Here is a 57,671-nt window from a genome sequence, read left to right on the forward strand (position 1 = left end):
GTTTTTTCTTTTAATTCGATGTCCAATTCATCTTTGTCTAAATTTTTTGATTTCTTTTCAATAGTTGAAGCAATTTGATCAGGAGTAATCCGCCAATTGATTACGATGTACAAAATCAAACTTACCAAAAGTGTAATTCCAACTCCGATTTTCCCGATGAGCATATCCAGGAAATCGTTGATTTCAAAACCCATGACACCATGTAAAATGCCAATTTTTGTGGCAAATCCAAGTGCAATTGGCAACCAAATCAAAAAGAACAAACAATTGTATAAAAGTTTAAAAGGTTTGATTTGTCGGAACCTGAAAATGATTTTTAAACCCAATAAAATCAGGAAGATAGGCAAGAAAAATGCGGTAACGCCAATTCCATGGTAAATGAACAATTCACCCATATACGCCCCAACTTTCCCCATCATATTGTCCGCTACGATTTCTCGATTCCAAAAATCTCCGAGTTGGCTTTGGTCGTTTTGAAAATTGAGCAGATAGGAAACAAAGGAAATCAATAAAAAAAGTCCGATAGCAGTAAATAGTACGCCCAGTATCGTTTTGGCTACATTTTTCCTTGAATTGGTTTGAGTAATCAGCGTTGGTTCGTCCATTTTTTTGGTTAAAATTTCAACTGACAAAATTAAGAAAAAATCGGTTAGTAGGTTGGACGGAAATCGGTTCTTTCAATTTCTGATATCTCAAATTACTTTTGTGTTTGAAAAAGTCAAAGAATTGACCCAAGCCAATCCGAAATATAAAACAGAAAGCCCATATAAAGAAATGGTAATTCATGTTTTGGAATTAGCTAAGCGAAATGGTTGGACGATCATCGATATGGAAAAAGATTGGAAATCGGTTTTTCCGGAGTGATCAATTACATCCAATTCATGAGTAGTAAATTTCATTCTAACTTTCCCATCTTAAAAATTCGTTTACCTTTGTATTCCTTATGCAAAATTTCGTTGTTTCTGCTCGTAAATACCGTCCGCTACAGTTTGAAGATGTAGTGGGGCAATCTACCATTACAGAAACACTCGAGCATGCAATTTCGAGTAATCATCTGGCTCAGGCTTTGCTTTTTTGTGGGCCGAGAGGAGTTGGGAAAACGACTTGTGCACGGATTTTGGCACGAAAAATCAATGAAGAAAACGGAGCGGAAGGTGGAGAAGATCAGGATTTTGCTTTTAATATATTTGAGCTTGATGCTGCTTCAAACAATTCCGTGGACGACATCCGAAATCTGATTGACCAAGTTCGGTTTGCGCCTCAAGTCGGGAAATACAAAGTTTATATCATCGATGAGGTTCACATGCTTTCTACACAGGCTTTCAATGCATTTTTGAAAACACTGGAAGAGCCACCTGCGCATGCGATTTTCATTTTGGCTACGACGGAAAAGCACAAAATCATACCTACGATTTTATCGCGATGTCAGATTTATGATTTCAAAAGAATTTCTATTCAGGACATTCAAAGTCATTTGGCTAAAATCGCAAAAGAAGAAAACATCAGCTATGAAGAGGATGCTTTGCATCTGATTGCTTTAAAGGCAGATGGAGCACTTCGCGATGCGCTTTCGACTTTTGATCGGATGGTGACTTTTACATCAGGTAATCTGACTCTGGAAAAGGTGGCGGAAAACTTGAATGTATTGGATTACGAATATTATTTCCGAATTACAGATGCAGCACTGAAAAACCAAATTCCGGAATTGCTCTTAGAATTCAACGGAATTTTAAACAAAGGATTTGATGCGCATATTTTTATCAATGGACTAGGTGGTCATTTCAGAGATTTATTGGTAGCAAAAATTCCTCAAACCGTAGATTTACTTGAAGTAGGCGAGAAGACCAAATTGAAATATCTGGACCAAGCGCAACATTGTGATGTGAAATTTTTGACAGATGCCATTGAAATCTGCAATACGACGGATATTCAATATAAATCCAGTAAAAATCAGCGTTTGACAGTTGAAATTGCTTTGATGCAAATCGGTTCTTTAACTGCTGTTGGAAATTCTGCTGATAAAAAAAAAAGTTTAGGATAATTCCACCGGTAATTGCTGAAAAGGAAAATTCAACACCAGCTTTACCTACTTCTAATTCAACTCCAAAAGAAAATAAAACTGAAGAAGTTGTCGAATCAACTCTTGCAAAAGTTCCGCAAGTAGAAACTTCAAATCGTTCAGAAAAACCGGTTTCAAATGTTTCCCGAGGTTCTTTTTCACTCAAAAATATATTTGATAAAAAAGAGGAAGAAAAGCCGATTGTTGAAAATCTGGAAGACAGACCGAAGACTGATTTTACAGAAGAACGGCTTTTAGAATTATGGAATGAATTTGTTGGGAATTTGTTGAAAATGAATAAAATTCCGGCTTATAATGCGCTTCATACTGGAAAAGTTCAATTAAAAGAAAATTTTCAGATCGAATTTGAATTCACCTCGGCTTCGCTTGCCAACGAATTTGATTTGGAAAAAGACAATTTGATGCGATTTTTACGTGAAAAATTGAACAATCATTTGATTGAATTTCAAACCAAAATCATCGAAGATTTCACCAAAAAATATGTAAAAACCAATCAGGATAAATTCAAAGATATGGTGGATCAAAATCCGATTCTTTTGAAAATGAAGGATGAATTTGGGTTAGATTATAATTCGAACGAATAATCCTACTGAGATTTTATTGGTCTGAATTCGAATTCAATAAAAATTCATCAGTCTCTAAATAATTTCGTAAACTTGCCGAAAATTTATAAACAAATGAAATGAGCCTAACTTTATTGAGTTTCTGTTAACTGAAATTTATAATGGCGAATTCCATTTGGCAACTGAAAAACAATTAAAAATAAACAAATGAAAAAAATCATTACGACTGTAATTTTAGCGGCGGTTGTGGTTTCCTGTAATAAATCTGGAGGAAGCTTAGGTACCGTAGATAAGTTGGAAAACAATGACCAAAAAGCGGGTTATGCCTATGGGATGAACATAGGTGAGCAAGTGATGGGATATTCTGAATCCTTGAAAGAAGATAGTTTGAACTATGATGAATTGCAAAAAGGATTGAATGATTATTTAAGTGGTAATGTTAAAACCAGAGATTCTTACACAAGCGGTATGCAAATCGGTAAAACGATTCAAGATTTCTTGAAAATGCAAAAGTTGGAAGGTGTTGTGGATCAAAAATACATCGTTCAAGGTTTGATGGATGTTTTGAAAAAGAAAAAAGATCCTTTGTTTGCAAAAGATTCTATCGATACTTTCATGCGTCAATACATGCAGGATAATGTGACTAAAATCCAAACTACGAATAAAGAAAAAGGAACGAAATTCTTAGAAGAAAAGAAAAAAGACAGCAAAGTAAAAGCGACAGAATCCGGATTGCTTTATGAAGTGGTAACAGAAGGAACTGGTGCAATGCCAACTGAAAACAGCATCGTTGAGGTCAACTATACCGGAAAAACGGCTGATGGAAAAGAGTTTGATGCTTCTAAAAAAGGAGAACCTGCAAAATTCCCATTGCGCAACGTAATCGCGGGTTGGAAAGAAGGACTTCAGTTGATGAAAATTGGCTCCAAATATAAATTCTACATTCCATCTGAATTGGCGTATGGAGAATATGGAGATCAGTCCGGTAAAATCGGTCCAAACGAAGTTTTGGTATTTGATGTAGAATTGATTTCTGCTGAAGATGCGCCGGCTCAAAGCCAACAACAACCGCAATTGACTCCGGAACAAATGCAACAATTGCAACAACAAATGCAAGCGCAAGGACAATAAATCGTTCTTGAAATCATAAAGAAAGCCACCCGATTGAGGTGGCTTTTTTACTTTATGCTCAATTGATTTTGTCAATTGGAGGCTGAGAACCTTCGTCCGCAGAAGGAAGATTGAAGCCTACTTGTTCATCGAAATCAGAAACTCTTCATTGGAACGCGTTCCTTTGATATGACTGATCAAGAATTCCATAGCTTCCAGCGGATTCATGTCCGCCAAATGATTGCGCATGATCCACATACGTTGCATGGTCGGGTCGTCTAACAATAAATCATCGCGACGCGTACTGGAAGAAACCAAATCAATGGCAGGGAAAATACGTTTGTTGGCGATTTTTCTGTCCAATTGCAATTCCATGTTACCCGTTCCTTTGAATTCTTCAAAGATCACTTCGTCCATTTTGGATCCGGTATCGATCAAAGCGGTTGCAATGATGGTCAGTGAGCCACCACCTTCAATGTTTCTTGCGGCGCCAAAGAATCGTTTTGGTTTGTGAAGTGCATTGGCATCCACACCACCGGACAATACTTTTCCGGAAGCCGGAGCAACTGTATTATAAGCTCTTGCCAAACGGGTAATGGAATCCAAAAGGATTACGACATCATGACCGCACTCGACCATTCTTTTGGCTTTGGATAAAACCAAATTGGCAACTTTTACGTGCTCAGAAGCTTCTTTGTCAAAAGTAGAAGCGACCACTTCGCCATTTACACTTCGTTTCATATCGGTCACCTCTTCCGGACGCTCGTCGATCAATAAAACGATCAAATAAGCTTCAGGATGATTGGCGGCGATTGCGTTTGCAACTTCTTTTAGTAAAACGGTTTTACCGGTTTTGGGTTGTGCGACGATCATACCGCGCTGTCCCTTACCGATGGGTGCAAAAAGGTCCAAAATTCTTGTGGACATGGTTGAATTATTTTCTGCCAATTTGAATTTCTCATCCGGAAATAAAGGAGTCAAATGCTCAAAAGCCACTCGATCTCTCACGAAATCCGGAGTTCGACCATTGATTTCTTTGATTTTGATCAATGGGAAATATTTTTCTCCTTCTTTTGGAGGTCTAACTTCCCCTGTGATGGTATCTCCGGTTTTTAGTCCAAATAATCGGATTTGAGATTGTGAAACATATACATCATCTGGAGAAGAAAGATAGTTAAAGTCAGAAGAACGTAAAAAACCATAATTGTCTGGCATGATTTCGAGAACACCTTCAGTATCGATTATCCCTTCAAACTCATAGTTGGCAGCACGGTATTTGTTTTTTTCCGTGGTTTCCTGGTTTTGGTTGCCGTTATTTTGATTCGCTTGATTGGGGTTGTTGGGTTTGTGTTGGAAGTTTTTATTTTGGTTCTTTTTGTAGTTGGGGTTGTTGGGGTTGTTTTGGTTGGCGTTTGCGTTGTTGTTTCGCGGGTTGTTGGGGTTGTTTTGTTTAGGAGGATTGGGTTTTGGGTTTTGTTTTTCCTTTTCTTTGTTTTCAGGAGTTTTATTTTCTGAAGATTCATTCTTGGGTGGAATGGCTTCTTTTTTATCTTCTTTTTCTTCAGGTTTTGAAATTTCCGTTTTTGCGGTTTCTGTTGCATTTGAACTTTTTCGAGGCCGTTTCTTTTTGGGCTCTTCTTTCATTCCCGGCTCATTTTTTTGCAAGGCAGAATTGTCTGCTTGATGATCCAGTATGCTGTAAATCAGATCCATTTTCTTTTGTTGTTTGGCTTTTTTTATGTCCAAATTACCAGCGATTTCCTGAAGTTCATCAACTTTTTTAGTCTTGAGTTCGTTTAAATCAAACATATGAGTATGTAATTTTTGCTAATTATAAGAATGTAGTGTGTACTATAGGATTAATCCTAACAATTCTGAGTTGAAAAACATCCAATAAATGTTATGTGAAGTAAGGTTGTTAGGAACAACCCTGCAATGTTACGAATAAATTTTAAATTGAAAGAAAAAAAATATTCATAATTTTGTAGCTGAATTTTGAAAAATGATACAGAGAAAACAGAGTATTTATTTGTTTTTTGCGGCTTTGGTTTCCGGAATTTCCACTTGGGTAGCAGATTTATGGAAGTTGACCAATGAGTGGATTCAACCGGAAGATAACATAGAAACCATATTGTTTTTTGGAATTTCAGCTCTTTTATCGTTGACTACTATTTTTTTGTATAAAAGCAGAAAATTACAAATGCGACTAAATGGACTGAATGTAATATTGAACATTTTGTTAATTGGATATTTGGCTTATGGTTTATCAAATTTACCCGGAGGGTTTTCGGACTCAGAGAAGGGTATTGGGCTTTTGGTTCCTTTCATATCGATTGTTTTGCTGTTTATAGCTAATCGATTTATCAAGAAAGATGAAAAGCTTGTAAAATCGGTAGACAGGTTCAGGTAGACTTAACAACTTTTTATATGAGCGCGAAAGCAGTCCATTTGGGCTGCTTTTTTTATGGTGAATTTTTAGATTTAAATTATAAATTATAAAAAAAAATCACAAGTACCCCTAAAAAAAATAGGGGTGTGTATTAAAATATCATATAAATTTGCAGCATAAACTTTAAAAACAAGACTTAGATGTCAAAATTAAGATTTCATGCTTTAAAAGAAGTGTTCAAAAGAGAGCCGGTAGATGTAGAAATTCCGGAGCAATTGTCCAGATTATATAATTCAAATGTATTTTCGATCGATACGATGCAAGAGTATTTGACGCAAAGTGCATTTAAGTATATAGTGGCGGCAAAAGAAAAAGGAGAAAAAATTCCTCGCGATGTGGCTGATCAAATTGCGGCGGCGATGAAAGAATGGGCGCTTTCAAAAGGCGCTACGCATTATACGCATTGGTTTCAACCCTTGACTGGGACTACTGCTGAAAAACATGATGCGTTTTTTAATACGGTAGGAAATGGAAAAGCAATTGAACAATTTAACGGTTCGCTTTTGGTTCAACAAGAGCCGGACGCTTCCAGCTTTCCAAACGGTGGGATTCGAAATACGTTTGAAGCTAGAGGTTATACAGCTTGGGACCCAACTTCCAGTGCTTTTGTGATCGATACGACATTGTGTATTCCTTCTGTATTTATTTCTTATACCGGAGAAACTTTAGATTATAAAACACCACTTTTACGTGCGCTTCAAGCGGTAGATGAAGCGGCAACCGATGTGGCGCGTTATTTTGATCGAAATGTAAATAAAGTACAATCAACACTAGGTTGGGAGCAGGAATACTTTTTAGTAGATTCTGCTTTGTTCAATACCCGTCCGGATTTGCAATTGACCGGAAGGACGCTTTTGGGGCATTCGCCTGCAAAAGGGCAACAATTGGAAGACCATTATTTTGGATCCATTCCACTTCGAATCATCCGTTTCATGCAAGAATTGGAAGTTGAATGTATGAAATTGGGGATTCCGATCAAAACACGTCATAATGAAGTGGCACCCAATCAATTTGAATGTGCGCCGATTTTTGAGGAAGCTAACCAAGCGGTGGACCATAATTCACTTTTGATGGATTTAATGACCAGAGTTGCAAGACGACATAATTTTAAAGTTTTGCTTCATGAAAAACCATTTGCAGGAGTGAATGGTTCAGGAAAACACAACAACTGGTCTTTGAGTACAGATACCGGAGAAAATTTATTGAGTCCCGGAAAAAATCCAAAAAAGAATTTACAGTTTTTGACCTTTTTTATCAATACGATTAAAGCGGTTCATGATTATGGTGATATCTTGAGAAGTGCGATTGCTTCTGCAAGTAATGACCATAGGTTGGGGGCCAACGAAGCACCGCCTGCGATTATTTCGATTTTCATCGGGTCTCAATTGTCAGCTGTTTTGGACGAATTGGAAAAAGTGACCAAAGGGAAACTTTCTCCGGACGAAAAGACCGATTTGAAATTAAACATCGTAGGGAAAATCCCTGAAATCCTTTTGGACAATACAGACCGAAACAGGACTTCACCTTTTGCATTTACCGGAAATAAATTTGAATTCCGTGCGGTAGGTTCGACTGCCAACTGTGCAGAGCCGATGATGGTGATCAACACCATCGTTGCACATCAATTGAAAAAATTTAAGGCAGAAGTAGATGTGTTGATAGAGAAAGGTTTGAAGAAGGACGAGGCGATTTTTAATGTTCTACGTGATTATATCAAAACTTCAAAAAGCATTTTATTTGAAGGAGACGGATACAGTAAGGAATGGGAAAAAGAAGCTGCCAAACGTAAATTGAACAATTTGAAAACAACTCCAGAAGCCTTGAAGGTGGAAATGCTTCCTAAATTCATGGAATTGTTTGTAGAAAATGCGGTTTTAAGCGAAACGGAAATTGAAGCGAGAAATGAAATCAAATTGGAGAAATATTCGACTTTAATTGACATTGAAGCGCAGGTTTTGGCAGATTTGGCTAGAAATCACATCATCCCAACTGCGATCCGCTACCAAAATAAATTGATTGAAAACGTACAAGGATTGAAAGAAATCTTTAACTCTTCTGAGTATAAATCGATTTCGAAAGAACAAGTTGATTTGATCAAAATGATTTCGGAAAAAATTTCTAAAATCAAGGTAGGAGTAGATCAATTGTTATCTGAAATGGAAAAATCACATGCTATTGAAGATTCACAAAAAAGAGCAGAAGCTTTTGCCAATAAAGTGAAACCTTTCTTTGATTCGATTCGTGAAGATGTAGATGATTTGGAGATGTTGGTTGATGATGAGATCTGGCCATTGACCAAATACCGTGAGTTATTGTTCACAAAATAAATTCATCAAAAATCAATGAAAATGAAAAAGCCACCTCAACTGAGAGGTGGTTTTTTGTGATATAAATCATGTATATAGTGATTTTAACATCTATTATTGTGTTTGTTATACTGTTAAAATTATTTTTGGAAAACAAACTTAATTTAATAAAAATGAAGAAAATTTTATTCTCTTTGGCTATGGTAGCCGGATTGATGGCAGTAAATGCACAAACGGTAATTTGGTCTGATAATTTCGATGATGAAGATATTTCGGATTGGACGATTTATGACGAAGACGGTGATGGAAATACTTGGGGAGATATGTTTCAAGTAACTGATGGAACGACTGGTGAGCCAGTTAGCCCTGTTTCACTTATTTCTAGATCATGGCAAGGAGGTGCTTTGACACCAGATAACTGGGTAGTTTCACCGGCAATTGATTTAACAGGAAGTACAGGGACAATTGCGTTGAACTGGAAAGTACAAGCTGCAGCCGCATCTTGGGATTTAGAAAATTACTCTATTTATGTTGCAACTGAAAGTGATTTGGTAAGTTTAGAAGCTTCTGATGTCAGTTTTTCAGAAACTTATGATGATCCTGATGGAAATGGAACTCAATATGAAAGAACTTTGGATGTAAGTAGTTTTGCAGGTCAAACCATTTATATCGCGGTTAGACATCATGATTGTGAGGATCAAGACTGGTTGTCTATAGATGATTTGGAAGTCGTAGTTGAAGGCGGCGGCGGTGAAGATTATTGTATGCCTTTACCATTGGATTGTTCAGATGGTGACATCATTATGAATGTAACATTTGCCGGAATTGATCATGATTCAGATTGTGGTGTTGATGGGTATTCAGATTATACAACTGAAGTTGCAGCAGCACAAGTAATAGCTGGAGAAACTTATGATGTCGAAATGGAAATCGGAGCAGGATGGTATGAAAAAGTATCCATGTGGATTGATTTTGATAACAGTTTAACGTTTGATGAAAGTGAAAGATTTGAATTAGTAGAAGGTGACACCGGAGGTATTATGACTAGCTCTATTACAATTCCTGCTGATGCTACTGAAGGAATTTATAGAATGAGATTCTTCTTGGGAGCAGTTGGTAGTGACAATCCTTATCCTGCAGATCCTTGTAATGGAGATGACCAAGGATATGGTGAAATCGAGGACTACATGGTTGAAGTTGGAACTTTGGGCATGGGAGATCTAGATGCTTCAGTAGTTGCAATTTATCCAAACCCAGTCGTTGATAGTTTCCAAGTGAATTTATCTTCTAAATTCAATGCAAACCAAGTTTCAGTGACCGTTACGGATTTGTCTGGAAAAACGGTTAAAACTTTTGGAAACCAAACTTCTTATAACGTTTCTGAATTACCAAAAGGTGTTTACATCGTAAAAATCACAGACGGTAAAAACGTTGAAACGAAAAAATTGATCAAAAAATAATTTTTGAAATTTTAAAATTTTATAGCCTCGTGGGAGTTTGTTGCCCATGAGGCTTTTTTTATTTGTGCCAACGCCAACCAATAAAAATCTTATTGGTTTCTACTATTTACTTTTTACTTATGTTTTATCTTTGCATTCCAAATTTGAATTATGGCAGACAGCGGATTATTGGAAAAATTAAGAGCGATCAAACAAAGATTTGATGAAGTTGCAGACCTTATTATCCAGCCTGATGTGATTTCAGATCAATCTCGCTATGCCAAATTGAACAAAGAATATTCAGATTTGAAAGATTTGGTTGAGGTTCAGCAAAATTATGAAGCATTGCTAAATGTGATTGCTGAAGCAGATGAAATCATCGCTGATGGCTCAGATCCTGAAATGACCGAATTGGCCAAAGAAGAAAAAGACGAAGCCATCCATAAAATCCCAGAATTAGAAGAAGAAATCAAATTTTTATTGATCCCAAAAGATCCGGAAGATGAAAAAAACATCATCGTCGAACTTCGCGCCGGAACAGGTGGAGATGAGGCAGCTATCTTTGTGGAAGACATTTTCCGCATGTATTCTATGTATTTTAAAAACAGAGGTTGGAAGTTTGAAGTGCTCAATACCAGTGAAGGAGCTGTAAAAGGCTATAAGGAACTCATCATGGAAGTTCAGGGAAATGCGGTTTTTGGGACGATGAAATATGAGAGTGGTGTCCATCGTGTGCAACGCGTTCCTGAAACCGAATCTCAAGGACGAGTGCATACATCAGCGATTACCGTTGCGGTTTTACCGGAAGCAGAGGAAGTGGATGTTGAAATCAATCCGGCCGATTTGGAATACCAAACCGCCCGATCCAGCGGAGCAGGAGGTCAGAATGTCAACAAAGTGGAAACCAAAGTTCAGTTGACCCACAAACCTTCCGGAATTGTGATTGTCTGTCAGGAAGCGCGTTCTCAGCACGCTAACCGTGAAAGAGCATTGCAATTATTAAGAACCAAATTATACGAAATCGAATACGAAAAAGCGCATTCCGAACGTTCGGCGCAGCGAAAATCCTTGGTTTCTACAGGTGACCGTTCTGCGAAAATCCGTACCTATAACTATCCGCAAGGGCGTGTGACAGATCACCGTATCAACAAATCCATTTATAACCTGGATAATTTTATGAATGGTGATATTCAGGAAATGATCGACGCTTTAAAATTGGCAGAAAACGCCGAAAAATTAAAAGGTTCGGAAGAAATCTAATTAATTTCTGTAACTTTCATCTGTTTATTTTAATTTGTTTTTCATTAGTCAGATGGAATGCCTTCATCGCCTTGGATAGCTGTACAGAATTTTATTGATGGGCATTTCATAACCTTAAACCTTTAAGTTGTGAAAGAGAAATTTCTTCATTTTTTATGGCGGTTTCAATTGTTTCAAAACTTTCCGCTCCATTCAATAGATGGAAAACCCATCCAAATTCTAGAAAAAGGACTTTGGAATAAGATAGACGCAGGGCCGGATTTTTCTATGTCAAAAATCAGAATCGGAGATGAAATTTGGGTAGGAAATGTAGAGATTCATGTAAAAAGTTCTGATTGGAATTTGCACAAACATTCTGATGATCCAACTTATAAAAACGTGATTTTGCATGTGGTTTTTGAACATGATAAAGCAATCGAATTCCTTCAAAACCAAAAAATTCCTACGCTGGAGTTGAAATCCTATGTACCTAAAGAAGTTTTAAGAAATTATGATCAACTTCTCGAGTCCGGTCAAAACTTTATTCCATGTGAAAAAAGCATTCATTTGATCCAAGATACATCGGCCAAATTTTGGTTGGAGCGATTGATGATAGAGCGTTTGGAGCGGAAAACAGAAGAAATTGAAAAGGAATTTGAACGTTCCAATAAAAATTGGGAAGAATTATTGTTCAAAAAATTGGCGTATGCATTTGGTTTAAAAATAAATGCCGATGCTTTTTTGAGTTGGGCAGATTCTTTTGACTTTCAATTGATCAAAAAAAATCAATCCCATCCAGAAAGGATTTATGCTTTGTTTTTTGGTCAGGCCGGTTTTTTGGATTTTAAATCTGAGGAATCTTATATTCAAAATTTACAGAAAGAATACGGTTTTTTAAAAACCAAATATGATTTAGAGCCGATTGATAGATCCATTTTTAAGTTTTTCAGACTTCGTCCTGTCAGTTTTCCTACAGTGCGTATGATGCAATTGGCGAGCCTATTTGTACATTATCAAAACCTTTTTGCTTTTTTAATGGGAACCGGGGATTTGAAGAGGTTGTCTGCGGTTTTTCGCGATCTCAGCTACCCCAAATTTTGGCAAAATCATTTTACGATGGAAAAAGAAAGTCCGGTCAAGTCTGAGAAAAAGATTTCAGAAGAATTGATCGAAAGAATGATCATAAACGTTGTGCTTCCCATCAAATATGTGTACTTCAAACAAAGAGGGAAAGACCTTTCTGATGAAATCATCGAAGCCTTTCGAAATCTTCCACCAGAAAAAAACACGACGATTCAGGGTTTTTCAGATTTAGGTTTAAAAGCGGAAAATGCATTTGAATCCCAAGCTTATTTGGAGTTGAAAAAGCATTTTTGCAACGAAAAAAAATGTTTAAATTGCGCCTTGGGATTGCAATTGCTTAAACATGTTTGACCGACTACGAAATTTTTTAGAATTCAATGGATTTAATGTGATTTCTAGAATGGCAGATCGATTTGGAGTACGTGCTTCACGACTTCGATTGCTTTTTATTTATTTATCCTTTGTTACACTCGGCGTAACTTTTGCATTTTATTTGATCATGGCTTTCTTTTTATGGGTCAAAGATGGCGTAGTAATCAGACGGAAATCAGTTTTTGATTTATAATTTTTAGAAATTATTATGATTATTATCATAATATTTATATATTCGTTAAATATTTCAAAAAAACATCAGATGGATCAGCTTGCTTAAGCTTAAAAATAAACACATGAGGACTTTTGCAAAATCCCAAATTCGTTATAGCAAATCGCAACGAATGGGGATTTTTGCTTTTTTAGGCATTATACTAAGTATTTTATTGGTTCAATTTTTTTTCTATCAACAAAAGATTGAGAATTCACCCATAGAAATTCCAAATCATGTTTTGCTTTTAGATAAAGAATTGGAACAGTCGTCCAACCCCGCATCTCAGTCCAATTTTCTTCAAAACTTTGATCCAAATGAATTGTCAGAAGAAGGTTGGCGTCAATTGGGTTTCTCACAAAAGCAGGTTTCGACCATCATGAAATACAAATATTCGCTAGGTGGACGATTTTCCAATAAAGAAGAAATCAAAAAATGTTTTGTGATCAGCGAAAAGAAATTCAACCAAATTGAACCCTATATTCAATTCAGTTCGATTCAAACATTTCAGGGAAACAAAAATGTTAAAAGTCCAAAGAAAAGAATTCATTACCGGAAATTTAATCCAAATGCTTATTCAGTGAAAGATTGGGAGAGCATCGGGTTTTCAATAAAACAAGCTGAAAATATTTTGAAATACAAAAATATGCTGGGAGGGAAATTTACTTCACTGGATCAAATCAAAAAATGCTACATGATTTCTGAAGAAAAATTTCAAGAAATGAAACCTTTTATTGTTTTGCCTAAAGAAAAACCCAAACCTCAAGGGACGATAGAGCTAATTGAAGAAAACTCTAGACCTGAATCCCAATCCCAATCCCAATCAGAAAATGTCGGAACTATAGAAATTTTGGAATAATAAATAAGGAATGAATAGTATTATTTCGCTGTTTTGATTTAACAACTTGAAGTTTTAATATTTTCTTATTTTTGGAAACGAACAAAACAAACAGTCTATGAACTTTGAAATAAACGAAAATCAAAAATTTATCGCAGAATCGGCACGTGATTTTGCAAAACAATTTATAGAACCACAAATGATGGAATGGGACGAGTCCCAACATTTTCCGGTTGAGGTTTTTAAAAAAGCCGGAGAAATGGGCTTTATGGGCATTTTGGTTCCGGAAGAATTGGGTGGAAGTGGTTTGTCCTATTTTGAATACGTATCTATTATTGATGAAATTTCACAAGTAGATCCATCGATTGGGCTCTCGATCGCTGCACATAATTCTTTGTGTACTAACCATATTTTGACCTTTGGAAATGAAGCCCAAAAGCAAAAATGGATCCCGAAATTGGCGACCGGAGAAGTCATCGGTGCTTGGGGTTTGACTGAGCACAATACCGGATCAGATGCAGGTGGGATGAACACTACAGCCAAAAGAAATGGTGACGAATGGATCATCAACGGTGCTAAAAACTTTATCACACACGCTATCAGCGGAGATATCGCAGTGGTGATGACCAGAACGGGAGAAAAAGGAGCACCCAATAACACAACTGCATTTGTTCTTGAAAAGGGGATGGAAGGGTTTACCTCCGGTAAAAAGGAAAATAAATTGGGGATGCGTGCTTCAGAAACAGCGGAATTGATTTTTGACAATGTATGTGTTCCGGATGCCAATCGATTAGGAGAAGTCGGAAGTGGCTTCAAACAAGCCTTGAAAATTTTGGATGGTGGACGGATTTCGATTGCAGCGCTAAGTTTAGGGATAGCAAAAGGGGCTTACAAATCAGCCTTGAAATATGCAAAAGAGCGGCATCAATTTGGACAAGCGATTGCCAATTTTCAGGCCATCAATTTCAAATTGGCTGAAATGGCAACAGAAATCGAAGCATCTGAGTTGTTAATCCAAAAAGCTTCTTATTTGAAAAACAATAATCTTCCGATGTCTACAGAAGGTGCTATGGCTAAATATTATGCTTCTGAGGCTTGTGTGCGTATTGCCAATGATGCAGTGCAGATTTTCGGCGGATATGGTTACACAAAAGATTTTCCGGCAGAGAAATATTACAGAGATTCTAAACTTTGTACAATTGGAGAAGGAACGACTGAAATCCAGAAATTGGTGATTGGAAGAAATATTTTAAAAGATTAAATAAATATTTGCTTGGATAAGAAAGTTTCTTATCTTTGCAACCTCAAAAATAGATGTAAATATGTTAATCATTCCAGTAAAAGACGGAGAATCAATCGATAAAGCGTTGAAAAAATACAAACGTAAATTTGATAGAACAGGAGTTGTTCGTCAATTGAGAAGTCGTCAGCAATTTACAAAACCGTCGGTTATAAAAAGACAACAACTTCAAAGAGCTGCTTACAAACAACAATTGTTGAGCCAAGAAGAAGCTTAAGATAGTTTTTGCTAAAATATACACCTGTTCATGAAAGTTGATTAACTTTGGTGAACAGGTTTTTTTATGTCTATATCTAAATTTATACAATACCTCAAGATAGAGAAAAAATACTCGTCCCATACTTTAAAAAGTTATGAAGATGATTTGTATGGGTTTGAAAATTTCCTAGAAATTGAAAATGGAAAATTCCGGTTGGAGGAAGCTTCAAAGACGGATATTCGAAATTTTTTATCTCAGCTTTCTGAATCTTCTTTGTCGGAAAGAAGCATCAACCGTAAATTGAGTTCGATAAAATCCTATTATAAATTCTTATTGAAGATTGGCGAAATTGATCAGTCGCCAACTGCGGGAATAAAATCCCTAAAGCAATATCCAAAAGTTCAGGTGCCTTTTTCTGAGGGGGAAATGCAAAGCTTGTTTGAGTTGGAAGGTGTTTTTTCTGATGACTTCGTGGGGAATCGTGATAAATTGGTCATGGAATTATTTTATCAGACGGGTATGCGTAGGAGTGAATTGATCAATTTGAGAGTTGGTGACGTAGATTTTGAGCAGAAACAAATCAAGGTGAAAGGAAAAAGGAACAAAGAGCGATTGATTCCGTTGAGTGATGGGTTGTTGAATTCAATTGAGAAATATATGGGTGGTAGATCGCATCATTTTTCCGATGTCGGAGAAAATTTATTTTTAACGGAAAGAGGTAAACCTTTTTATGATAAACTTGTTTATGATTTGGTAAATAGTTACCTTAGTATCATCAGTACGAAGCAGAAAAAAAGTCCTCATATGTTGAGGCATAGTTTTGCTACCCATCTGTTAAATCGTGGAGCGGATTTAAATGCAGTCAAAACGCTTTTGGGGCATTCAAATTTGGCAGCCACACAGGTTTACACACATGGAAGTATAGATCAACTAAAAAAAGTGTTTAACCAAGCTCATCCAAGAGAGCGAAAAACGAATTAAATTATGACAATTAATCTTCAGACAGTTAATTTCAACGCAAAAGAAGGATTAGAGGAATACGTTGAAAGAAAATTAAACAAATTGGAACAGTATTATGATAAAATCATAGCTGTACAAGTGGCGATGCGAGTTGAGAACATTTCGGAGAAAGAGAACAAATTTGTAGATATAAAATTGGAAGTGCCGGGAGACGACATCGTGGTAAAAAAATCAGGCCAATCATTTGAAGAATGCATTGATTTATCGGTAGATACATTAAAAAAATTAATCATCAGAAAAAAGGAAAAAATCACAGATAGATAAGCGCGAAAAATATTTTTTTCCAAAAATTTGGAGAATTCGTAAAACTTCGTACATTTGCAGTCCGTTACAGAAAAACGGACTGTTCTTTTACATAAAAATGAAGATTTTGATGCCTCCATAGCTCAGTTGGCCAGAGCACGTGATTTGTAATCTCGGGGTCGTGGGTTCGAATCCCTCTGGAGGCTCATTGAAATTTTAAAAATAAGGCGGGGAGATACTCAAGCGGCCAACGAGGGCAGACTGTAAATCTGCTGACTATGTCTTCGCAGGTTCGAATCCTGCTCTCCCCACAGATCTTCATTTTGAAGAAATAGAACAAGACCAACCAAGTTGGTCAGTTAAGTACAAGCGGGAGTAGCTCAATTGGTAGAGCTTCAGCCTTCCAAGCTGAATGTTGCGGGTTCGAGTCCCGTCTCCCGCTCCACTTTTTGGCCGATGTAGCTCAGGGGTAGAGCGCTTCCTTGGTAAGGACGAGGTCACGGGTTCAAATCCCGTCATTGGCTCTAAGGAAGAGCGTAAAGCTCAAGAGATGGAAGAAGAAAATGAAGTTGGTTTTGATGGTGATGGGTTGGGAAGCTCACCACTTTTTGTGTTGAAAATTATTTAGAATTACGTATAACATAGAAATTATTTAAAATGGCAAAGGAAACCTTTAATCGTAATAAGCCGCATTTGAATATTGGAACTATCGGTCACGTTGACCATGGTAAAACTACTTTGACTGCAGCTATTACAAAAGTATTAGCTGATGCTGGGTTCTCAGAAGCAAAAGCTTTCGATCAAATCGATAACGCTCCAGAAGAAAAAGAAAGAGGGATTACAATCAACACCTCTCACGTGGAGTATGAAACAGCAAACCGTCACTATGCGCACGTTGACTGTCCAGGTCACGCGGATTACGTTAAAAACATGGTTACGGGTGCTGCACAAATGGATGGTGCTATCTTGGTAGTTGCGGCTACAGATGGACCTATGCCTCAAACTCGTGAGCACATCTTGCTTTGTCGTCAGGTAAACGTACCTCGTATCGTTGTTTTCTTGAACAAAGTCGATATGGTTGACGATGCTGAGTTGTTGGAATTAGTAGAAATGGAAGTAAGAGATTTGTTGTCTACGTATGAGTACGATGGTGACAATACTCCTGTAATCCAGGGTTCTGCTTTAGGAGCATTGAACGGTGAGCCAAAATGGACTGAAACTGTATTGAACTTAATGAATGCAGTAGATGAGTGGATCGAACAACCAGTTCGTGAATCTGACAAATCTTTCTTGATGCCAATCGAAGACGTTTTCTCTATCACAGGTCGTGGTACTGTAGCTACAGGTCGTATCGAAGCTGGGGTTATCAACTCTGGAGATCCGGTAGATATCGTAGGTATGGGTGAAGAAAAATTGACTTCAACTGTAACTGGTGTTGAGATGTTCCGTAAGATCCTTGATAGAGGTGAAGCTGGAGACAACGTAGGTTTGTTGTTGAGAGGTATCGAGAAATCTGACATCCGTCGTGGTATGGTAATCGCAAAACAAGGTTCTGTGAAGCCACACAAAAAATTCAAAGCTGAGGTGTATATCTTGACTAAAGAAGAAGGAGGTCGTCACACGCCATTCCATAACAAATACCGTCCACAGTTCTACGTACGTACAACTGACGTAACTGGGGAGATCCAATTGCCAGAAGGAGTTGAGATGGTATTGCCAGGAGATAACTTGACAATTACAGTAGAATTGTTGCAACCAATCGCATTGAACGAAGGTCTTCGTTTTGCAATCCGTGAAGGAGGTAGAACAGTTGGTGCTGGTCAGGTAACTGAAATCCTTGATTAATCTCAAAGATTAAATAAAAGAAAGGTGTTTTCGGTTTTCGAATTCGAGAACACCTTCTTACATACGGGCATAGTATAATGGTTAGTATCGCGGTCTCCAAAACCGCTGGTCAGGGTTCGAATCCTTGTGCCCGTGCAACAATAGAAGAAAATAATTGGGTCCATATTTGATGCGAATTGTTTTCAGACATTTATAAAATATTAGGAAAAGATGAAAGTAATAGATTACGTAAAAGATTCCTTTACAGAGTTTAAGGATCATGTAACTTGGCCTACTTGGGCTTCACTTCAACAAGATACCGTTATCGTTGCCATTGCAACTGCAATTCTTGCTTTGTTTCTTTATGCTGTAGATTCACTATTTGGTAATGTCGTTATCAAAAATTTATTTGAATTACTTAGATAAGAATTAGAAACTGAAAAAGAAAGTTATGAGCGATAAGAAATGGTACGTATTGAAAACCGTAAGTGGACAAGAAATCAAAGTTAGAACTTACATCGAAAACGAAATTCAGTACCATAAATTACAAGATTTCGTAGGACAAATCGTGGTGCCTATGGAAAAAGTAATTCAAATCAAAAACGGAAAAAAAGTCCAAAAAGAAAAAGTTCACTATCCAGGTTATGTGATGGTTGAAGCCGATTTAGTAGGTGAAGTTCCGCATATCATTAAAAATATTCCGGGCGTAATTAGTTTCTTAAGTGCAACAAAAGGTGGAGATCCGGTTCCGATGCGTCAAGCTGAAGTTAACCGTATGCTTGGTAGAGTAGATGAATTAGCAGATTCAGATGAAAACTTGGTTAATATTCCATACATCGTCGGTGAAACTGTAAAAGTAATCGACGGTCCTTTCAATGGATTTAACGGAACCATCGAGAAAATTAATGAAGACAAGCGTAAATTGGAAGTAATGGTATTGATTTTTGGTCGTAAGACACCATTGGAACTTTCCTTTATGCAAGTGGAAAAGGTTTAGAAACCAATTTTTTTAAAATACAGAAACCGTTCTTCTCAGGACGGTTTTTTATTTGGGCTAAATCGAGAAAAACTTTCTAAAAATCAACCATTTACTTTTGTGGAATTCAAATTATTTTATACTTTTGCAATCCGAAAAGTGAAAATAGGGAATTGTGAGCTCCTTAATTCGCTGAATAATAAATGCTTCCAAATTCATTTAGTATTCAAATTATTAAAAAACAAAAATGGCAAAAAAAGTCGAAAAAGTTGTAAAGCTTCAAGTGAAAGGAGGCGCTGCAAATCCTTCGCCACCGGTAGGTCCGGCGTTAGGTGCTGCGGGTGTCAACATCATGGAGTTTTGTAAACAGTTTAACGGACGTACACAAGAGAAGCAAGGTCAGGTTTTGCCGGTAGTGATTACGGTTTATCAAGATAAATCGTTTGACTTTATCGTGAAAACTCCTCCTGTAGCAATTCAGTTAATGGATGCTGCGAAATTAAAAAAAGCTTCAGGTGAACCAAACCGTGTGAAGGTAGCAAACGTTTCTTGGGATCAAATCCGAACGATTGCAGAAGATAAGTTGCAAGATATGAATTGCTTTACTGTTGAGTCTGCGATGAAAATGGTAGCAGGTACAGCTCGTTCTATGGGTATAACCGTGAAAGGAGGAAACGCTCCTGCATAACATTTAAATTTTAAGAAAATGGCACAGTTAACAAAAAAGCAAAAGGAAGCGCAAGCTAAAGTAGATAAAAACAAATTATATTCAATCGACGAAGCTTCTTCTCTAGTAAAAGAAGTGAATACAGCGAAATTTGACGCATCTGTTGATATTGCGGTAAGATTGGGAGTAGATCCGAAAAAAGCCAACCAAATGGTTCGTGGGGTAGTTTCTTTACCACATGGAACAGGGAAAGATGTAAAAGTTTTGGCTTTGGTTACACCAGATAAAGAAGCAGAAGCAAAAGAAGCAGGAGCTGATTTCGTAGGATTGGATGAATATTTGGATAAAATTAAAAATGGTTGGACAGATGTTGACGTTATCGTTACCATGCCGGCTGTTATGGGTAAATTAGGACCTTTGGGACGTGTGTTAGGACCAAGAGGTTTGATGCCAAACCCAAAAGCAGGTACCGTTACCGTTGAAGTTGGTAAAGCAGTTGCTGATGTGAAAGCGGGTAAAATTGACTTTAAAGTAGACCGTTATGGAATCATCCATGCAGCGATCGGGAAAGTCTCATTTACACCTGAGAAAATAAAAGAAAATGCAGCAGAATTGGTTTCTACTTTAGTAAAACTAAAACCAACCGCAGCAAAAGGAATTTATATGAAAAGCATTACACTTTCAAGCACGATGAGCCCAGGTGTACATGTTGATCCAAAAAGTTTAAACGCATAAATTAGGGAATTATGGCAATGACAAAAGAACAAAAAGCGCAGATGATCGATGAATTGACTGCGGTGTTAGCAGAGTCAAACATAGTTTACCTTGCTGATATATCAGGATTAGATGCAACCAATACTACCGAATTAAGAAGAGCTTGTCACAAAAGTGATATCTCTTTGCGTGTAGTAAAAAATACATTGCTTAAAAAAGCAATGGAACGTAGCGAGGATAAGGATTTTTCAGGACTATTTGATGCGATGGCAGGGAATACAGCGATGATGATTGCTGAAAAAGGAAATGCTCCTGCTAAAGTAATCGAAACGTTTAGAAAAAAATCGGACAAACCTGTTTTAAAAGGTGCTTGGATCGAGGACAATGTATATGTAGGTGATGATAAATTGTCTACATTATCAGCTTTGAAATCTCGCGAAGAGATGATCGCAGATATCGTGGCATTGTTGAAATCTCCAATCCAGTCTTTGGTTTCTCAATTGCAGAACAAAGAAAACGCATCAAAAGAAGAAACTACCGAAGAAGTAGCAGAAGAAACTCCAGTTGTTGAAACAACTGAAGCGACTGAAACTCCAGCTCCGGAAGCTTCTGAATCAGCAGACGAAGCGCCTGCTACTGAATAAGCGCACTCATAAATTAAATATCGTTTCAAGTTCCAAGTCAAAGGTGTCAAGTTGAAAAACTTTAAACCTGAAACTGCAAAGCTGAAACAAACTAAAAAAAAGTTGTAAAACCAAAAAACATTTTAAAAAATGGCAGATGTTAAAAAATTAGCTGAAGAGTTAGTAAACTTGACAGTTTTAGAAGTAAATGAATTATCAACAATCTTGAAAGACGAATACGGAATCGAACCTGCTGCTGCAGCTGTTGTAGTCGCTGGTGGTGGTGGAGAAGCTGCTGCTGAAGAAAAATCTGAATTCGACGTAATCTTGAAAGCAGGTGGAGCAAACAAACTTGCTGTAGTTAAATTGGTAAAAGATTTGACTGGAAAAGGATTGAAAGAAGCAAAAGATTTAGTTGATACTGCTCCTCAAGCATTGAAAGAAGGAGTTTCTAAAGACGAAGCTGAAGCATTGAAAAAACAATTGGAAGAAGCTGGAGCTGAAGTAGAAGTAAAATAATTATTTTCTTCAATATACAAAGCCATCGCCTAGCGGTGGCTTTTTTTTTGGAATTATTTTAATAAAAAAGAATAATTCATTATATTTGCAGTCCTTTTGAGAAAGATAAATAGTTATATTTGAGTAACTTACTGTAAATCAACTCTTCCGAATTTCGGGAGGGCAATTTTTGTTTGTACCTATATCAACTTTTTAGAAATTCTTGAAAGAAATAAAAAATATTTTGCACTACGCTGTGAAAAGATATACCAGTGTTGCAGTTAGAACGAGAAGTTAGAAGTTTGAAATCAGAATCTTAGAAGTTAGATGGTTAAATCATCCATCTTTTTTCTATTTTCTAAGCTCTATTTCTCTTTCTGATATTTTTTTGTGAAACAAAATATTTTTTTAACCCGTTTCTTAACATTTTTATGAGTAAAAAAGACACAAAAACTCAGGAAAATCAGAGAATTAGTTTTTCGTCAACAAAAGTTCAATCCCAATTTCCGGACTTTTTGGACATCCAGATCAAATCTTTTGAAGATTTTTTCCAATTGGAGACCCGTCCAGATCAGAGAGGTAGTGAAGGATTGTACCGAACCTTTGCCGAAAACTTTCCAATTTCCGACACGAGAAATCAATTCGTATTAGAATTTTTAGACTATTTCGTAGATCCACCAAGGTATTCGATTGACGAATGCATCGAGAGAGGATTGACCTATAGTGTTCCTTTAAAAGCAAGGATGAAACTATTCTGTACAGATCCGGAACACGAGGATTTTGAAACTGTAGTACAGGATGTTTATTTAGGGACAATTCCTTATATGACTGCTTCAGGTTCTTTCATCATCAACGGAGCTGAGCGTGTGATCGTTTCGCAGTTGCACCGTTCACCAGGGGTTTTCTTTGGACAATCTTACCACGCAAACGGAACGAAATTGTATTCGTCTCGTATCATTCCTTTCAAAGGTTCTTGGATTGAATTTGCAACGGATATTAACTCCGTTATGTATGCGTACATTGACCGAAAAAAGAAATTGCCTTTGACGACTTTGCTTCGTGCAATCGGATATGAAAAAGATAAAGACATTTTGGAAATCTTTGATTTGGCAGAAGAAATCAAAGTAAGCAAAACCACCATTAAGAAAGCCATCGGTAAAAAATTGGCAGCGCGTGTTTTGAATACTTGGCATGAGGATTTTGTAGATGAAGATACGGGTGAAGTAGTTTCTATCGAACGAAACGAAATCATTTTGGATCGTGAAACCATCATCGAAAAAGATCATTTGGATCAAATCGTGGATTCCGGTGTGAAATCGATTTTGGTGCATAAAGAAGACAACAAATCTGCAGATTACGCGATTATCCACAATACGCTTCAAAAAGACCCGACCAACTCGGAAAAAGAAGCAGTGGAATATATTTACCGTCAGTTGAGAAATGCAGAGCCACCAGATGAGGAAACTGCAAGAGGTATCATCGATAAATTGTTCTTCTCTGACCAGCGTTATTCTCTTGGAGAAGTAGGTCGATACAGATTGAACAAAAAATTAGGCTTGAGTATTTCTGAAGAAATTCAAGTTTTGACCAAAGAAGATATCATTTCCATCATCAAATATTTGATCGAATTGGTGAACTCAAAAGCAGAGGTGGATGACATCGACCACTTGTCTAACCGTCGTGTAAGAACAGTTGGGGAGCAGATGGCAGCGCAATTCGGTGTAGGTTTAGCACGTATGGCGAGAACCATCCGTGAGCGTATGAACGTACGTGATAACGAGGTGTTTACACCAATTGATTTGATCAATGCGAAAACCCTTTCGTCTGTGATCAATTCATTTTTCGGGACGAACCAGTTATCTCAGTTCATGGACCAAACCAATCCACTTTCAGAGATTACACATAAACGTCGTTTGTCCGCATTAGGGCCTGGTGGTCTTTCCCGTGAAAGAGCAGGTTTCGAGGTGCGTGACGTACACTATACACACTACGGACGTCTTTGTCCGATTGAAACACCGGAGGGGCCAAACATTGGACTTATTTCCTCATTATGTGTGTTTGCAAAAGTGAACAATTTAGGTTTCATCGAAACACCTTATCGTAAAGTTGAAAACGGTAAAGTTGAATTAAGCGATGAACCAATTTATTTATCAGCTGAAGAAGAAGAATCAAAAGTTATCGCACAGGCCAATGCACCGATTAACGAAAATGGTGAATTTGTAAATGAGCGCGTAACTGCTAGAGAAGATGGAGACTTCCCAGTTGTAGAGCCAGGTCAAGTTGAATTGATGGATATTGCTCCTAACCAAATCGCTTCGATCTCTGCATCTTTGATTCCTTTCTTGGAGCATGATGATGCGAACCGTGCTTTGATGGGATCCAACATGATGCGTCAAGCCGTTCCACTATTGAAGCCACAAGCACCAATCGTAGGAACCGGTTTGGAAAAACAAGTTGCAAAAGATTCTCGAATTTTAATCAATGCTGAAGGAAATGGTACTGTAATTTATGTAGATGCAGATATCATTACCATCAATTACGATAGAACGGAAGACCAAGAAATGGTAAGTTTTGATTCGTCAGAAAAGACCTACAATTTGACTAAATTCCGTAAAACCAACCAAGGAACGACCATTACGTTGAAACCGATTGTAAAGGTTGGAGACAGAGTGGAAAAAGGTCAGGTTCTTTGTGATGGATATGCGACTGAAGATGGTGAATTGGCCATCGGACGTAACTTAGTGGTTGCCTTCATGCCTTGGAAAGGTTATAACTTTGAGGATGCGATCGTGATCAACGAAAAAGTAGTGCGTGAAGACTGGTTTACTTCCATTCATATTGACGAATATTCATTGGACGTTCGTGATACCAAATTGGGTATGGAAGAATTGACCGCTGACATTCCAAACGTTTCAGAAGAAGCGACCAAAGATTTGGATGAAAACGGAATGATCCGTATCGGTGCGGAAGTAAAACCTGGTGATATTTTGATTGGTAAAATCACACCAAAAGGTGAATCAGATCCGACGCCGGAAGAGAAATTATTGCGTGCTATCTTTGGTGACAAAGCCGGTGATGTAAAAGATGCTTCATTAAAAGCTTCGCCATCACTTCGCGGAGTTGTTATCGACAAGAAATTATTCTCAAGAAGTATAAAAGACAAACGCAGAAGATCTCAGGATAAAGCGATTATCGACAGCATCGAAGCAGAATTCCAAAAGAAATTTGACGAGTTGCGCGATCAATTATTGGACAAATTATTTGTTCTTCTAGATGGTAAAACTTCACAGGGTGTATTCAACGACCTGAACGAAGAAGTCATCAAAAAAGGAACAAAATATTCCAAAAAAGCCCTTTCATCTGTTGAGGATTATTTGAATTTAACTGGAGCAGAAAGTGTTTGGGTAGTGGATGAAGACAAAAACGACCAAATCAAAGAATTGCTTCACAACTACAAAATCAAGTATAATGATTTGATGGGAGCATTGAACCGCGAGCGTTTTACGATTTCAGTTGGGGACGAATTACCGGCAGGAATTGTAAAATTGGCCAAAATCTACATCGCCAAAAAACGTAAGTTGAAAGTTGGTGATAAGATGGCAGGTCGTCACGGTAACAAAGGGATCGTTTCGAGAATCGTTCGTGATGAAGATATGCCGTTCTTGGAAGATGGAACACCGGTAGATATCGTATTGAATCCACTTGGGGTACCTTCTCGTATGAATATCGGTCAGATTTACGAAACCGTTTTAGGATGGGCCGGTTTGAAATTAGGTAAAACCTATGCTACGCCAATTTTTGACGGAGCACACATCGACCAAATCAACGATTTGACTGATCAAGCAGGTTTGCCAAGATTTGGGACAACTTATCTATATGACGGTGGAACAGGAGAGCGTTTCGCACAGAAAGCTACAGTTGGTGTAATTTACATGTTGAAATTAGGCCACATGGTTGACGATAAAATGCACTCAAGATCCATCGGGCCTTACTCTTTGATTACGCAACAACCTTTGGGTGGTAAAGCCCAGTTTGGTGGACAGCGTTTTGGAGAGATGGAGGTTTGGGCATTGGAAGCATTTGGTGCGTCCAATATCTTACGTGAAATTCTAACCGTGAAGTCTGATGACGTGATCGGAAGAGCCAAAACGTATGAATCGATTGTAAAAGGAGAACCAATGCCGGAACCAGGTATTCCGGAATCGTTCAATGTATTGTTGCATGAATTACAGGGTCTTGGATTAGACATAAATTTAGAAGAATAATCAAATAATTGTTTAAAGTTTAAAGTTCAATGTTTAACGTTAATTGCTTCGCAATTTTCTCATCATAAAAACTTGAAACTTTAAACCTTAAACTTTAAACGATATAGAATATGTCAACAAAAAATAAAACAAGTAAATTTTCAAAAATCCGTATCGGGTTAGCTTCCCCAGAATCGATTCTTTCCGAATCAAGAGGTGAGGTTTTAAAGCCTGAAACGATTAATTATAGAACCCACAAGCCAGAGCGTGATGGTCTATTCTGTGAGCGAATTTTCGGTCCGGTAAAAGACTACGAATGTGCCTGTGGAAAATACAAACGCATCCGATACAAAGGAATCGTTTGTGACCGTTGTGGTGTAGAAGTTACCGAGAAAAAAGTGCGTCGTGAAAGAATCGGACACATCAATTTGGTGGTGCCGGTTGCGCACATCTGGTATTTCCGTTCTTTACCAAATAAAATCGGATACGTTCTAGGTATGCCATCCAAAAAATTGGATATGGTGATCTACTACGAACGCTATGTGGTCATCCAACCAGGTCTTGCACAAGCGCCGGAAGGAGGAGAATTGGAGAGATTGGATTTCTTGACAGAAGAAGAATATCTGGATATTTTAGAAACACTTCCTGCAAATAACCAATATCTAGAAGATACAGATCCAAACAAATTCATCGCCAAAATGGGTGCTGAAGCTTTGGAAGATTTGTTGAAACGTATTGATTTGGATGAATTGTCTTACGAATTGCGTCACAAAGCACACCATGAAACTTCTAAACAAAGAAGAACCGAAGCTTTAAAAAGATTGCAAGTTGTAGAATCTTTGCGTGAGTCCAACACCAAACACGTGAACCGTCCGGAATGGATGGTGATGCGTGTGATTCCGGTGATTCCACCAGAATTGCGTCCGTTGGTTCCACTAGATGGTGGGCGTTTTGCGACTTCCGATTTGAACGATTTGTATCGTCGTGTGATCATCCGTAACAACCGTTTGAAACGATTGATGGAAATCAAAGCACCGGAAGTAATCTTGCGTAATGAAAAACGTATGTTGCAAGAATCAGTAGATTCATTGTTTGACAACACGCGTAAAGCTTCTGCTGTAAAAGCTGATGGTAATCGTCCGTTGAAATCTCTTTCCGATTCATTGAAAGGAAAACAAGGTCGTTTCCGTCAAAACTTGTTAGGAAAACGTGTGGATTATTCGGCTCGTTCGGTAATCGTCGTTGGACCAAGCTTGAAATTATACGAATGTGGTTTGCCAAAAGACATGGCAGCCGAATTATACAAACCGTTTATCGTTCGAAAATTAATCGAAAGAGGAATTGTGAAAACGGTAAAATCAGCCAAAAAGATCATCGACAGAAAAGAGCCTGTTGTTTGGGATATTTTGGAAAATGTATTGAAAGGACATCCGGTATTGTTAAACCGTGCTCCAACTTTGCACCGTTTAGGAATCCAGGCTTTCCAACCGAAATTGATTGAAGGAAAAGCAATCCAATTGCACCCGTTAGTTTGTACGGCATTTAACGCTGACTTTGACGGTGACCAGATGGCGGTTCACTTGCCGTTAGGTCCGGAAGCGATTTTGGAAGCACAATTGTTGATGTTGGCTTCTCAAAACATTTTGAATCCGGCAAACGGATCTCCGATTACCGTACCTTCTCAGGACATGGTTTTGGGTCTTTATTATATGACCAAAGCTAGAAAAACCGCAAAAGGATCAGGTATTGCTTTCTATTCGGCTGAAGAAGTTGAAATCGCATTCAACGAGAAAAGCGTTGACTTAAATGCGGTGATCAAAGTAAAAGCAACAGTACGTGAAGGAGAAGAATTGGTTCAAAAAATGATCGAAACCACAGTAGGTCGTGTTTTGTTCAACCAAATCGTTCCTAAACAAGTTGGATTTGTTAATGATGTATTGACCAAAAAGTCATTGCGTAACATCATCAATAACATTTTGAAAATCACTGACTTCCCTACAACTGCAGATTTCTTGGATAAAATGAAAGATCTAGGATTTAAAAATGCATTTGAAGGAGGATTGTCCTTTAGTTTGGGTGATATTTTGATTCCGGAACAGAAAAAAGAATTGATTGCAGGCGCGATCGAGCAAGTGGAAGGAATAAAGATGAACTATAACATGGGTCTTATCACCAATAACGAGCGTTACAACCAGGTGATCGACGTTTGGACCAATACCAATGCGACTTTGACTGAAATTGTAATGAAACGTATGACGGAAGACCAAGAAGGATTTAACTCCGTTTATATGATGTTGGATTCAGGAGCTCGGGGATCGAAAGAGCAGATCAGACAGTTGTCTGGTATGCGTGGGTTGATGGCGAAACCGCAAAAAGCAGGTTCGTCAGGAGGGGAGATCATCGAGAATCCGATTGTATCCAATTTCCGTGAAGGACTTTCCATTTTGGAATACTTTATCTCAACGCACGGTGCACGTAAAGGTTTGGCGGATACCGCTTTGAAAACGGCCGATGCGGGTTATTTGACCCGTCGTTTGGTGGACGTTGCACAAGACGTGATCGTGATGGAAGAAGATTGTGGAACGTTAAGAGGAATCGAAGCTACCGCTTTGAAGAAAAACGAAGAAATCGTAGAAACTTTAGCTTCGCGAATTTTGGGTAGAACCTCATTGCACGATGTTTACAACCATGATACCGGAGAGAAATTGGTTGCTTCAGATCAAATCATCACAGAAGAAATCGCTGACGCAATCGAGAAAGCCGGAATCGAAATGGTGGAAGTTCGTTCGCCGTTAACCTGTGAAGCAAAAACAGGTATCTGTACTTCATGTTATGGTCGAAATCTTTCAACCGGTAAAAAAGTACAAAAAGGAGAAGCCGTAGGTGTTGTGGCAGCACAATCCATCGGTGAGCCAGGAACACAGTTGACGCTTCGTACATTCCACGTGGGGGGTACGGCAGGTAACGTTTCCGAGCAATCTTCCATCGTTGCAAAAGCGACTGGTAAAGTCGAGTTCGAAGATTTGAGAACGGTAAAAAGTGAGGACGAATCCGGAAATCCAGCAGATGTTGTGGTTTCCCGTTCGACTGAGATGAAATTGATCGATGCAGACGGAAACGTCCGTATGACCAATAATATTTCTTATGGTTCCATTTTAAGAATTAAAGATGGTGCTCAAGTAACCAAAGGTGACGTGATCGCAAGTTGGGACCCGTATAACGGGGTAATCATTGCAGAAACTACCGGTAAAGTAGAATACGAAAACATCGAACAAGGTTCCACTTTCCAATTGGAAATCGACGAACAAACCGGATTCCAGGAAAAAGTAATTTCTGAATCCCGTAATAAAAAGTTGATTCCTACCTTGAAGGTAATGACCAGCGACGGTGAAGAGAAAAACTACAACTTACCTGTAGGCGCTCACTTGATTGTCAATGACGGAGAGAAAATTAAAGCGGGTAAAGTTTTGGTGAAAATCCCTCGTCGTTCTGCAAAAGCAGGAGATATCACAGGTGGTTTACCACGTGTAACCGAGTTGTTTGAAGCACGTAACCCTTCCAATCCTGCTGTTGTAGCAGAGATCGATGGAGTGGTTTCATTTGGTAAAATCAAAAGAGGTAACCGTGAAATCATCGTAGAGTCTAAAACCGGTGAAGTTTCTAAATATTTGGTGAAATTATCCAACCAGATTTTGGTTCAGGAAAATGACTTCATCCGTGCGGGTATGCCACTTTCAGATGGTGCGATTACGCCGGAAGATATTTTGAGCATCAAAGGACCAACTGCGGTTCAAGAATATTTGGTAAATGAAATCCAAGAGGTTTACCGTCTACAAGGTGTGAAAATTGATGACAAACACTTCGAAATCATCGTACGCCAGATGATGCGTAAAGTTAGAATCGTCGATTCAGGTGATACACGTTTCTTAGAAGATTCATTGGAACACAAAGATGATTTCTTGAATGAAAACGATAGAATTTTCGGAATGAAAGTAGTGGAAGAAGCTGGAGACAGCGATTCCATGAAACCGGGTCAGATCGTATCGGCTCGTGATTTACGTGATGAGAATTCACGTTTGAAAAGAGAAGATAAAAACCTTGTGGAGGCAAGAGATGCGATGCCGGCTACGGCAGAACCGATTTTGCAAGGTATCACAAGAGCTTCACTTCAGACGAAATCTTTCATGTCGGCTGCGTCTTTCCAGGAAACAACCAAAGTACTAAACGAAGCTGCGGTAGCCGGAAAAGAAGACGATTTGAACGGTTTGAAAGAAAACGTAATCGTTGGACATTTGATTCCTGCGGGAACCGGATTGAAAGAATACCAAAGCATCATCGTGGGTTCAAACAAGGAATATGAAGAATTAGTAAGTGCAAAATCTGTAATGTAATGTCAGAAAACAAAAAGAACATCGATATTGAAATCAACGACCAGACGGCGGAAGGAATTTATTCCAATTTGGCGGTAATCAACCATTCGCCTTCTGAATTCATCGTCGATTTCATCCAAATGATGCCGGGAGTACCCAAAGCGCGTGTGAAGTCAAGAATCATTTTGACGCCGCAACACGCAAAACGATTGGCCAATGCATTGGCGGAAAATGTAAACCGATTTGAATCCCAATTCGGCGAAATCAAAGACCACCATCAACCTGCTATGCCGTTGAACTTTGGCCCTCCGGGTGAAGCCTAATGCAAGTATAATGGTATGATGTAGAAAGTATATTGTACAAAATTGCGAAATAGAAGAAGCCGTCTCACAACTGAGGCGGTTTTTTTTGTTATTTTTGATTCATGAATGAAATGAGTTTAGGCACGGATTGCAAATCCGCGCCATCGGAAGATGGCTTCTCAATATGAGAAAGAACTTAATTTAAATCTATCAAAATAATTCATATGAGACTCTTCATTTTAATAACCTGTTTCTATTTCTGCAGTTGTAAATCTAATCCAAATTCAACTTTAGAGATAAAAATTAATTCAAGTTCAAATGATTCTTTAAAATTGAATATAAAAAATATGTCGGAATCTCAAATTTTTTACTTTTTTCTTAAAGCTAACAAGTTATCTTACTTGAATAATAAAAATACTTTTAAACCATTATATTACTCTGTAAAAGACTCTGTTATAAATTATAATACAGCAGAACTTCCGAGCTTTGAATTTGAAACTCCTCCAAGTGAATTTGAAAGTGCATCGATTCCAGAAACTGAAATCGAAAAGCCACTGGATAGTATTTATAAAGTTATTACTAAAACCCTAAACCCTAACGAAGAAATTCAATTACAAATTCTATTTAATGATTTTGATAGAAACGAAGTAGAGCCATATGGTGGGCTTGGAATTGAATTTGATTATACGCTAAAAAAAATGCAAATAGCTTACACATCCGACAGTACATTTGTAAAACAAAATATTTCAAAAGAACTTTTAGACTCATTAAGAAAAAACAACATCAAAATCTTCCATGGTACAATTTACAGCAATAAAGTCCCGTTGAAGTTTGAGGAATAAAAGAATAATATGCACGGTTTCACACAAGGCGTAATCACGGGTGTCTCCGGCGGTGATTTTTATCAGGGATTCTGGGCGGCTTCTGTTAGTAGTGTAGTGAGTAGTGCCGTTCCTGCTCTCGGGAATAAAGTTAATTTTATGGCTAAAAACGAAACGATGTCTACATTATTTTTCGGAACAGCAAGCGGTGGGCTTTCAGCTAAGTTAACCAGACGGAAACTTCTGGCAGGGCGCAGCGACGGGGTTGGTGGTGTCTGGGTTAAATCATGTGGCTAACAGAATGGCTTTTCCCACCAATAGACCAAGTAAATCTAATCGAAGGCTTGAAAGACTTGAGAGACAAGGCAAAGTTAGGTCTTTGACTGAAAATGAAATGGCATTAGCAAAATCGATATTTGGTGAAAAATTGACTATCAAAGCGTAAAAATAGTTAGAGCCAAATATGTTTTCTTTCAGGGCTTGTTTTATGCAAAGCCCCTAATGGAAGCACAGGCGCTACTTTTCAATTGGGAATTAGATCCTGGTAATATGTCTTGGTTCAACAAGGCAAATAATGAGATGATTCATCACTTTAATTATTACGCAAAATGAAACAGATGATTATTTTCGCTTTTTTATTAAGCACAACTTTTTGTACTCAAAAAGAAGACAAAAAAAATGTTCAAAAAAAAGAATTGACAATTGAAAACGAATCCATAAAGGTTCATGATACATTACATTATGAAATAGAAAACTTGAGTAGCAAACCTTATTTCTACCTTGTTTTACGGATGAATAAATTTTCATATCAGCCACCTTATCAAGATAAAAATTCTTTAGCGCCTGCTATTAATAGAATTGTTAGTCATATTTATAAAGGAAAGGATAGTTTACATGTAAATCAAATCATTACTTCTACATCACCATTTTTTGTATACGACGAGGATGAAGAAGAATATAATTCTTATGTTGATAGTTTGAAGCAACAAATCGTTAGAACAACAACTTCACAGAGAATTTTAAAGCCAAACGAATCGGTAAAAATAAAAACCGTTTTCCGAAATTATGAAATAGATGAGATAACGGATAATGAATATAGGATGTTATTAGACAATACAGAAAGTTATCATATCCAACTCTCTTACACATCCGACAGCACATTTGTAAAACAAAATATTTCAAAAGAACTTTTAGACTCATTAAGAAAAAACAACATCAAAATCTTCCATGGTACAATTTACAGCAATAAAGTACCGTTGAAGTTTGAAAAATAATTAAACGAAGATAAAAAATAAATTATAACACCAATGAAAAAACTAATGTTATTAACGGCCTCTTCCCTTCTAACCCCTCTGGCGCTCGTTTGCGCGAAGCGGTAACGAGTGTCAAACCTAACTATGCGTTTGTAACGCACAAAAAAATCCCGTTGGATCAGAGGAAGTGATTCATTTCAAATAAAAATGCTGCGTTTCAAACGCTTTTAATTTAGGCACGCGTTGCAAACGCGCACCAGTTTAAATCACTACAAATCTCCCCATTCCATTTTAGGATTCGGTTCAAAATAATTAGCTTTGCAAACAAATAAAAAGCTATGGCTGACTACAAATTGATTTTGCCTGCAATGGGCGAAGGAGTAATGGAAGCGACCGTCATCAATTGGTTAAAAAACATTGGAGACGATATTGCAGAGGATGAATCTGTAGTGGAAATCGCTACCGATAAAGTGGATTCAGATGTTCCTTCACCGGTAGCCGGAAAGTTAAAAGAAATATTGGTCAATGTCGATGGAATTGCCAAAATCGGTGAAGCCATTGCCATTCTCGAAGTAGAAGGTGAGGTTTCAACTGTTGAAGAAACAGTTGCTGCTCCGGCAGAAACTCCAACTGAAACTCAGCCTGAACAAGCCGTAGTCGCCGAATTGGAAAAACCTTTGCAAACTTCAGGATCTATCGACACTTCCTCTTCCGATAAATTTTATTCGCCACTCGTGAAATCCATTGCGCAACAAGAAGGAGTTTCTGTTGCCGAATTGGATGGAATTTCCGGTTCCGGAAAAGAAGGTCGGGTAACGAAAGAGGATATTTTAAAATTTGTAGAAAATAAAAAATCCGGTAAAGTTGCTGCTCCTGCGGTTTCTACTCCAACTCCGGTTGCTGAACCCAAACAACAAGCGGATCCGGTTCAGATTTTGGGTGGTGATGAAATCATCGAAATGGACAGAATGCGCAAAATCATTGCGCAAAACATGGTACAAGCCAAACAAATTGCGCCGCACGTTACTTCTTTCATTGAAGCTGATGTAACGAATATCGTGCTTTGGAGAAACAAACACAAAGACGATTTCCAAAAGAAAAACGGAGAGAAAATTACCTTCATGCCGATTTTCATCGAGGCTATCGCAAAAGCGATCAAAGATTTCCCGATGATCAATGTTTCGGTAAACGGAGATCAAATCATCAAAAAGAAAAATATCAACATCGGGATGGCAGCGGCACTTCCAAGTGGAAATCTGATCGTTCCGGTGATCAAAAATGCAGACCAATTGAGTCTTTCAGGATTGGCAGCCAAAGTAAATGATTTGGCCAATCGCTCTCGTCAAAACAAATTGAAACCAGACGAAATCCAAGGCGGAACTTATACGATTACAAACATCGGAAGTTTTGGAAATACGTTGGGAACACCGATTATTCCTCAGCCTCAGGTTGCGATTTTAGCAGTAGGTGCCATCATTAAAAAGCCTGCTGTAGTGGAAACGCCTCAAGGCGATGTGATTGCGATCCGTCATAAAATGTATTTGTCACATGCCTATGACCATAGAGTAGTGGATGGTGCGCTTGGCGGAATGTTCGTTCAGCGTGTTGCGCAGTATTTAGAAGATTTTGATTTGAATACGCCTGTTTAGAAATTGAAAAATTAGAAATACAAAAAGCCGAATTCAAATGAGTTCGGCTTTTAATTTTTAGTTGAAATTCAGTTAGGATTAATAACTTAGATTCAAACCTACACCAAATCCCATATCGCTATCGTAATGCGTACGAATGGCGAAGTTTTTTGTGAGGATATAGCGCAATTCACCCATGTACTCCAAATCGGTATTGACCATGAATCCTGCTCTGATTCTTCTCGAAAAAGGGATATCTTCCCGCATCAAAGCCAATCGGACAATCCCGTCGTGATAAACTTCCGCTTGGAAATTGACCAGAAAAGGTAAAGTGTACATGAACCCGAGGCTGAATGCACTTCGGCTGTCTTTTTTATTGGTTTGTCCAAACAAGTTTTTTTCCTGTTCATCATGACCCATTTTTCGGTAGCGCCAATCAAATCCAATAAAAGGCATCAGCCATTGCATTTTTCCTATATAGCGTCCCAAATGGGTTTCTACTTCATAGCCATGTGCGTCTTCATAACCCAAACGCCATTCTGAACCCAAACTCCAACGGGCATTTTGGATCATAGCTTCACCGTCGTTTCCGTTGGTCGCAAAATCGTTGCTCGCCATGAAATGAAGCATATTGCTCTCGCGTTGAAGTGTTTTATAGGCTTTAGCTTTGTCGGGAAGCAATGGGTTTTGATAATCCCCAACCGTAAAAACCCGATTCATTCCCGCCATCATGTGATACAAAATATGACAATGAAAAAACCAATCGCCTTCTGTATTGGCTTCAAATTCTATAACATTGGTTTCCATCGGCATGATGTCCATGACGTTTTTTAAAGGAGAATATTCCCCTTTTTCATTGATTAACCGAAAATCAAATCCATGTAGGTGCATTGGATGTCGCATCATCGAATTGTTATACAAAGTGATGCGTAGGATTTCGCCTTTTTTTACCGGAATTTTATCGACCTCAGAAAGCACTTTATTGTCCATGCTCCAAACATATCGGTTCATGTTTCCAGTGAGTTCAAACCGCAATTCTTTTACAGGAGCACTAGGATTTAATGTGGTTTTATGAGGAGATTGAAGCATATTGTAATTGAGTGTGGTGATGCTTGCAGGAGGCATGGAATGGTTCATGTCGTGTTGCGAATGATCCATAGACTCCATCGATTGGTCATTTTCTAATTCCGGATACATGACAGCATTCATATCCATCGTTTGCAAACTCATTTTCATTCCCATATCATGCATATCTCCATTCATTTTCATCATTTCATTCATCATTTTCATTCCTTCGAAATATTTGAGTTTGGGCAATCGGTTGACCAATTGTTTTACGCCTTCACCAACAAATAATGACGCATTTCCGGAACGGTCTTCCGGTGTTGCCAGAAGCTCGTAGGAAACTTCCGAATCAGGAATGGTCAGTATGATGTCATAATTCTCCGAAACACCTACGATCAAACGATCTACTTCTATAGGTTCGACGTCATTTCCATCGTTTCCGACGACGGTAATTTTGCCTCCGGCATAGGTCAGCCAGAAATAAGAAGATGCACCGGCATTTGAAATTCGCAGCCGAACTTTATCGCCGGCTTTGAATTGACTCAATTGATTCTCTTCTTGACCATTGATGAGAAATTTTTCATAGTAAACATCGCTGACATCCATGGCTTCCATCCGTTTCCATTCGTTGACCAATTTGGTTTTGAAGTGTCCTTCTTTTATGGCTTCGGCATAACTTTGAACTGCATTTTTTTTGATGGCGGCATAATCATTTCCCGTACTTAGCATGCGTTGAATTTGATGTGGATTTAGATTGGTCCATTCGCTCAGCGTAATGGAAATACTCGGTAAATCATCGATCCCTTTTCTAAAAGTCGGATCATCTTTTTTCTTTAAAAACACAATCGACCCATACATCCCGATTTGTTCCTGAAATCCGGAATGACTATGGTACCAATAGGTTCCGTTCTGTTTGACCGGAAATCGGTAGACATGGGTTTCACCTGGCATGACCGGCATTTGTGTGAGAAAGGGAACACCATCTTCTTTGTTGGGCAATTGTACACCGTGCCAATGCAGAGAAGTCGATTCCTTTTTCAATTGGTTGTGTAGCACAATTTCAGCAGTATCACCTTCCGTAAAAGTCAATGTAGGCATCGGAATTTGTCCGTTTACAGCGATGGCTCTTTTTGATTTTCCCGCATAATTTACCATCGTATCTTTTGCATACAATTCGTAGCGAACTGTTTTTTGTGCCAAAAGAGAATTGGAAAATAAAAGAATAAAACTGACCAAAACTGTTTTTATAAATATGTTTTTGCGAATGCTCATCGTATTCATTTAGGAATTAAAGGATCATTGAATCGTTTCAACCGTACTTCCACAACTCATCATTTTTGAGCCATAATAGGGATTTTTGATTGGATTTTCTTTGCTTAACCAATTGGCGCCTTTTCCACCATTGTACATCGGACAATTTTGATAATGAATCGGATATTGCATGTCAGATGCTTTTGCCAAATCGTAAAAGTTTGTCGATAAGCTTGAAAAATGTTTGCGTTGGGTTTCAAGGTCTTTTGAATTTGAAATTGATTTCACATCAGAATTGATTTCTTTTAAAATTTTCATCCAAACCATATGTTCTTTATGTTCCAATTTTTCCATTTTCACGTTTTCGATGGCTTTGACTAAATTGGAAGCGGCTATGGAAGCGGATTTTGCGTCTGAAAGCACCAAAGCATCTTTGAGTGAAAAATAGGTTTCAAAAACCGTATTCAGTTCATGGTTTTCCGATTTTGAAGTTGTGTTTTCATTTGAAGATTGTTCCATTTTATGGGATTGATGAGCCATGTTGTTTGAATGGTTTTCATGCTTCATTTCTGTTGAATGGTTTTCATGTTTCATCGTTGCATCAGAATGATCGCGTTCGTACTGACAACAGCCTGGCAATGCTGCATAGACTTCGTCTGGAGCCAAATAGGCATCATTATCATAGCCGGACAATGCGATTCGTTTTAAGATTTCGTCTTTATTGGTTTGAAGGCTATCGAAACTGATAGTGGCTGTTTTGGATTTTTGGTCCCAATTTACTTCAGCTACTTTTTTAAGGTTACCGGCTTTTTCGATGGTGGTTTTGCACATTCCGCAATTTCCTTTGATGTTTTCGGAAATCGTTTTGGTGTTTTTGATTTGAGATTGGCAAGTGATAAATAATAAGAATGCCAAAGAAGTCAGGGTATATTTAATTGTTAATTGCATAATGGATTTTTTATTCGGATAGTTCCGATGGTTAAATAATTTGAACGATTTATTCAGGGACTTTTCGTCCCGAATGGATATAATTTAGGCTGTCAAAATTAAAATTAACCTATTTTGGGCGGTTGCCAAATGAATTGATAATCAGTAGAGTATAACGTAGAGATGTAATTGATTTCCTCTATAAAATTTTTGAAATCAATCCCTAAATCTATATTTGAAACCTGTAAAAAGAAGAAACTAAAAGAAACGGATGAGCAAGTGCAGGAAGAATGACCGCAATTTCCATTACAATCATTGTCTGTTTTTTTGTCCGTATTTTCTTTTTTGCAACAATCCTTTTTTTCTTTTTCAGAACTGGATTTGGAACAGCAGGTTTTTTCTGTTTTGGATGCACTGCATGCAAAACTTGTATTGGGAATCAATAGGATCCCAAATAGAAAGAAGCAGTATATGAAAAAACGATTTCTCATCCTTTAAGAACCAAATATATACATTTTTATTGGAAGGGAATTTGTAGAATATTGGTTAAGCTTTATAGAATTTGGTAAAAAACTGAACTTTTCTTACCGAAAAGTTCAGTTTATTTAAAATTTAGTTTTTAAAAACAATCTTCTTCAAACGAGTTGATCCAATTGGTAATCAAAGTTACAGATTCTTCATGAACGATGGTTCTACCTACCACTGGCATTTTAAAACTATCGTCGACAGATATCATACGGTAATAAAGCACTGATTTTTCATGATTTCCGGGAAATACCACATGATGGACACCATCCGGAATTTCCGGATGTCCGCCCAGGTTGGGTTCGACACAGAATCCCATTGCCTGATAATCAGGAGTAGGTGTATAATTCAATCGCAAAGGATAGAATTCGGCGTAGCCTTGGTCTTTATGGCAATGTCCGCAATTGATTTCAAAATAGGATCTTGCCCGCATATCCAATGATTGGGAAGCGTCGTTATAATCTACAATCGAATTGATATTGGCCGGAACTTCGTTGCTGATATAACCAAATTCCTTTAATTTTTGCAATTGGTTCATTTGACCATCTTCATATTGGATGGCAAAATTGAGGTTCTGAGGCTTAGGTCCGAGCGGGTGGTTGGCTCCGCTATTATAGTGACACATGAAGCACTGAGAACTACTTGGGATTTGGTATTGAATGTCGCGTTGTACGCCATTATGCATCCAACTAATCGGAACAAAAATCAAGTCTTCAGAGAGAAAGGCCTCGGTTTGTTCTTCGTTCCAAACATAATTGGCAAAAATCCATCCTTCCGATTTCATGATCATCAAGCGGGTTTCGATGATTTTTTTAGTGTTTCCCGGAATTACATTTTCATAGTAAAAACTCTTGATTAAAATGGTTCCAACCGGGAAATTTATAGGTTCATTATCTTGTCCTATGCTTGCACTGGAATTTTCCGGCATCCAGACAAATCGTTCTTTTTTGGCATAATCCGTAAAAAGTTGCGAAGCTGGTTGAAATGGAAGTACGCCATAAACCGGGTCTTGGTCTGACATGGGAGATTTGAAAAAATTATAGTCCGATAATTTGGGATGAGGATCTGCATTGATTTCATAAACTACCGGAGAAACTTCAATCGGATCATCATCGTCATCTATGATGATAGGAGCATCATCTCCGGAACAATTGATGAGCCAAACTGAAAGAAATAAATAAGTAAATAAGGTCTTAAATTTTAATTGCATGTGCTGTGTTAATTGGGAGAAATTATCCTTTTGCATATCACAAAAGGATAATTTGATTAATGATTAAATTATTGTTTTATGAATTTCAGCGTTGAAATTTTTCCTTCAGATTTAACGGATATGATGTAAATACCTTTGGCTAAGTGTTTTACATTTATTTTTCCATTATTGACTTTTCCGTTCATCATTTTTGCACCTGTAATGTGGAAGATTTCAAAATTTGAATTTTCAATAGAAGTTCCTTGTATGTTTAGGATGTCTTTTACCGGGTTGGGATAAATGCTAAATAGTTTGCTTTCCAAATCTGAAACACTCATTTGATGGTCTCCTTCTACGATTACCAAAGTGGAATTGATATCAGGGTTTTCAATTACATCTACGATTCCAGATGGCCAACGTACGATTACTTGTTGAATTTCATGATCAGAACCTATTCCAAAATGGGTATTTAATGTGTTCATTTCACTAAATCCTTCGCCACTTCTTACATCGCGAATTTGTTTGCCCATTGCCGTATAAATTTCAACTCTTGCTCCGATTCCGTTGAGGTTACTTTCTGTTCCAATTGTGTTGATTGTTAGCCAGTTGTTTAAATTCCCATTGTTCAAATAAATTTCCCCAAATGTAAATGCATCTAAAAATCCATCGTTATTTAAATCTCCAATACTAGCGGTCGAAAAAGGTACATTTACTGGAGAAAAAGTCATGTCTCCATTGTTGATCATCACTTTGTCTCCACTTCCGTACACATCAACCCATCCGTCGTTATTAAAATCCGCCAGAGCATAAATCCAACTGGTATGATTGAAATTATCAAAGCCTGAACCGGAAGTTACATCAGTAAAAGTTCCGTCACCATTGTTACGCATCAATTTTTGTCCACCGGTACTGAAAGAACTTACGCCCACCATCGCATCCATAAAGCCGTCATTGTTAAAATCAGCCCAGGCAGTTGACCAGGTTTGGGTTGTAAGATCCATATTGGCCATAGAAGCGACATCAGTAAAAGTTCCATCACCATTGTTTCGGAATAAATTGTCAGTATAACGTTCTTCTTCACCACCACATTTGGACATGTGCATATCGATCAGACCATCGTTGTTATAATCCACCCAAAGCGAACCGTAATGACCTCCGTCCGGATAATCTCCAATTCCTCCCTGATGATAATCCAAATTGTTTTCTCCATCATTGAGGTAATAAACATTGGGTGCAACATCATGACATACAAAAGCATCCAAATGTCCATCATTGTTGATGTCCACAAAATTAGTGCGTTGAGAGAAAATGTATTGTCCGGGAGAGTTTTCTACAAAGCCATTTCCGGTTCCGTCTGAAAACATAAAAGTAGCTCCATTATGCCCACCATAAAGTAGATCATTGTAACCATCTGCGTTGAAATCACCGGCAGCCAATGTCCATCCCGGATTATTATCAGCCGGAGAAGTCGGGAAGTTTTGAGCATCAAACCCTGATTCTGACTGAAAAAGGATATTGATATTGGTACTGCTTACCGATACGATATCATCCAAAAAGTCACCGTTCATATCGACTACACAACGCTGGTAACTCCCTTGAGAAGGTACTTCTATTGTCGTGAAATTGAGCTGTGCATCTAGAGATATACATGCTAAAACAGCAGTTAAGAGTAAAATATTCCTTTTCATGTGCGTATTAATTTAGTTTATAGTTTATTCGCAGTTTTCTACTTGTGAATCAATCCATTCGCTGATCATTTCAACAGCTTCATCATGGATCAATGTTCTGCCTCGTAAAGGCATTCGGTAACTTTCTTCTACAGTATTCAATCGATAATAAATCACCGATTTTTCATGATCTCCCGGATAAATGATATGCGTAGGTTCACCGACTTCCGGCCAATGCGTGATGTCCTCATCGGGTGTTATGCATATTCCCATTTTATCATGTTCATGCGTCCTTTCAAATCCAAACCGCATGTATCGATAATTACAAAATCCGTTGTCAGAGTGGCAATGTGCGCAATTGATGTCCAAATAAGACCTAACTCTTAATTCTAAATCTTGGTTTTCATCATGATAATCCACCAAAGTATTAATCTGGTTTGGGAAATCAGTTAAATACCCAAATTCTTTCCATTTCGCTAATTGATTTTTTGTTTCACCATCATAAGTGTAATTTTTATTCAAATGTTGGGGTTTGGTACCAATAGGAAGTGGAATCTCACTCGAATTATGACAAGTGACGCACTCAGCGCCATGTGGAATTCTATAATTGACTTCTTTCGTTTGGCCGTTTTCTGACCAAATAACCGGAACAAAACCTCCATCCATATTATAAAAAGCCTCCGTTTGATCTTCATTCCAAACGTAATTCGCAAAAATCCATTCGCCTGCAATTTTAATCATCAATCGGGTTTCAAGGATTTGGGTTAAATTTCCGGGTTGCACTTTTTCATAGTAAAAATTCTTGATCAAAGCTGTACCATTAGGAAAATTCAGCGTTTTAGCATCACCATCAAAACTGGCTGAGACGTTTTCCGGCATCCATACAAATCTTTTCTTTTTTGCATAATCAGAAAACAAACTTGAAATCGGCTCATAAGGAAGGACGCCATAAACTGGTTCTAAATCAGAGAGCGGTAATTTGAAAAAATGATAATCCGATAATTTTGGATAGGGAACCGCATCTAAATCCATCACAACAGGAGAAACTTCCTCTGCTTCTTCCTCAGGAATGCCTTCATTATCAGAAGAACATGACTGCAAAAGAATCAGGAAAATCCATAAAATTCCATAGAATGGATGGGTAATTTTCAAAGGTGTATGTGTTAATAATTTGTCAAATTTAGTTTTTTTATGATATTTCTCATGATAATAGCATAGAGAATTCTATTTATTTCACAGTTTATTTTCATTCTATATCTTTGATTATGTTTAAAATAGGGGATAAAGTAAAAGTAATCGATGATGACCAAAAAGGCATTGTCAAACAGATTCATCAAAATCGAATTACAATTGAAAATGAATTTGGTTTTGAAGAAATTTACCTTTCACATGAAATCTTACTTGATGAGAGTTTGGAAATCAGTCATGTAGAAATGGATTTCTCAGAGAAATCCAAATCAAAACCCAGAGGAAATCCTTTATCAGAAATCAAAGAAATCGATCTGCACATCGGTCAATTGGTAGATTCTTATAAAAATTTATCCAACTACGAAATGCTCCAAATCCAACTTCAAACCATCGAAAACGAAGTCGAATTGGCCAGAACAGAAAGAAGAAACCGATTGGTTTTTATTCATGGTCATGGCTCGGGAAAATTAAAAGAAGAAATGATGAATCTTTTAAACCGATACAAAGGAATCGAAATTTATGATGCTTCTTATCGGAAATTCAGAGGAGGCGCAACGGAAGTAAAATTCAGGTGAATTTTGTTAAAAAAATTGGTTTTCAATAAAAATTAAAACAATTTTACCATTCGCTTTCCGGGACAAATGAGGAATTTTTATTTTTTAATGTGGTTGAATTTGATATGTTTTGGATTTTCCTTTGCCCAACAAACCGATTCTATTTTCCTGAAAGTCAAATTGGACACCGCTCGTCATGAGATGCATGTCGAACAAGAATTTGTCCTCATCAACCAATCTCCCAAAACACTCAATGAACTTTATCTCCATAATTGGGCAAATGCTTATTCGGGAAAACTCACAGTTTTAAACAAAATCAAACTCCAAGACCGAAAAGGTGCACTTCATTTTTCAGAACGCGAAGACAGAGGAGGAGCTGGAAATCTGATAATTCGAAATGTTGAAAATGACAGCCTTTCTTATCAAATTCAAGAAAGAGAATTCATCAAAATTAGCCTCCCAACTTTTTGGCGAAGAGGTGAAAAAATCCGTTTGAGAGCCAATTATACCGTGAGAATTCCAAGCGATGCTTTTACACGTTATGGCCGGTCTGAAAATGGAAATTATCTTTTGAAATATTTCTTTTTACAACCCGCTACGGTAAACGAATTCGGGCATTGGGTTTTGCAGCATTATAAAGACTTTGAAGAATTAACGGCTTATCCTTCTTATTATGAATTGGAATTGGAGCATCCTGAAAATTATCAGATGACCAGTGATTTGGAGTGGGATGGAGAGCGTTGGACTGCAGAAAATATGGAACATTTTCGAGTGTATTTGACCCAAAATGAATTGGAAAAACACAGTTTTCTTTTAAAAGAATCGGGTATCAATGTGGATTTCGGATTTTCTTATGATACCATTGAAAAACCAATTGTCGATTCACTTTTGCCGCATCAGCTCCGCTTTCTGGAAGATCATCTCGGACATTTACCGACCAATCAATTGTTTGTTTCCTATAAAACCAAAAAAGAACAGGAATATTTCGGAGTCGATGATCTCGATGCTTGGTTGTTTGAAGTCAAATTGTTTAGTGAAGAAGAAAAAAATGCACTCAAACTTTTTCAGATTTTGAGTTACGAATATGTCGACCGACTTTTTTCCATCAATAAAATTGAGGATCATTGGCTGAAAAATGGTTTGCAATTTTATTTGACAATGAAATATGTGGACGAAACTTTCCCCGATTTGAAACTCGTTGGTCATTTACCTGATAAAATAAAAGTACTGGGAATCAAACCTTTGAACTTTTTTCATGCTGCGAAATTGAAGATGAACGACCGATACAAATTGCTTTATCTCTATTTGGTTCGTCAAAATTATGATCAAGCGATCAATACGCCGCTGGACGAGTTGAGCAACATGAACCAAATCGCCATGAGTGGATTCAAAACGGGTTTGACTTTTTATTACATGGATCAATACCTAGAAAATGGAACTTTTTATGAATTGGTCAAAAGATTTAGTGAAGAAAATCGAGGGAAACTCGTTTCCCAAATGGATTTCCGAAATTATTTGATCGAGAATTCACCTAAAGATTTGTCTTGGTTTTTTGATGATTACATCGATAAAAAAGACAAAATCAATTTCAAATTGGTCAATTCTGAAGCAACCGAAACCGATTTGAAAATTATGGTTAAAAACCAAACCCAATTTTCCGGACCTTTTCAAGTCGTCGCTTCAAAAGCCGGAATTCCTGTGGAAGAAGAATGGTATAATTCTACCGATAAAATCACCGAAGTTTCTTTTCCAAAAGGCGAATACGATAAAATCGAATTGAATCCCGGTTATCTTTTTCCCGAATTCAATGACCGCGACAATTATATGCGCACTCGAGGTTTGTTTAAAAATGGAAAGAAATTGCAATTTAAATTGTATTCGGACATTGAAAATCCCGAATATGCGCAGATTTTCATGAATCCGCAGATCCGTTGGAACAATTATGACAAATTCCTCATCGGGATGCGTTTTCATAACCAATCTCTTTTGACACGTCCGTTCAAATGGAATATCACACCCAAAATTTCTACCGGAACCGGAAAAATTGCCGGAAGTGGCGGTGTTCAAAATACGTTTACGCCTCAAAACACAATTTTCAGATCGATTACAATTGGCGGAAGTGCAAAATATGAACATTATGACGCGGATTTAACCTATCTGAAATGGTCGGTTTATGCTTCGACAAACTTTGAAAAAGATCCGCGAGAAACGCTTTCGCATGGATTTATGTTCAGTTATGATAATTTGGATAAGGAAGTTCCTAAATTTGATGTGCAAACCGATGAAGACAAATACGGACTTTGGAATTTGACGTATTATTATTCGAAACCGGATTACATCAACGAATCTTATGGTTCAGTTACGTTTCAGACCACCGAAGTTTTCCAAAAAGTCATGGGCGAAATTTATTATCGATGGCGTTTTGCACCGAAAAAGCAATTGGGAATCAGACTCTTTGCCGGAAGTTTCATTTCCAATGAATCGGATACGGATTATTTTAATTTCGGAGTGAGCAAAGTGTCGGATTATGCATTCAATATCAATTTGTTAGGACGGTCAGAAAGCTCCGGAATCCTGAGTCAACAATACGTCATGGCGGAATCCGGATTCAAATCCCAATTTGATTTTACAGTAAATCAATGGGTGGTTGCGACCAATTTTGAATTGCCCATTTGGAAAATATTTGATGTTTATGCTGATGCGGGTGTGTACAAAAATAAATTCCAAACCGCCGAATTCATTTACGATACCGGAATCCGAGTGAAATTCATCCCAGACTTTTTGGAGTTTTATCTTCCGGTGCAGTCCTCGCTTGGGTTTGAACCGGCGATGGATAAATATTGGGAAAGGATCAGGTTTACGTTTAATTTTAATTTGAGTAGTATTATTAATTATTTAAGGCGAGGTTGGTATTGAGAAGTGGGAAGTTTGATTTATGAAGTATAATGATAATTCACCCATTCCTCGGATTAAATTTCAACACCGCATCGCGTATCATTCGATCATCTAAATGCGTATAAATCTCCGTCGTCGTGATGCTTTCATGACCGAGCATCATCTGAATGGATCGCAAATCCGCACCGTTTTTTAACAAATGCGTCGCAAAGGAATGCCGAAAGGTATGCGGACTGATGTTTTTGCGGATTCCGGCTTTTTCCGCCAATTGTTTCACAATCGTGAAAATCATCACACGCGTCAGTTTTTTTCCTCTTCGGTTCAAAAAAACAAAATCTTCAAATCCTTTTTGGATGGGAAGATGAACACGAATTTCGTTTTTGTAGATGTTGATGAATTTGACGGTGTACTCTGAAATCGGAATTAGGCGTTGTTTGTTTCCTTTTCCTATGACACGGATGAAATTCTCCTCAAAAAACAAATCGGACAATTTCAATTCCGTCAACTCCGAAACCCGTAAGCCGCATCCGTAAAGGGTTTCAAGGATAGCTCGATTGCGTTCGCCTTCCGGTAAACTGAGGTCGATTTGGGCGATGAGTTGGTCGATTTCAAATTCCGAAAGCGTATCGGGCAATTTCATCCCGAGTTTAGGCGATTCGAGTAATTCAGCCGGATTGTCTTCTCGCCATTCTTCCCATTGGAGATAAAGGAAAAAGCTTTTGATAGAAGAAATGAGTCTGGCTTGGGAACGCGCTGCGAAATTTTCTTTGGCGTATTGATAAACGAATTCTTCCAAATCGGACTGCGAAATTTTCAAAGGTTCGTTTTTAGAAAATTTCTCCAACTTTTTCAAATCCCGCAAATAAGCATCGATCGTGTTTTGGGAAAGGCTTTTTTCCAATTTTAAATAAGATTTGTACTCAGAAAAAGCTTCTTTCCAGTCCATGTATTTTTGTTATTTTCTTTGAATTCCTGTTTCAGGATTGCGTTTGGAGTGTAAAACAGCATGAACAAAAATGGTACTTTCTTCAATCGTATAATAGATTCCGTACATAAGTTTTTGTGTAAACGCAATTCTTAAATGATCATATCTTTTTTGGAAATGTTCAGGATTCTCTCTGATGATTTCTAAACTTATGTCGATGTCGTTTAGAAATTCTTTTGGTAAATTTTCAGATTGTTGATGTAACCACTCAATTGCTTCGGTAATGTCTTTTTCGGCTAAAGTTTTTACGATTACATTATATGCCATATTGCACTTTTAGGGCATCTTTTATTTCCTCCCAAGATTTCCCGTCATTTGGGTTTTCTTGGTGAAATTTTAGTCTTTGATCCAGAATGTTCTTTTCCTCATCCGACAATTGAAAGCCTGAATTTGTTTGAGAATCGATGATGGCATTGAAAATTTTGAGCATTTGATCGTCAGCCGTATCGATGTATTTTTTGATTCTGTTTTTTAATTCTAAATTGGTTTCCATGATTTTTGGATTTTAATCAAAGTTACAAATTGTACAAATATTATTTGTTTTCTAATTCTAAAACCCGCTGTATCATACTGTCTTCCGGCCACCAAGCTTTGTACAGCGCATTGGTGCCAAAAAGTTCTTCAGCGATGGATGAGCGAATGAAATTTTTCAATAATTCCGCTTCTTCTTCATTGACACGATCATTTCGGATGCCCAAAACGCCTAAATAATCTTCATAAATCGGTGTGATGTCAAAATGATTTAAAAACCAATTTTCGTTCATCCAAAAAGGATTGTATCGGTTTTCCATGATTTTTTGATAAAAGAAATTCAAATTGTTTTCTGAATAGGCATTTTGTAAAATCCAACCTTTCAATTGCAAAGTATCAACGGCGACAAATTCGTCCGGAAGTATTCCTCCACCGCCATAGACAATTTTGCCGGAAGGCGTTTTATAAGCCAATTCAGTATTGATCTTGATGCTGTCTTTTGAAAGCAATTCTCCGCTTTTGATGCGTCTGTACAATTCTTCCGAATAAACTTTTTTTCCTTCCTCATAAGGACGTTGGATGGAACGACCGGATGGTGTATAATAATGCGCAACGGTCAGCCGAACTCTGGAACCGTCTCCCAGACTGATTTCGCGTTGGACCAATCCTTTTCCAAATGAGCGACGGCCTATGATGGTTGCTCGTCCATATTCTTGCAAAGCACCGGCTACGATTTCGCTGGCGGAAGCAGAACCTTCATCGATCAAAACATAGATTTTTCCGTTTTCAAAAAGACCTTTGCTGGTCGCATAAATGTATTTTCGTTTTTCTTCTTTGTCTTGGGTATAGACGATGAGTTCATCTTTTTTGAGGAATTCATCGGCGATTTGCTCTGCAACTTTCATGATGCCACCCGGGTTTCCACGTAAATCCAACACCAAAGATTTCATGCCTTGTTTTTTCAAATCTTTTAAGGCTTCATGTACTTCTTCTGCCGAATGTTCTGCAAATCGTACCAATTTGATGTACCCTAAATCTTGATCGATTTTAAAATGCGAAATCATACTTGGAATGGGTATGTCTCCTTTTTTTGCTTGAATAATCGTGTCGGATTTTTCTCGGATGAGATGCAAATTGATTTTATTGGAATTGATTTCACGGAATAATTTCTGCGCATTATCCGAACTCATTTCACCTAAATCAATTGAGTCGATTTTTAAAATTTTATCACCGATTCTCAATTTTTGATAATTCGGACTTTGGGGCAAAACTTGTGTGATGGTCAGCGTATCGTCTATTTTTCGGATTTGGACGCCTATGCCTTGGTAGCTTCCACTCATTTCTTGTGTGACTTTTTTCAAAGCTTCTACATTGAGATAAGTACTATGAGGGTCAAGTTGTCCTATGATTTGATTGATGGCATTGTCCACCAAACTATCGGTGTTGACTTCTTCCATATATTGATCATCAATGAGCGAAACGAGTCGTCTGATTTTCTGCTCGTTAGCGCTGTATTCGAGGCCGACTAGATTATCGTTTTCGTCAATGGCGATATCGTATTTTCTGCCCAACATGAATCCGATGATCAAAACCATCAGTGCAATTAAAACAACATTTAGGATTTTCAAAAAAGTTCTCATTTTACAATTCTTCTGCTTGTAAATGAACCAATTGAACTTGGGCCTTTTCTAAGAACTTTATACCCGAATTGTCTTTGTATTCTTCCAAATAAACCACGCGTGTAATCCCTGCTTGATGAATGAGTTTACTGCATTCTTTACATGGAGAAAGCGTGATGTACAGTGTCGCACCTTTACAGCTTTGGGTAGTGTTGGCCACTTTTAAAATCGCATTGGCTTCGGCATGAAGTACATACCATTTGGTGTAGCCTTCATCGTCCTCACAAGGGTTTTCAAAACCACTTGGTGTACCGTTGTACCCGTCCGAAATGATCATCCGGTCTTTGACGATGATGGCACCAACTTTCCGACGGTGACAATGTGATAATTTTCCCCATTCCAACGCCATCCGCAGGTAGGCTTTGTCGTATTTGAGCTGTTTGGCTTCCTTCATAGCCGCAAGTTAGAAAAAGAAAGGAAATGAAAAATTGATTTAAGAAAAATTTAAAGGTTCAAATCGACTTTTTCAATTTGAAATTGGCATAGCGTTTCACATCATTTGTTCCTCGGGTATAGACAATTTCTATTGCTCTGCCTTCATCACTTTTAAAGAGATCGATGATTTCCGGAAGAGAAATAGGGTCTCGTTTTTTTCCTTCTATCAGGATCACATCCGTTTTTTGTGGATCGTATTTTTCTTCAAATGAATTGACCTTAAAAACAGAAATTCGTTTGTCGTTGACCAATCGTATGGCGTCTCCTTTTTTCAATCCGGCGAGATCTGCAGGAGAGCCTTTTCTGATGTAGGCAACTTCCAAATAGGGCAAATCTGCATAAGGTTGGTAAAGTTCCAGCCCGGCTAAATTATAATGAAATTCTTCTTTAAAAAATCGGTTTTTTTTGATCCATAATTTTTTTTCTTGGTAGTCATAAATCGTATTGAATCTGCGTAAAACTTCCGAGCCTACGGTTCCGTTTCGGTTGTTACGGATCACATTTGAAACGGAAATGCTATCAGGGAAAGATGTGGTGAGATTTTTTAATTCGTATGCACCCAATTTCAAATTTGAAATTCTGGTTTTTTTGCCGTGAATTTCTCCGTTTAAGCCGTAACCGAGATAATCCTCGATGTGATTGTTTGGGATTTGGACTTTTTCTTTTTCAAATAGCCAAAGCGCATCGGTGCTTCCGGTATCCACCAGAAGTTGGAGGTCTACTTCATTTCCGGCAATTTGCGCATTGAGTTGGAGAAAGGGTTTTTTACCTTTAATTTCGATAGGAAGCGCATTATATTTTCTTAATTCCTTTTTTTTATGGAAGAAATTGGGTTCGTAGAAAATTACTTTATGTTTACCATAATTGATTTCGACTATAAAATCTTTTAAGATGTCATATCCGATGATACCATAAATAGGAATCCCAAATCGACCGCTTAAATCAAATCCTTCTTCGAAAATCAAAACGATGTCTGTGTGGTTGGAAACGGCTTTTCCCAATTGGATCGTGTTTTCTTTTGACGAATAAGCCTCAATTGTCTGGATGTCGCGTCCCAGACCGGAAACGCTGATTCTTTTGCCTTTTCTTAATTGAAAATGTTGGATGGCATTTAGGTTGGTGATGATGGTGTAGGGAGAGCCGGTGTCCAAAACAAAATTTAATGGAATGGAACCGTTGATGGAGATGGGCAGAATGACCAAATTTCCCACATGCTGAAACGGAATGGAAAACTTGTTCTTGCTCTTTTCGATTTCGAAATCTTGTCCGTGTAAATTTGTTAGGAAAAGAATTGAATTAAAAATCAATAAAATGAATTTCCTGTACATCAAATCTAATTTACAAATTTTCAGTTGGTTTGGGTAAAAATATTGCTTCTGTTTGAGCAGTTGGGAATTTGATACAGCAATCCTTTTCCTTGATGTGAAAACAAATTATTTTGAAATTAAATCAAACTTTGTTTGTCTTTGTAATTGAGGATAAGTAAGATGGTGATGAGCGTAATAAAGGCCCAAAGCGAACTTCCTCCATAACTGAAAAATGGAAGTGGAATCCCGACGGTTGGGAAAAGTCCCATGACCATGGCGATGTTGATGAAATAATGAATGAGAAAAATCGTGGCTACGGAATAACCAAAAAACCGGGAAAAAACGCTGCGTTGGTTTTCGGCGAGGTAATAAATTCGAAGGATGAAAAGTCCGTAAAAAATGACCAATAAAGTACTTCCTACAAACCCCCATTCTTCCCCAACTGTACAAAAAATATAGTCGGTAGATTGTTCCGGAACGAATTTTCCCATTTTTACCGTTCCTTGTAAATAGCCTTTACCGAGTAGATCTCCTGAGCCAATTGCGGTTTTGGAGTACAATAAATTATAACCGGAAGTGTCACGGAATTTTTTTTCGCCTTCAAAAAGCACCATGATCCTTTCTTGTTGATGTTTAGGGAGTTCTGAATAGATTTTGGAGGATGAAAGTGAAATGCCCGAAACGATAAAAAAGATGACAGTTGAGATGATTGCCGCTTCATAAGATTGGTTAGAACCAAACTCCGCACTCAGCATTTTATAAGGTGATTCTGCATTGTCGCGCAATATAAAATAGGAAACGGATAATGCGGAAAGGATAGCGATGACCAGACCAAGACCGGAATAGAAATACACATTGAAAGCCAGAACATCTGGTTTTACATATTGTTTGGCAGTCGGGTCTTCTATGGCGCCCAATTCAGGAAAAAACGTCTGGAGTAAAATCAAAAGGATGAAAAATGCCACCAATCCCATTTGGATACCCATGACATTTTTTAAAAGTTTACGGTTGTAGGTAAATCCAATGGTAATCAAACAAATGATCGAGGTTAAAAATCCGATTCCGGTGAGCACATAATAAGTAGGATAAGAGATAGAAAGCAAAAAAAGCGTTCCTCCGATAACCGGAATGAAAATGTACCAAGCTGAAAAACCTTCTCGATAAAGTGCTACAATAAAGGCGCTGAAAACCAGGACAGAACCCAAATCGGGCTGCATCAAGATCAGTCCAACCGGAATGGCGATGATTCCAAAAGCGGTTAATATGGTTTTTCGGGAATTGATTTCGACCGATGGTGAACTGATGAAATTGGCCAAAACCAGTCCGGTAGCGAGTTTGGCGACTTCAGCTGGTTGGAAACTGACGAATCCGAAATTGAACCAAGCTTTGGCTCCGTTGATTTCTTTTCCAAAAATGAGGACGGCTACCAATAAAATCAATGCGCCGAGGTAAAGAATAGGACTATAAACTTCAAAAAAATTGGAAGTAATCGATGATAAGGAAAGCAATCCGATGATGACGATAAAGCTTAGTCCGAAAAATAAAAGTTGTCTTTCTCCTTTATCAGGTTCCACAGAATAAATGTTCATAATCCCGAAGGCTATGAGCATCAGGCACATGATAATCACCGTCCAATCAATTCCTCTTAATGATCTGTTTTGGCTCAACTTTATTCTTTTTTATTTTTTTCCAATTTGGTACTATCCGGTTTCTCAGGTTCTACATACCAACCTTTACGTTTCATATAAGCGATGAACTGTTTTCTGTATTCGCCTTCCAAACTTCCATTTACCATCCTCGTTTCCAAATAGGTCCGTTTGATGGTATCCGTAATATATTTTTCAGCAACCAGTGTTGCCATAGGGCCTGCCCAACGCGCTCCCCAATATCCGTTTTCAACGATCACGGCTACCACAATTTTTGGATCTTCCACCGGTGCGATCAATGTAAACAACGAATGGTCTTGTCCATGCGGATTTTGGGCGGTTCCTGTTTTACCGGCTTGTGTGAAATCTTTGGAACGAAAGGATCGGGCGGTTCCGTTGGTGAAAACCATTTCCATTCCTTCCAAAACCGGAGTAAAATACCGGGCATCCACCAGAGTTTTTTTCATTTCGGTAAAACGTTTATCCGATTGGGGTTTTCCATCGATTTCTTTGACGATATGCGGAGTGTAAAAAGAACCTCGGTTGGCGATAATGGCAGTAAAATTGGCCATTTGGAGGGGAGTTGTCGTGATGTCTCCTTGCCCCATTCCGTTAAAAATCATTTGGTAGGGTGTCCATTTTCCTTCTCCAAATCGATTGTTGTAAAATTTTCCGGAGGGAATTAATCCTGAACTTCCCACTGCCAAATCATTGTTCAAATAAACCCCCAAACCGAAACTGCTCATGATTTCTTTCCATTCGTTCATTCCTTTGGCATAATCAGACGGATATTTCTGGACGATGTCGCGGTAGGCTTCGGAGAAATAATTGTTACAGGATTTAGCGATGGCAAGTCTTAGATGAAGTGGGCGGTAATATTGGCCACAGTGACAGCCTATCCGCATACGGCCATACCGAAAACCATGTTTGCAGACATAACCCGTAGAGTCTGCATCAACTACGCCCATTTGCATTGCAGCAAGTGCGGTGATCATTTTAAAAGTAGATCCCGGCGGATAAGTTCCTTGTGTTGCGCGGTCATAGTTGGGCATGGAAATCGTATCACGTAAAATCGCATTTCGGGAATCGGATTTCAAGTATAAATTGGGGTCAACGGTTGGCGCAGTAGCCATGGCCAAAATTTCACCTGTTTTGGGGTCGAGTGCAACGATGGCACCTCTTTTATTTTGTAATAATTTTTCGGCGTAAGATTGTAATTCGTAGTCGATGGTCAGGGTGATGGTGTTGCCACTTTTTGCAGCTTGGTCGTATTCGCCATCTTTATAAGGGCCCACTGATTTCATCAATCGGTCTGCAACATAATTTTTCACCCCTTTTACACCACGTAATTCCTTTTCATAAGATTTTTCAACTCCCGAAATCCCGACCAAATCTCCCGGTTTATAATAAATAGAATCTTTTTTTATGTAGGCTTCGTTTGCTTCGTTGATGTATCCTAATATGTTTCCGGCGGTATTGACCATGTATTTTCGTTCCGGTCTTTTTACGATGGACATAGAAGGGTAGAGGTAGAGTTGCTCTTGAATTCGGGCATAATTCTCTCGCGAAATATTTTTGATCAATGGATAAGGGGAAAGACCTCGGTAGTGTTTTTCATTTTTGATTTGAATCATTCGCTTATGAAAATCTTTCACGTTTATTCCCGCCATTTCACAAAAAGCAGCTGTGTCAAATTCTTCAGTAATTAAAGCCGGTGTGACATCTACTTCATAATTATAGGCATTACTTACGAGAAGTACGCCGTTTCGATCGAGAATATCTCCTCGGTTGGGAAAAATGATTTCTTGTTTGATCGAGGTATTGATGGCGTTGAGTTTGTATCGGTCTGTAGAGAGTTGAAGGTAATACAACCGCCAAACAAACAAACCAATAATCATCAAAACAATAGCTGAGATTACATAAATCTTTTTCATCTTTCCGCCCTCTTTCTAAACAAAATTAAATAGAAATATGCAAATAAGAGGGTAAATCCTACACTGGAAATCGTTCGGATCATGATACCGCCAAAGTTGGCGAAGGACAGACTTTCTACAAAAAAGAGCAGAAAATGGTGGATGAAAACCATCAAAAAAGTATAGATGATCCATTGGCCAACACTAAAATCGGAATAGCGAAATTCTTCCAATTCAAAAAATTTGGTACCCGAAACCATACGTATGATGTATTTGCTAAGAAATCCGATGGTCAAACAGGCAAAAGCATGGATGCCGCCCGTGTCTTCAAATATATCTACTCCCCAACCCAATAAAAAACAAAGAATTAGAAATAAATATCGATTTTGATTGGCCGGGTACAATAAAATGAAAAGGACATAGATGTAAGGTGTTGCAATTTGATTAAAATTGAGTTTACTGAAAAGAAAGCTTTGCAATAAAACCAAAATAATAATGAGTATAATATTTCCTAATAGTCTAAGGGTTAGCATTTTGTGTTATACTGTCTGTTTTTTCTACTTCTATGATTTCTTGTTTTTCCAAATTGACTACTACTTGCGCATATCGTAGCCTGGCAAAATTTTCTTTTAATTTTATGCGAATATCCAATTCTCCCGTCACTTCGTCTATTTTTGAACTGAATACTGTCCCGATCATGATTCCACCGGGAATTACACCCGATTTCCCATCGGTCTCGATGGTATCACCTTTTGCAACCTCGATGTATTTTGGGATTTCTTGTAATTTGGCAAATCGAGGATCTTTTCCGTCCCAAGATAGCATTCCGAAATATTGATTCTTTTTGAGCTGTACAGTAGTTTTGGCATTTGGATTTAAAAGGGACATCACACGTGCATAATTGTTGGAAGTATTATACACATAACCGATGACACCATTTCCTGAAATGACACCCATGCCTTTTTCAATCCCATGCCGAGCTCCTTTGTTGATGGTCAGCATATTGTATTTTTTCATCACAGAATTATTGATGATCTGCACAGGGACAAATCGATAGGTTTGATGAAAAGCGGCATTGTTGATTGGGCTGCTTTTGAGTTTGGATTCGGAAATTTCTCCTTTTAATAATTCCAATTCTCTACGCAAATCGGCATTTTCATTTTGCAATTCTTTGTTGTCATCTTTTAAATGGATGAATTGCGTAGCGCCGGAAATTCGTTGGTCTACATAGCCGCTAAATTGCGTACTTGCTTTATCCATTACTGATTTATGGTAAACTTTTTGTCGAAATGTGAACAAAAATGCCAACAAGGATAGCAAGACGTAAAATAGTAACAATCCATTCTTGATGATGGGGTTAAGGATGAATTGCATAGGCTAAATTATTTCATTAAGAAAGTGAACTTGTCGATGTTTTTCAGCGCAATTCCCGTTCCGCGTACTACCGCTCTTAAAGGGTCATCTGCTAGAAAAACTGGCAAACCGGTCTTTTTTGAAATCCTTTGATCCAATCCGCGGAGCATAGATCCACCACCTGCCATATAAATTCCGGTATTGTAAATATCGGCTGCCAATTCAGGTGGAGTTTGGGATAAAGTTTCCATAACAGCGTCTTCGATGCGTAAAATGGATTTATCCAAAGCTCTGGCAATTTCTTTATAATTTACCGTGATTTCTTTTGGTTTTCCAGTGATCAAATCACGTCCTTGAACCGCCATGTCTTCTGGCTCATGCTCCAAATCTTCTATGGCTGCTCCAACTTCGATTTTCACACGCTCTGCAGTTCGTTCACCTATATAAAGATTATGATGACTTCGTAAATAATAAGCGATATCATTGGTAAAAACATCCCCTGCAATTTTAACGGATTTGTCACAAACAATTCCTCCCAATGCGATCACTGCAATTTCTGAAGTTCCTCCTCCTATGTCGATGATCATGTTTCCTTTTGGTAATTGGACATCGATTCCAACTCCTATTGCTGCAGCCATCGGCTCATAAATCAGTCGGACATCTTTTGCATTTACATGCGCCGCCGAATCTTTCACCGCACGCTTTTCAACTTCTGTAATTCCGGAAGGAATACAAATCACGATACGCAATGAAGGAGAGAAAAACTTACCACGAATCCCCGGGATTTGTTTGATGAATTCACGAATCATAAATTCAGAGGCCTCAAAATCCGCAATTACACCGTCTTTTAACGGGCGTATGGTTTTGATATCGTCATGGGTCTTCCCTTGCATATGCTTGGCTTTTTCCCCAACGGCGATTACTTTATTGGTTCGTCTGTCTATCGCCACTATGGACGGACTGTCTATAACTACCTTGTTGTTGTGTATGATAAGTGTGTTGGCAGTACCTAAATCGATAGCTACCTCTTGCGTGAAAAAATTAAATAACTTCATCTAAAATCTAAAACTTTTATTCGTTTGGTAAGTGCTTACAAAAATAGATAATTTATAACGAGATAAAGAAAGGAAAAATTGTCTTTTTTCTGAAAAATTTACGATTTGTCAACAGTTTGGAAAATGAAGAAATAAAAAAAGACTAATAATTTGATTTTCAGATTCATAAAATTTGCTTGATCACACGAAGTTTATGAGAGTACATTTGGGAGTCTGTATTGAAAATTCCGGTAGAATCCATAGGGTCAATCCTCACTTTTCCATGCGCATGGATGATTTTGTTTTCTTCCAAAATGATCCCGACATGGATGATTTTTCCTTCCGGATTGTCAAAAAATGCCAAATCTCCTGGTTCAGCTTCTTCCACAAAGCTAAGTGCATGGCCTATTTCAGCTTGTTGATAAGCATCTCTTGGTAATTTAATCCCAGAAAACTTATACACTTGCTGCACAAGTCCGGAACAATCGATACCGAAAACCGATTTACCACCCCACAAATATGGCGTGTTTAAAAACAGTAAAGCCAAATCTGGGATGGTCGATTTCTCTAATTTCCCACTAAAAAATTCTCCTAAATATTCCATTTCCAAACTCCCAAACTTGATTTTTCCATTTTCAAGATTTGGAAGAGAAACCGCCATCGGAAGCGTTACTGGATTGTCTTTTTCTACTGCCAAATTGAAACTTTCTGATGCGTATTTTTCAATTCGAATCGAATTGAATTCTTCTTCCGAAATCTCCAGAAACTGTTTGCTATCTGCCCAACCTTCATAACCATCAAATTCGGCTTTTATTTTGACCCAATTTTTTTTGGATTCGAGGATGTTAACTTTTTCTCCAAATAAAATTTGGCTGACCATCTCAGATTGATCAGAACTTTCAGCCCGCAAAGGCGCAACACTTACTTGACAAATCGCAAATTTCATTTTTTTCTAATTAAACTAATTCCATCACGGATCGGCAAAATGATGGTTTCTACCCGATCGTCATTTGCAACTAAATCATTGAATTCTTTTAAAACGATGGTGTCTTTGTCTTTGGGTTTTGATTCTTCCAGCACTTTTCCGTACCATAAAACATTGTCCGCCAAAATCACACCACCGGAATTCATTTTTTCAATTACTTTGTTGAAATAATTGATGTAATTCGATTTGTCGGCGTCGATAAAAACCAAATCAAAACTTTCATCTAATTC

The 57,671-nt window shown here is 37.9% G+C and carries 52 protein-coding genes and 5 tRNA genes (2 of these 57 only partly in view); 36 read left to right on the forward strand and 21 right to left on the reverse strand.

Annotated features, from left to right (window positions below):
- Nucleotides 1–605: the start of an FtsK/SpoIIIE family DNA translocase gene (locus HU137_RS06705; protein ID WP_182043014.1), read on the reverse strand. 1,765 nt of this gene lie to the left of the window's left edge; only the first 605 of its 2,370 coding nucleotides appear in the window; the start codon lies at nucleotides 603–605; its stop codon lies off the left edge, out of view.
- 100 nt (nucleotides 606–705) lie between these two features.
- Between HU137_RS06705 and HU137_RS06710 the strand changes: the two genes are divergently transcribed.
- The 4 genes from HU137_RS06710 to HU137_RS06725 all read left to right on the forward strand — a co-directional run bounded on the left by HU137_RS06710 (nucleotide 706) and on the right by HU137_RS06725 (nucleotide 3,774).
- Nucleotides 706–864: a hypothetical protein gene (locus tag HU137_RS06710; RefSeq protein WP_182043015.1), complete on the forward strand. Its 159-nt coding sequence runs from the start codon at nucleotides 706–708 to the stop codon at nucleotides 862–864.
- 79 nt (nucleotides 865–943) lie between these two features.
- Nucleotides 944–2,041: a DNA polymerase III subunit gamma/tau gene (gene dnaX, locus HU137_RS06715; protein WP_182043016.1), complete on the forward strand. Its 1,098-nt coding sequence runs from the start codon at nucleotides 944–946 to the stop codon at nucleotides 2,039–2,041.
- A gap of 311 nt (nucleotides 2,042–2,352) precedes the next feature.
- Nucleotides 2,353–2,664, forward strand: a complete 312-nt coding sequence (locus HU137_RS06720) for a hypothetical protein (RefSeq protein ID WP_182043017.1) — start codon at nucleotides 2,353–2,355, stop codon at nucleotides 2,662–2,664.
- Nucleotides 2,665–2,850: 186 nt separating this feature from the next.
- Nucleotides 2,851–3,774 (forward strand): FKBP-type peptidyl-prolyl cis-trans isomerase, encoded by a 924-nt coding sequence (locus HU137_RS06725; RefSeq protein WP_182043018.1) that lies wholly within the window; start codon nucleotides 2,851–2,853, stop codon nucleotides 3,772–3,774.
- 117 nt (nucleotides 3,775–3,891) lie between these two features.
- Here the strand turns inward: HU137_RS06725 and rho are convergent, their stop codons facing one another.
- Nucleotides 3,892–5,562, reverse strand: a complete 1,671-nt coding sequence (rho, locus tag HU137_RS06730) for a transcription termination factor Rho (protein ID WP_182043019.1) — start codon at nucleotides 5,560–5,562, stop codon at nucleotides 3,892–3,894.
- A 193-nt stretch (nucleotides 5,563–5,755) separates the two neighbouring features.
- On the opposite strand from rho, the gene HU137_RS06735 reads away from it, so the two are divergent.
- The 30 genes from HU137_RS06735 (at nucleotide 5,756) to HU137_RS06880 (ending at nucleotide 34,393) form a co-directional block, all read left to right on the forward strand.
- Complete coding sequence (locus tag HU137_RS06735; protein ID WP_182043020.1) at nucleotides 5,756–6,163, forward strand: DUF4293 domain-containing protein; 408 nt, start codon at nucleotides 5,756–5,758, stop codon at nucleotides 6,161–6,163.
- Nucleotides 6,164–6,342: 179 nt separating this feature from the next.
- Nucleotides 6,343–8,529 carry a glutamine synthetase III family protein gene (locus HU137_RS06740; protein WP_182043021.1) on the forward strand — a complete coding sequence of 729 codons (2,187 nt, stop codon included), beginning with the start codon at nucleotides 6,343–6,345 and terminating at the stop codon, nucleotides 8,527–8,529.
- 152 nt (nucleotides 8,530–8,681) lie between these two features.
- Nucleotides 8,682–9,968, forward strand: coding sequence for a T9SS-dependent choice-of-anchor J family protein (locus HU137_RS06745; RefSeq protein ID WP_182043022.1), 1,287 nt, complete (start codon nucleotides 8,682–8,684; stop codon nucleotides 9,966–9,968).
- Nucleotides 9,969–10,118: 150 nt separating this feature from the next.
- On the forward strand, nucleotides 10,119–11,207 hold the full coding sequence (gene prfA / locus HU137_RS06750) for a peptide chain release factor 1 (protein WP_182043023.1): 1,089 nt from the start codon (nucleotides 10,119–10,121) through the stop codon (nucleotides 11,205–11,207).
- 129 nt (nucleotides 11,208–11,336) lie between these two features.
- Nucleotides 11,337–12,620, forward strand: a complete 1,284-nt coding sequence (locus HU137_RS06755) for a DUF2851 family protein (protein WP_182043024.1) — start codon at nucleotides 11,337–11,339, stop codon at nucleotides 12,618–12,620.
- Nucleotides 12,613–12,834, forward strand: a complete 222-nt coding sequence (locus tag HU137_RS06760) for a PspC family transcriptional regulator (RefSeq protein ID WP_182043025.1) — start codon at nucleotides 12,613–12,615, stop codon at nucleotides 12,832–12,834. The genes HU137_RS06755 and HU137_RS06760 overlap by 8 nt, the downstream gene beginning before the upstream one ends.
- Nucleotides 12,835–12,937: 103 nt before the next feature.
- Nucleotides 12,938–13,711, forward strand: a complete 774-nt coding sequence (locus tag HU137_RS06765) for a helix-hairpin-helix domain-containing protein (protein WP_182043026.1) — start codon at nucleotides 12,938–12,940, stop codon at nucleotides 13,709–13,711.
- A gap of 97 nt (nucleotides 13,712–13,808) precedes the next feature.
- Nucleotides 13,809–14,951 carry an acyl-CoA dehydrogenase family protein gene (locus HU137_RS06770; protein ID WP_182043027.1) on the forward strand — a complete coding sequence of 381 codons (1,143 nt, stop codon included), beginning with the start codon at nucleotides 13,809–13,811 and terminating at the stop codon, nucleotides 14,949–14,951.
- Between the two features lie 61 nt (nucleotides 14,952–15,012).
- Nucleotides 15,013–15,207, forward strand: coding sequence for a 30S ribosomal protein S21 (gene rpsU / locus HU137_RS06775; protein WP_182043028.1), 195 nt, complete (start codon nucleotides 15,013–15,015; stop codon nucleotides 15,205–15,207).
- 66 nt (nucleotides 15,208–15,273) lie between these two features.
- On the forward strand, nucleotides 15,274–16,170 hold the full coding sequence (locus tag HU137_RS06780; RefSeq protein WP_182043029.1) for a tyrosine-type recombinase/integrase: 897 nt from the start codon (nucleotides 15,274–15,276) through the stop codon (nucleotides 16,168–16,170).
- Between the two features lie 3 nt (nucleotides 16,171–16,173).
- Nucleotides 16,174–16,473, forward strand: coding sequence for a ribosome hibernation-promoting factor, HPF/YfiA family (hpf, locus tag HU137_RS06785; protein ID WP_182043030.1), 300 nt, complete (start codon nucleotides 16,174–16,176; stop codon nucleotides 16,471–16,473).
- Nucleotides 16,474–16,584: 111 nt separating this feature from the next.
- Nucleotides 16,585–16,658: transfer RNA gene (locus HU137_RS06790), tRNA-Thr, on the forward strand.
- 23 nt (nucleotides 16,659–16,681) lie between these two features.
- Nucleotides 16,682–16,763: transfer RNA gene (locus HU137_RS06795), tRNA-Tyr, on the forward strand.
- Nucleotides 16,764–16,821: 58 nt separating this feature from the next.
- Nucleotides 16,822–16,897: transfer RNA gene (locus HU137_RS06800), tRNA-Gly, on the forward strand.
- Between the two features lie 7 nt (nucleotides 16,898–16,904).
- Nucleotides 16,905–16,976: transfer RNA gene (locus tag HU137_RS06805), tRNA-Thr, on the forward strand.
- 133 nt (nucleotides 16,977–17,109) lie between these two features.
- Nucleotides 17,110–18,297: an elongation factor Tu gene (tuf, locus tag HU137_RS06810; RefSeq protein ID WP_182043031.1), complete on the forward strand. Its 1,188-nt coding sequence runs from the start codon at nucleotides 17,110–17,112 to the stop codon at nucleotides 18,295–18,297.
- 63 nt (nucleotides 18,298–18,360) lie between these two features.
- Nucleotides 18,361–18,432, forward strand: a tRNA-Trp gene (locus HU137_RS06815).
- A gap of 75 nt (nucleotides 18,433–18,507) precedes the next feature.
- Nucleotides 18,508–18,702 carry a preprotein translocase subunit SecE gene (gene secE / locus HU137_RS06820; protein WP_182043032.1) on the forward strand — a complete coding sequence of 65 codons (195 nt, stop codon included), beginning with the start codon at nucleotides 18,508–18,510 and terminating at the stop codon, nucleotides 18,700–18,702.
- 25 nt (nucleotides 18,703–18,727) lie between these two features.
- Nucleotides 18,728–19,273 carry a transcription termination/antitermination protein NusG gene (nusG, locus tag HU137_RS06825; RefSeq protein WP_182043033.1) on the forward strand — a complete coding sequence of 182 codons (546 nt, stop codon included), beginning with the start codon at nucleotides 18,728–18,730 and terminating at the stop codon, nucleotides 19,271–19,273.
- Between the two features lie 226 nt (nucleotides 19,274–19,499).
- Nucleotides 19,500–19,940, forward strand: coding sequence for a 50S ribosomal protein L11 (rplK, locus tag HU137_RS06830; protein WP_182043034.1), 441 nt, complete (start codon nucleotides 19,500–19,502; stop codon nucleotides 19,938–19,940).
- Nucleotides 19,941–19,958: 18 nt separating this feature from the next.
- Nucleotides 19,959–20,654 carry a 50S ribosomal protein L1 gene (rplA, locus tag HU137_RS06835; RefSeq protein ID WP_182043035.1) on the forward strand — a complete coding sequence of 232 codons (696 nt, stop codon included), beginning with the start codon at nucleotides 19,959–19,961 and terminating at the stop codon, nucleotides 20,652–20,654.
- A gap of 11 nt (nucleotides 20,655–20,665) precedes the next feature.
- Entirely contained in the window at nucleotides 20,666–21,277 is a 612-nt protein-coding gene (rplJ, locus tag HU137_RS06840; protein ID WP_317169905.1) for a 50S ribosomal protein L10, read from the forward strand.
- 129 nt (nucleotides 21,278–21,406) lie between these two features.
- Nucleotides 21,407–21,775, forward strand: a complete 369-nt coding sequence (gene rplL, locus HU137_RS06845; protein WP_182043036.1) for a 50S ribosomal protein L7/L12 — start codon at nucleotides 21,407–21,409, stop codon at nucleotides 21,773–21,775.
- A gap of 410 nt (nucleotides 21,776–22,185) precedes the next feature.
- On the forward strand, nucleotides 22,186–26,019 hold the full coding sequence (gene rpoB / locus HU137_RS06850; RefSeq protein ID WP_182043037.1) for a DNA-directed RNA polymerase subunit beta: 3,834 nt from the start codon (nucleotides 22,186–22,188) through the stop codon (nucleotides 26,017–26,019).
- Nucleotides 26,020–26,129: 110 nt separating this feature from the next.
- On the forward strand, nucleotides 26,130–30,389 hold the full coding sequence (gene rpoC / locus HU137_RS06855; RefSeq protein ID WP_182043038.1) for a DNA-directed RNA polymerase subunit beta': 4,260 nt from the start codon (nucleotides 26,130–26,132) through the stop codon (nucleotides 30,387–30,389).
- Nucleotides 30,389–30,691, forward strand: coding sequence for a DUF3467 domain-containing protein (locus tag HU137_RS06860; RefSeq protein ID WP_182043039.1), 303 nt, complete (start codon nucleotides 30,389–30,391; stop codon nucleotides 30,689–30,691). Before rpoC ends, HU137_RS06860 begins: the two co-directional genes overlap by 1 nt.
- A 326-nt stretch (nucleotides 30,692–31,017) precedes the next feature.
- Nucleotides 31,018–31,512: a hypothetical protein gene (locus tag HU137_RS06865; protein ID WP_182043040.1), complete on the forward strand. Its 495-nt coding sequence runs from the start codon at nucleotides 31,018–31,020 to the stop codon at nucleotides 31,510–31,512.
- A 9-nt stretch (nucleotides 31,513–31,521) separates the two neighbouring features.
- Nucleotides 31,522–31,788 (forward strand): hypothetical protein, encoded by a 267-nt coding sequence (locus HU137_RS06870; RefSeq protein WP_182043041.1) that lies wholly within the window; start codon nucleotides 31,522–31,524, stop codon nucleotides 31,786–31,788.
- A 311-nt stretch (nucleotides 31,789–32,099) separates the two neighbouring features.
- Complete coding sequence (locus HU137_RS06875) at nucleotides 32,100–32,765, forward strand: hypothetical protein (protein WP_182043042.1); 666 nt, start codon at nucleotides 32,100–32,102, stop codon at nucleotides 32,763–32,765.
- Nucleotides 32,766–33,082: 317 nt separating this feature from the next.
- Complete coding sequence (locus HU137_RS06880) at nucleotides 33,083–34,393, forward strand: dihydrolipoamide acetyltransferase family protein (protein WP_182043043.1); 1,311 nt, start codon at nucleotides 33,083–33,085, stop codon at nucleotides 34,391–34,393.
- Nucleotides 34,394–34,471: 78 nt separating this feature from the next.
- Here the strand turns inward: HU137_RS06880 and HU137_RS06885 are convergent, their stop codons facing one another.
- From HU137_RS06885 to HU137_RS06910, 6 genes are all read right to left on the reverse strand, one after another.
- Nucleotides 34,472–36,709 carry a multicopper oxidase domain-containing protein gene (locus HU137_RS06885; protein WP_182043044.1) on the reverse strand — a complete coding sequence of 746 codons (2,238 nt, stop codon included), beginning with the start codon at nucleotides 36,707–36,709 and terminating at the stop codon, nucleotides 34,472–34,474.
- 24 nt (nucleotides 36,710–36,733) lie between these two features.
- Nucleotides 36,734–37,636 carry a DUF3347 domain-containing protein gene (locus tag HU137_RS06890; protein WP_182043045.1) on the reverse strand — a complete coding sequence of 301 codons (903 nt, stop codon included), beginning with the start codon at nucleotides 37,634–37,636 and terminating at the stop codon, nucleotides 36,734–36,736.
- A 104-nt stretch (nucleotides 37,637–37,740) separates the two neighbouring features.
- Nucleotides 37,741–38,106: a hypothetical protein gene (locus HU137_RS06895; protein WP_182043046.1), complete on the reverse strand. Its 366-nt coding sequence runs from the start codon at nucleotides 38,104–38,106 to the stop codon at nucleotides 37,741–37,743.
- A gap of 128 nt (nucleotides 38,107–38,234) precedes the next feature.
- Nucleotides 38,235–39,350 carry a hypothetical protein gene (locus HU137_RS06900; RefSeq protein WP_182043047.1) on the reverse strand — a complete coding sequence of 372 codons (1,116 nt, stop codon included), beginning with the start codon at nucleotides 39,348–39,350 and terminating at the stop codon, nucleotides 38,235–38,237.
- A 68-nt stretch (nucleotides 39,351–39,418) separates the two neighbouring features.
- Complete coding sequence (locus HU137_RS06905) at nucleotides 39,419–41,017, reverse strand: FG-GAP-like repeat-containing protein (protein ID WP_182043048.1); 1,599 nt, start codon at nucleotides 41,015–41,017, stop codon at nucleotides 39,419–39,421.
- 24 nt (nucleotides 41,018–41,041) lie between these two features.
- Nucleotides 41,042–42,148, reverse strand: a complete 1,107-nt coding sequence (locus HU137_RS06910; RefSeq protein ID WP_220457182.1) for a hypothetical protein — start codon at nucleotides 42,146–42,148, stop codon at nucleotides 41,042–41,044.
- 113 nt (nucleotides 42,149–42,261) lie between these two features.
- Between HU137_RS06910 and HU137_RS06915 the strand changes: the two genes are divergently transcribed.
- Both HU137_RS06915 and HU137_RS06920 read left to right on the forward strand, forming a co-directional pair.
- Nucleotides 42,262–42,759, forward strand: a complete 498-nt coding sequence (locus tag HU137_RS06915; RefSeq protein ID WP_182043049.1) for a KOW domain-containing RNA-binding protein — start codon at nucleotides 42,262–42,264, stop codon at nucleotides 42,757–42,759.
- A 66-nt stretch (nucleotides 42,760–42,825) separates the two neighbouring features.
- On the forward strand, nucleotides 42,826–45,654 hold the full coding sequence (locus HU137_RS06920) for a hypothetical protein (protein WP_182043050.1): 2,829 nt from the start codon (nucleotides 42,826–42,828) through the stop codon (nucleotides 45,652–45,654).
- Between the two features lie 37 nt (nucleotides 45,655–45,691).
- Here HU137_RS06920 and xerD read toward each other — a convergent pair whose 3' ends face one another.
- The 13 genes from xerD to HU137_RS06985 all read right to left on the reverse strand — a co-directional run.
- Nucleotides 45,692–46,579 carry a site-specific tyrosine recombinase XerD gene (xerD, locus tag HU137_RS06925; protein WP_182043051.1) on the reverse strand — a complete coding sequence of 296 codons (888 nt, stop codon included), beginning with the start codon at nucleotides 46,577–46,579 and terminating at the stop codon, nucleotides 45,692–45,694.
- Between the two features lie 9 nt (nucleotides 46,580–46,588).
- Entirely contained in the window at nucleotides 46,589–46,885 is a 297-nt protein-coding gene (locus HU137_RS06930; protein WP_182043052.1) for a type II toxin-antitoxin system RelE/ParE family toxin, read from the reverse strand.
- Nucleotides 46,875–47,111, reverse strand: coding sequence for an addiction module family protein (locus HU137_RS06935; protein ID WP_182043053.1), 237 nt, complete (start codon nucleotides 47,109–47,111; stop codon nucleotides 46,875–46,877). Before HU137_RS06935 ends, HU137_RS06930 begins: the two co-directional genes overlap by 11 nt.
- Before the next feature lie 40 nt (nucleotides 47,112–47,151).
- A complete protein-coding gene (locus tag HU137_RS06940) occupies nucleotides 47,152–48,729 on the reverse strand; it encodes a S41 family peptidase (RefSeq protein ID WP_182043054.1) in 1,578 nt (525 codons plus the stop codon).
- Nucleotide 48,730: 1 nt separating this feature from the next.
- A complete protein-coding gene (locus tag HU137_RS06945; protein ID WP_182043055.1) occupies nucleotides 48,731–49,162 on the reverse strand; it encodes a deoxycytidylate deaminase in 432 nt (143 codons plus the stop codon).
- 58 nt (nucleotides 49,163–49,220) lie between these two features.
- Nucleotides 49,221–50,531, reverse strand: a complete 1,311-nt coding sequence (locus HU137_RS06950; protein WP_182043056.1) for an aspartyl protease family protein — start codon at nucleotides 50,529–50,531, stop codon at nucleotides 49,221–49,223.
- Between the two features lie 116 nt (nucleotides 50,532–50,647).
- Nucleotides 50,648–52,177 (reverse strand): rod shape-determining protein RodA, encoded by a 1,530-nt coding sequence (rodA, locus tag HU137_RS06955; protein ID WP_182043057.1) that lies wholly within the window; start codon nucleotides 52,175–52,177, stop codon nucleotides 50,648–50,650.
- Nucleotides 52,178–52,179: 2 nt separating this feature from the next.
- On the reverse strand, nucleotides 52,180–54,090 hold the full coding sequence (gene mrdA / locus HU137_RS06960; RefSeq protein ID WP_182043058.1) for a penicillin-binding protein 2: 1,911 nt from the start codon (nucleotides 54,088–54,090) through the stop codon (nucleotides 52,180–52,182).
- The gene (locus HU137_RS06965) at nucleotides 54,087–54,602 is read right to left on the reverse strand and encodes a rod shape-determining protein MreD (RefSeq protein ID WP_182043059.1); all 516 of its coding nucleotides are present in this window, start codon (nucleotides 54,600–54,602) and stop codon (nucleotides 54,087–54,089) included. The genes mrdA and HU137_RS06965 overlap by 4 nt, the downstream gene beginning before the upstream one ends.
- Nucleotides 54,589–55,443: a rod shape-determining protein MreC gene (mreC, locus tag HU137_RS06970; RefSeq protein ID WP_182043060.1), complete on the reverse strand. Its 855-nt coding sequence runs from the start codon at nucleotides 55,441–55,443 to the stop codon at nucleotides 54,589–54,591. Before mreC ends, HU137_RS06965 begins: the two co-directional genes overlap by 14 nt.
- Before the next feature lie 8 nt (nucleotides 55,444–55,451).
- Nucleotides 55,452–56,477: a rod shape-determining protein gene (locus HU137_RS06975; protein WP_182043061.1), complete on the reverse strand. Its 1,026-nt coding sequence runs from the start codon at nucleotides 56,475–56,477 to the stop codon at nucleotides 55,452–55,454.
- Nucleotides 56,478–56,640: 163 nt separating this feature from the next.
- Nucleotides 56,641–57,402 carry a C40 family peptidase gene (locus HU137_RS06980; protein ID WP_182043062.1) on the reverse strand — a complete coding sequence of 254 codons (762 nt, stop codon included), beginning with the start codon at nucleotides 57,400–57,402 and terminating at the stop codon, nucleotides 56,641–56,643.
- On the reverse strand, nucleotides 57,399–57,671 hold the final stretch of the coding sequence (locus tag HU137_RS06985) for an O-methyltransferase (protein WP_182043063.1). 369 nt of this gene lie beyond the right edge of the window; 273 of the gene's 642 nt are visible here — the last part of the coding sequence; the start codon falls outside the window, past its right edge; it ends in the stop codon at nucleotides 57,399–57,401. The genes HU137_RS06980 and HU137_RS06985 overlap by 4 nt, the downstream gene beginning before the upstream one ends.

Source organism: Moheibacter lacus (genome assembly GCF_014042165.1).
In the GTDB taxonomy this organism is placed as follows: domain Bacteria; phylum Bacteroidota; class Bacteroidia; order Flavobacteriales; family Weeksellaceae; genus Moheibacter; species Moheibacter lacus.

What these genes read in the sequence shown, in the direction of transcription:
- dnaX (WP_182043016.1), top strand. Translation starts at nt 944, where the DNA reads ATGCAAAATTTCGTTGTTTCTGCTCGTAAATACCGTCCGCTACAGTTT.
- HU137_RS06720 (WP_182043017.1), top strand. Translation starts at nt 2,353, where the DNA reads ATGAATAAAATTCCGGCTTATAATGCGCTTCATACTGGAAAAGTTCAA.
- HU137_RS06725 (WP_182043018.1), top strand. Translation starts at nt 2,851, where the DNA reads ATGAAAAAAATCATTACGACTGTAATTTTAGCGGCGGTTGTGGTTTCC.
- rho (WP_182043019.1), bottom strand. Translation starts at nt 5,562, where the DNA reads ATGTTTGATTTAAACGAACTCAAGACTAAAAAAGTTGATGAACTTCAG.
- HU137_RS06735 (WP_182043020.1), top strand. Translation starts at nt 5,756, where the DNA reads ATGATACAGAGAAAACAGAGTATTTATTTGTTTTTTGCGGCTTTGGTT.
- HU137_RS06740 (WP_182043021.1), top strand. Translation starts at nt 6,343, where the DNA reads ATGTCAAAATTAAGATTTCATGCTTTAAAAGAAGTGTTCAAAAGAGAG.
- HU137_RS06745 (WP_182043022.1), top strand. Translation starts at nt 8,682, where the DNA reads ATGAAGAAAATTTTATTCTCTTTGGCTATGGTAGCCGGATTGATGGCA.
- prfA (WP_182043023.1), top strand. Translation starts at nt 10,119, where the DNA reads ATGGCAGACAGCGGATTATTGGAAAAATTAAGAGCGATCAAACAAAGA.
- HU137_RS06760 (WP_182043025.1), top strand. Translation starts at nt 12,613, where the DNA reads ATGTTTGACCGACTACGAAATTTTTTAGAATTCAATGGATTTAATGTG.
- HU137_RS06765 (WP_182043026.1), top strand. Translation starts at nt 12,938, where the DNA reads ATGAGGACTTTTGCAAAATCCCAAATTCGTTATAGCAAATCGCAACGA.
- HU137_RS06770 (WP_182043027.1), top strand. Translation starts at nt 13,809, where the DNA reads ATGAACTTTGAAATAAACGAAAATCAAAAATTTATCGCAGAATCGGCA.
- rpsU (WP_182043028.1), top strand. Translation starts at nt 15,013, where the DNA reads ATGTTAATCATTCCAGTAAAAGACGGAGAATCAATCGATAAAGCGTTG.
- HU137_RS06780 (WP_182043029.1), top strand. Translation starts at nt 15,274, where the DNA reads ATGTCTATATCTAAATTTATACAATACCTCAAGATAGAGAAAAAATAC.
- hpf (WP_182043030.1), top strand. Translation starts at nt 16,174, where the DNA reads ATGACAATTAATCTTCAGACAGTTAATTTCAACGCAAAAGAAGGATTA.
- tuf (WP_182043031.1), top strand. Translation starts at nt 17,110, where the DNA reads ATGGCAAAGGAAACCTTTAATCGTAATAAGCCGCATTTGAATATTGGA.
- secE (WP_182043032.1), top strand. Translation starts at nt 18,508, where the DNA reads ATGAAAGTAATAGATTACGTAAAAGATTCCTTTACAGAGTTTAAGGAT.
- nusG (WP_182043033.1), top strand. Translation starts at nt 18,728, where the DNA reads ATGAGCGATAAGAAATGGTACGTATTGAAAACCGTAAGTGGACAAGAA.
- rplK (WP_182043034.1), top strand. Translation starts at nt 19,500, where the DNA reads ATGGCAAAAAAAGTCGAAAAAGTTGTAAAGCTTCAAGTGAAAGGAGGC.
- rplA (WP_182043035.1), top strand. Translation starts at nt 19,959, where the DNA reads ATGGCACAGTTAACAAAAAAGCAAAAGGAAGCGCAAGCTAAAGTAGAT.
- rplJ (WP_317169905.1), top strand. Translation starts at nt 20,666, where the DNA reads ATGGCAATGACAAAAGAACAAAAAGCGCAGATGATCGATGAATTGACT.
- rplL (WP_182043036.1), top strand. Translation starts at nt 21,407, where the DNA reads ATGGCAGATGTTAAAAAATTAGCTGAAGAGTTAGTAAACTTGACAGTT.
- rpoB (WP_182043037.1), top strand. Translation starts at nt 22,186, where the DNA reads ATGAGTAAAAAAGACACAAAAACTCAGGAAAATCAGAGAATTAGTTTT.
- rpoC (WP_182043038.1), top strand. Translation starts at nt 26,130, where the DNA reads ATGTCAACAAAAAATAAAACAAGTAAATTTTCAAAAATCCGTATCGGG.
- HU137_RS06860 (WP_182043039.1), top strand. Translation starts at nt 30,389, where the DNA reads ATGTCAGAAAACAAAAAGAACATCGATATTGAAATCAACGACCAGACG.
- HU137_RS06865 (WP_182043040.1), top strand. Translation starts at nt 31,018, where the DNA reads ATGTCGGAATCTCAAATTTTTTACTTTTTTCTTAAAGCTAACAAGTTA.
- HU137_RS06870 (WP_182043041.1), top strand. Translation starts at nt 31,522, where the DNA reads ATGCACGGTTTCACACAAGGCGTAATCACGGGTGTCTCCGGCGGTGAT.
- HU137_RS06875 (WP_182043042.1), top strand. Translation starts at nt 32,100, where the DNA reads ATGAAACAGATGATTATTTTCGCTTTTTTATTAAGCACAACTTTTTGT.
- HU137_RS06880 (WP_182043043.1), top strand. Translation starts at nt 33,083, where the DNA reads ATGGCTGACTACAAATTGATTTTGCCTGCAATGGGCGAAGGAGTAATG.
- HU137_RS06885 (WP_182043044.1), bottom strand. Translation starts at nt 36,709, where the DNA reads ATGAGCATTCGCAAAAACATATTTATAAAAACAGTTTTGGTCAGTTTT.
- HU137_RS06890 (WP_182043045.1), bottom strand. Translation starts at nt 37,636, where the DNA reads ATGCAATTAACAATTAAATATACCCTGACTTCTTTGGCATTCTTATTA.
- HU137_RS06895 (WP_182043046.1), bottom strand. Translation starts at nt 38,106, where the DNA reads ATGAGAAATCGTTTTTTCATATACTGCTTCTTTCTATTTGGGATCCTA.
- HU137_RS06900 (WP_182043047.1), bottom strand. Translation starts at nt 39,350, where the DNA reads ATGCAATTAAAATTTAAGACCTTATTTACTTATTTATTTCTTTCAGTT.
- HU137_RS06905 (WP_182043048.1), bottom strand. Translation starts at nt 41,017, where the DNA reads ATGAAAAGGAATATTTTACTCTTAACTGCTGTTTTAGCATGTATATCT.
- HU137_RS06915 (WP_182043049.1), top strand. Translation starts at nt 42,262, where the DNA reads ATGTTTAAAATAGGGGATAAAGTAAAAGTAATCGATGATGACCAAAAA.
- HU137_RS06920 (WP_182043050.1), top strand. Translation starts at nt 42,826, where the DNA reads ATGAGGAATTTTTATTTTTTAATGTGGTTGAATTTGATATGTTTTGGA.
- xerD (WP_182043051.1), bottom strand. Translation starts at nt 46,579, where the DNA reads ATGGACTGGAAAGAAGCTTTTTCTGAGTACAAATCTTATTTAAAATTG.
- HU137_RS06930 (WP_182043052.1), bottom strand. Translation starts at nt 46,885, where the DNA reads ATGGCATATAATGTAATCGTAAAAACTTTAGCCGAAAAAGACATTACC.
- HU137_RS06935 (WP_182043053.1), bottom strand. Translation starts at nt 47,111, where the DNA reads ATGGAAACCAATTTAGAATTAAAAAACAGAATCAAAAAATACATCGAT.
- HU137_RS06940 (WP_182043054.1), bottom strand. Translation starts at nt 48,729, where the DNA reads ATGAGAACTTTTTTGAAAATCCTAAATGTTGTTTTAATTGCACTGATG.
- HU137_RS06945 (WP_182043055.1), bottom strand. Translation starts at nt 49,162, where the DNA reads ATGAAGGAAGCCAAACAGCTCAAATACGACAAAGCCTACCTGCGGATG.
- HU137_RS06950 (WP_182043056.1), bottom strand. Translation starts at nt 50,531, where the DNA reads ATGTACAGGAAATTCATTTTATTGATTTTTAATTCAATTCTTTTCCTA.
- mrdA (WP_182043058.1), bottom strand. Translation starts at nt 54,090, where the DNA reads ATGAAAAAGATTTATGTAATCTCAGCTATTGTTTTGATGATTATTGGT.
- HU137_RS06965 (WP_182043059.1), bottom strand. Translation starts at nt 54,602, where the DNA reads ATGCTAACCCTTAGACTATTAGGAAATATTATACTCATTATTATTTTG.
- mreC (WP_182043060.1), bottom strand. Translation starts at nt 55,443, where the DNA reads ATGCAATTCATCCTTAACCCCATCATCAAGAATGGATTGTTACTATTT.
- HU137_RS06975 (WP_182043061.1), bottom strand. Translation starts at nt 56,477, where the DNA reads ATGAAGTTATTTAATTTTTTCACGCAAGAGGTAGCTATCGATTTAGGT.
- HU137_RS06980 (WP_182043062.1), bottom strand. Translation starts at nt 57,402, where the DNA reads ATGAAATTTGCGATTTGTCAAGTAAGTGTTGCGCCTTTGCGGGCTGAA.